Below are 57,671 nucleotides of genomic sequence, written 5' to 3'. Positions count from 1 at the left end.
AAACCGCGTTACTTAATGGGTGTGGGTAAGCCAGAAGATTTAGTGGAAGGTGTGCGTCGTGGTATCGACATGTTTGATTGTGTGATGCCAACCCGTAATGCACGTAATGGGCACTTATTCACCAGTGAAGGGGTGATTAAGATCCGTAATGCGCGTCATCGTGATGACACTTCACCGTTAGATGCAAAGTGTGATTGTTATACCTGTAAAAATTACTCACGCGCTTATTTGTATCACTTAGACCGTTGTAACGAAATTCTAGGTGCGCGTTTAAACACCATTCACAACCTACGTTACTATCAAATGTTGATGGAAGGTTTGCGTGGCGCGATTCAGACAGGTACATTAGACGCCTTTGTGACTGACTTCTACACCAGCTTAGGCCGAGAAGTGCCAGAAGTGCCTGAGTTAAAAGGTTAATTACTATTATTTTGACTAATTTTTATTCACTTTAGTTGTTTATTGATAAGAAGAGAGAACTATGTTTATTTCAAATGCATATGCAAACGCAGCGGGCGCTCCTCAAGGTGGCGGTACAATGGAATTAGTGTTCATGCTAGTCATGTTCGGTCTAATTTTCTACTTCATGATTTTCCGTCCACAATCGAAGCGCGTTAAAGAGCACAAAAACTTAATGGCTTCTATCTCTAAAGGTGATGAAGTATTAACCAGTGGTGGCATTTTAGGCAAAGTAACTAAAATCAGTGATGAAAATGATTATGTGTTGTTAGCGATTAATGACAACAACCAAATCACCATCAAAAAGGACTACATTGCGGCAGTATTACCTAAGGGTTCTATCCAGTCGCTATAAGCGTTAAGCCAAGAGGGCACCAGAGTGTTAAATAAATACCCTATGTGGAAAAACCTGATGGTGATATTGATTATCGCCATCGGTGGTTTTTATGCTATTCCGAACCTATTTGGTGAAGACCATGCAGTTCAAGTCGTGGCGACACGTGGTGCAGAAGTAACTGCATCAACGCAAGCGACAGTGACAGACCTACTTGAGAGCAAAGGCATAGCGGTTAAGCGCTCTGAGCTTGAAAATGGTCAGTTGTTGGTTCGCGTGAGTAACGCTGACCAGCAACTACTTGCCAAAGAAGCTATCGCTGATGGTTTAGGTGACAAGTTTACCGTGGCCTTAAACCTTGCTCCCGCAACACCGCAGTGGCTTGAAGCACTTGGTGGTTCGCCAATGAAGCTTGGTCTTGACCTTCGTGGTGGTGTGCACTTTTTAATGGAAGTGGACATGGGCGAAGCGATCCGCAAAATGGAAGAAGCGAAAATTGCAGATTTTCGTAGTCAACTTCGCGAAGAAGGCATTCGTTATGCCGGTGTTCGTAAAACACCCCGTGGTATCGAAGTTAAGTTTCGTGATGCTGAAACGGTTGCTAAAGCCGAGCGTTTTTTAAAGACGCGTAGCAATGATATGGTTTACACCGATGGCAGTTCGGGTGATGACCATGTTTTAGTTGCTCAAATGAGCGATGTCTACTTAAAGCAGATCAAAGAAGAAGCATTACAACAAAACATCACCACCATTCGTAACCGTGTTAACGAGTTAGGTGTTGCTGAGCCTGTTGTACAGCGTCAAGGTGCTGAGCGAATTATTGTAGAACTCCCCGGTGTGCAAGACACTGCTCGTGCTAAAGAGATCCTTGGTGCAACTGCATCGATTGAATTCCGTATGGTTGATGATAAAGCGGATCCTGCGGCAGCGGCTAATGGCCGAGTTTCAGCAGCATCTGAAGTTTATCAACGCCGTGGTGGTGGTATTGCTGTGCTACAAAAGCAGGTGATGTTAACTGGTGATCATATCACTGGTGCACAGCCGACATTTGACGAGTATAGCCGTCCACAAGTTGCCATCAATCTTGATGCTAAAGGTGGTAGCATTTTCTCTAACGTCACTAAAGACAACATTGGCAAGCCAATGGCGACGTTATTTATTGAGTATAAGGATAGCGGTGTTCGTAACCCTGATGGCTCAGTGAAAATGACCAAGATTGAAGAAGTGATTTCAGTTGCAACCATTCAAGCACGTCTTGGTCGTAACTTTGTGATTACTGGTCTTGAACATAAAGAAGCACAAAGCTTAGCGTTATTACTGCGTGCTGGTGCCTTGATTGCGCCGGTGACGATTGTTGAAGAGCGCACTATTGGCCCAAGTTTAGGTGCTGAAAACATTGAAAACGGCATGCAAGCGATGATCTTCGGTTTAGCCATAGTATTAGTTTTCATGCTGATTTATTACCGTGCGTTTGGTTTTATTGCCAACCTTGCACTGTTAGCTAACCTTGTGATGGTTGTCGGTGTGATGTCGATGATCCCAGGTGCGGTATTAACCTTACCGGGTATTGCGGGTATGGTACTAACTGTCGGTATGGCGGTTGATGGTAACGTACTGATTTATGAGCGTATTCGTGAAGAATTGTTAGCAGGACGTAGTGTTCAGCAGGCGATTCATGAAGGTTATGCAAATGCATTCTCCACCATTGCTGATGCGAACATTACCACCTTTATGACAGCGCTTATTTTATTTGCTGTAGGTACAGGAGCGGTAAAAGGCTTCGCCGTGACATTAATGATTGGTATCGCGACTTCTATGTTTACTGCAATTGTCGGAACTCGTTCTATCGTGAATGCGCTTTGGGGCGGTAAACGTCTTAAAACGCTGTCAATTTAAGGGATAAGTTGAATATGTTTCAGTTATTTTCAGTAAAAAACACGATCAACTTTCTGCGTCATGCGGCGCCTATCAGTATCTTGTCAATGGTGTTGGTTGTTGCTTCATTTGGTTCATTAGCCATCAAAGGGATTAATTGGGGGCTCGACTTCACCGGCGGTACTGTGGTTGAAGTGGAGTTTTCAAAGCCTGTTGATTTGAACGAGCTACGTGGCAAGTTAACCTCTGTTGAAACCAATGGTGCAGTTGTACAAAACTTTGGCTCTAGCCGTGATATCCTTGTTCGTCTACCGGTTGTTGCTGATGTGAAAAGCGATGTTCAAGCATCAGCGGTAATGGCTGCTGCACAATCTATTGATGAAAGTGTTATTCAAAAGCGCGTTGAGTTTGTTGGCCCACAGGTGGGTAAAGAGCTATCGGAGCAAGGTGGCTTAGCGGTGATTGTTGCGTTAATTTGTATTCTGATTTACGTATCGTTCCGTTTTGAATGGCGCTTAGCTGCGGGCTCTGTTGCGGCACTTGCTCATGACGTTATTGTTACTTTAGGTATATTTTCGTTTTTCCAGCTTGAGTTTGATTTAACGGTACTGGCTGGTTTGTTAACGGTTGTCGGTTACTCGCTCAACGATACGATTGTTGTATACGACCGTATACGTGAAAACTTCTTGAAAATCCGTAAGGGTACACCTGAAGAAGTGGTTAATCAGTCAATCACTCAAACCATGAGCCGTACTGTTATCACCACAGGGACTACCTTGATTGTGGTTGCTGCCTTGTTCTTAAAAGGCGGTACGATGATCCACGGTTTCGCAACTGCGTTGCTGTGTGGTATTTTTGTTGGTACTTATTCATCTATCTATGTAGCTAGTTATCTTGCCATCAAACTGGGCATTAATCGTGAACATATGATGCCAGTTGAGATTGAAAAAGAAGGTGCAGATCAGCCTTCAATGATGCCTTAACTGTTAACAAGTTGAGCAGAAAAAGCCACTTCATATCAATGAAGTGGCTTTTTTTTTGACCGGGGACAAGTCAGAGAAAAACAATTTGAACCCCTTTAATTGAATGTTGTTAATTTGTTAGCTTTTAAGCCGTTATCGACTCGACACTGATTAGCTTTGCCAGTAGGATGTTGAAAAAGTTCTAGCTAATGGGATGGTGTATCGTATCTTGCTTTATGGATACCGAATTAAATTATCAGTCAGTGCAGCGCAGTAGGATAATAATAATGGAACAACGCAAAGTATTATTAACAGGTGGAAATTTACTTCAAGCTCATACTTGGAAAGGCCTGTTAGAAAGCAGCGGGATTAGTGTCGATGTGCGCGGTGAGGCCCTAATGGGCGGCGTAGGGGAACTTCCTGTTGATATGCAAACCGTGGAACTCTGGGTTGATTGTGAGCAGTTAACTGCCTCCCAAGCCTTGTTAGCTTCGCTAGATGTCGAACAACCTTCTTGGCAATGTGTACAATGTCATGAAATGAACGATGGTAGCTTTGAGTTATGTTGGCAATGTACTTCACCTCGAAGTGAAACCCACAACTAAATTTAAATTACCTTATTATCGTCTTTTTGAAAGGTACACATGCAGTATTACCCTTTATTTGTTGATACCCAAGGCCTATCTGTTTTATTAGTTGGCGCAGGAGAAGTGGCTAGTCGTAAATTAGATTTACTTGCCAGAACCGATGCCAAAATCCATGTCATAGCCCCTGATGTTGCCAGTGATATTGAAGCCTATGTCAAGCAAGGCCGAGTGAGTATATCGCGTCGCTCAGTAAATGAAGACGATATAGCCGATTATGATTTAATCTACTTGGCAACGGCCAATGAAACCTTAAACACCCAGTTAGCGGTATTAGCCACCCAAAAAGGTATTTGGGTGAATGTGGTTGATAATCCGAAGTTTTGCCGTTTTATCACTCCGTCAATTGTTGATCGTGGCCGCTTAGTGGTGGCGATTAGCACTGCTGGTGCAGCCCCAGTATTTGCCCGCACTATCCGTTCAAGACTTGAAACCTTGTTACCAAATTCTTTAGCGCCATTATTTGATTACGTTGCCAGTAAGCGCAGCGAGGTGCAGCAAAAGCTGACAGACGGTAAAGATAGGCGCTTATTCTGGGAGCGCTTTTTCAATTTAAACCAAGATAGATTTGATGCTTTAACTGACAGTTATTATCAGCAAGCGTTTGATAGTTATACCACCCGTGGTGAAATATTATTATTAGATGAAGCGACATCGGCAAATTTATTACCAATTGCTGTCATGCCGCTACTTCAAAAGCTGGATGTTGTGTTCAGTGAAAATGATTTAGACGAGCAAACCAATGAATTATTGCGCCGAGATGCCTCTCGAGAAGCATTGCCGTTATTAAGTCAAATTAGCAAGCAATATGAGCAAGGCGATCGCATATTATTGGTTGCCAGCGCAGAAAAAATAAAACAATTTAAAGCACACTTTCCAATGGCTAAACATTTACGTCCGGGTGCTATCTAGTTTTTTGTCTTTTGAACAAGTTAATTAAAACCAAGCTTACCTGATCTGGTAAACTTGGTTTTTTATTTTTTGGGATAGGTTATGGCACTTAAAGCCACAGTATATAAAGTCAATTTACAGATTGCTGATATGGATAGGCATTACTATGCCGATCACCCTTTGACGATAGCGCAGCACCCTTCAGAAACCGACACTCGCATGATGGTTCGAATATTGGCTTTTGCCCTTAATGCCAGTGACACATTACAGTTTAGTAAAGGCTTGTGTGTTGATGATGAAGCCGAACTTTGGGACGTGAGTTTATCTGGCGAAGTGGATGTGTGGATTGAATTTGGTCAAGCGGATGAAAAGTGGCTACGTAAAGCAAGTGGCCGTGCCAAACAAGTGATTTTATATACTTATGGCGGACGCAGTGTGCCAATTTGGTGGCAGCAAAACCAAGAGACCTTAGCGAGGTTTAAAAACTTATCTGTGGTCAATATTCCAGAAGAAGCCGTTGAGCAACTTGGCGGATTTGTGAGTCGTAATATGGCTATCCAAGTGAGTATCAGTGAGGGACAGGTATGGTTGTCTGACGGTGATAAAAGCTTAATGATCGAGCCTGAAGTATTGAAATAATGGTTCTTTAGTCGTTTGTAGCAAGTGAAACCTCAGTGCTCAGCTCTGCTTATGTTGAGTCGTTCGCTATGCCTCGTAGGCTTTGGAGCTTAGTATGCATTATGTGAAATTAACTTTGGCTGCTTACTTGGTTTTAGCTGCAGCGAGTGCTTGTTCAAACCTAGATCATAATTTTCATTCGACAACAAACATAATTTACAAGCAGTCTGCTCCACAGCCATATATGGACTTTCAAGCTTATGGTAAGAATGATAGTGACATTATCTTATCTCGCTCGAATTATGCTAATAAATTATATGGTTTTTGGTTGGGGTGACTTCTCACCGCCTTATCAGGCGATGCTTCTTATTTCGTTAGAAACTGGTGAATGGTATATACCGACGCATTCACCAGTTATGTAATAACTTGGGGTTAATTAATCAATAAGGCTTACCGCTTCTAAAGTAAGCTTAATCATGTCATTCAGAGTCTGTTGACGCTCTTCAGCAGTTAAATGCAGTCCTTGTCTGATATGATCGGTTACAGTCATCATAGCTAATGCCTTAGCGCCATACTCAGCTGCTACACCATAAAGGCCAGCCGCTTCCATTTCGACGCCAAGCATGCCGTACTTTTCCATTAAATCATAACGGCTTTCATCGGCGCTATAAAACAAATCAGAAGAATATAAATTTCCTACATGATAATTGATATTTTGGTTTTCAGCTGACTGAACAGCTAAACGAAGCAGATTAAAATCAGCAATCATTGCAAAATCTGTGTCTTTGAAGCGAGTTCGATTAACCGCTGAATCTGTACTGGCACCCATCGCCATAACAACATCCATAAGTTTGATTTTATTGCTAATTGCGCCGCAAGAACCGATACGAATAATGTTTTCAACACCATATTCAGTGATCAGTTCTTTGGCATAAATTGAAATCGATGGGATCCCCATACCTGAGCCCATTACCGATATTGCTTTCCCTTGAAATTCACCGGTGTAGCCAAGCATATTTCTAACATCAGTAATCAATTGTGCATTGTCTAAAAAGTTTTCAGCGATATATTTAGCGCGCAAAGGATCGCCTGGCATCAAAACTATTTTTGCAAAGGCGCCCTTCGGTGCATTTATGTGTGGTGTCATGTTGTTTCTCCTAATAATTCTTTTAGCACTATTGATAATGAAAGGAAAAATTCATTAGCCTGCAATACTGAAAAGTAACCCAGCGATAGTACCGCTCATTAAATTAGCCAATGCTGCGGCAATTAAGGCTTTAAAACCAATTTCACTCAAATCATGACGACGTTCAGGACAAAGCGCTGCTAAACCGCCAATCACCATGGCAAGAGAACCCAAGTTGGCAAAGCCACATAAAGCAAAACTAATAATGATTTGTGTTTTTTCTGATAAATCCGGTGCTACTTTTAGAAAATCGGAATAAGCAATAAATTCATTAATCACCATTTTTTGGCCAATAAATGAAGCTGCTTGCGTGGCTTCACTCCAAGGGATACCCATTAACCAAGCTAATGGAGCAAAGACGTAGCCCAAAATACCTTGTAGGGTTAAGTCTGCAAAACCAAATAATCCTCCGATATTGCCTATAAAGCCATTTAGCATTGCAATTAAACCTACAAACGCTATAAGTAGGGCTGAAACCATGAGTACTTGTTGCAGACCCATTGCTGCACCATTAGCTGCCGCATCAATGACGTTGCTTGGCTTATCCTCTAATTCATCCATTACATTTTTGATGTCATTACGAGGTTTTTCTGTTTCTGGCCACATTAATTTAGCAAACAACAATCCAGCTGGAGCTGTCATAAATGCAGCTGTTAGAACATATTTTATGTCTACGCCCATTTGGATATAACCAATCATAGTCCCGCCAGCAACTGAGGCTAAGCCGCCTGTCATCACAGCAAAAAGCTCAGAACGGGTCATGTGCTTGATAAAAGGGCGAACCATTGAAGGTGCCTCGATAGGACCAACAAAGATATTAGCAGTTGCAGATAGTGATTCCGCATGGCTTGTGCCTAAAAGTTTTGACAACCCACCACCAATAATCCCTATGATCATCTGCATAATACCGAGGTAATATAATACAGCGATTAATGAACTAATGAAGACAACAACGAATAGCACATTAATTACAAAAATAAACCCGATGCTGAAAGTCGCTAAACCACCAAATATAAAACTCAAACCTTCATTAGCATAATTAATAACATGCATAACACCATTTGAAGCAGCATTTAAAATGCTTTCACCCAAAGGGATATAAAGTACAAATGCCCCAAAGGCGATTTGCAATGCTAAAGCACCTACTATAGTTCTAGGATTAATTGCACTTCGACGCTCTGACAATAAAATGGCGAGACCGACTAAGACCATCATGCCTATTAAACTGATGAAAACTTCCATACATTTTTGACTCATTAATTAAATATCTAGTCGCAGTTTACGAATTCAACTTTTTGCTTCAAGTGCTTCTTTGATTAAAAAGAAATAAAAAATCAGCAGTTAACAAATTACTGTGGAGGGTGTAACTTAATTGAAACTATTTTAGCTTACCAATATTACGCTTAGTGTTTTATCTGTTTACAATTCTGGCCATGCAGTACTAATTGTTGATTTTCTTTAACATCCAGTAGGGCTTTATTAAATAAGTTAAATTGATTTTTATTTACCATTTTTAAGTGGAAAGTTGATAAATTTAGATCGAAAAATAACAAAAATGAAATTTATAAACAGCTATTCATTCTAATTTTGTAACTATAAGGATCTTCAAATTAGCCTTGAGATTGCTTATTGATTGGATTTTTAATTTTGTTGGAACAAGTAAAAAAGGATACGTAACTCAGTGTCACAATTTTGTTTCTACGCTTCAACTCTAAATGCTATAGATAAGATGAGGGCGGTGATATAAGTCGAAATAGCGATAGTAATTTGAATTCTATATTATTAACTGTCTGCAACGAAAACCAAGTGCAGAAGATAAAACTAATTTTCAACTGACTGACCAAGAAGACTCCACATAGCCCAGTCGCAAAGAGTGGCCAGGGAACCGTTACGGAGCAGCATTTTAAAGTTACTAACACGGCAGGAGTGTCGTGTCTGCTTGTGGAGGCTTACGTAATACTCGATATTTCGAGCGATAGCCTGTGAAACAAAAGCATCGCCTGATAAGCTGTCTTTGGAAGATCTCGTCTTAGGGCAAGAGTCACTCAGTTCAAAAAGCCTAACAGTTGCTAGGATCTTTTTCGATGTAATATATTGGTGGGAAAAGTGCACTTGCTTCCCTATATATTAATGGACAAGTTAAAATACCATTACTATCAATGGGTGAACCACGTTGAGCTATAAATATGAATGCTCCAGAGACATCAGAGCCTTCAATGTAAACCCAATCGTTAGTTCCATTTATATCATTTAGAGCATCAAATTTTACATCCAATGCAAGCTCTAAAGCATCTTTAGTCGCCGTTAGATAACCATAGGCAATATTTACTTGCGAACCAGCGCCAATATCCACTGTTGCTTGGGGTTGAGGAGGTAATTTTTCTTTACCTAATATTGAAGCCTTTGAATAAACTAAGGTATTTGCACTTTTTAAAGCTGCTTGCATACCTGCTAACGTTGAAACTCGAGCATCGCCTTGTAAATTAATAAACTTAGGAGCAGCAGTTACTGCAAGGATGCCGAGAATAATAATAACAACCACCAGTTCTATTAAAGTAAAACCGCGACCTTTAATCATATCAACCTCTATTGTATTGAACTTATTGCTATTAATTCATTTGAGGCGCTTGATTTCTAATCAGCTTAGTTTGTGACAGTTCTGATTTCGCATAGGCTACCTACAACATAATTAAAGACTTAATATGAGGAAAATCAAGTTTGTCGAGAAGTAAAGCTACAAATCAAAGGCACTGCAGTCATTACAAAAAAGGCCTTATCGCAGATAAAGGCCTTTAAATACTGATGATAAAAACTGAAATACTAAGGTTTTGAATCTTTTAAGGCATTAAAGCCGCCAGCATTCATACTGTTTGTGAATCCAGCTTCAGATAATGATTGATCGGCAATGCCGCTACGACGTCCACTGCGGCAATATAAAACGATTTCACTATCAGGGCTAAGTGTTAACTTGCTTATGCCGTTAACAATATTATCAAAAGGAATGTTAATTGCGCCTTCAATATGACCTGCAGCAAATTCTTCTGCGGTGCGAACATCAATCAGGGTTGCGCCATTGCTTATGCTAGCCCAAGCTTGTTCTGATGAAATATCTTTCGCAAAACTAACTTGATTAAACAGCATAAAAATTGTTGCAAATACAGCGAGTAAGCTTAATTTTGTTCTGGCACGTTTTGAAGATTTCATAAACCGTCATATTCCTGTTGTTATTATGTTTGAAGCTGAACCTTTGCTTTATTTGGCTTTGGCAATCTCAGCTTCTGATTTTAGGCCGAGTTTTTTCATCACCATGGCAGCAGGACAAAAACCAGTAAAAGCACTTTGGAATAGATTAGCACCAACAAATACCGTCAGCCACATAAAATGATGGCTTACTGTGGCGGTTAACACCAAAGACAATAACACCATAAATCCGGCAAAGGCCATAATTGTACGTTCGATAGACATAGTGGAGCTCCTTTAATTACATAGTAGTGCTAATTATCAATAGATTAGCTGTTTATCATTTGACGACTTTTCATCACTGAGAAGTACAACACAGGGATGACAAGCAAGGTTAAAATGGTTGAAATAAATATGCCGAAGATCAGACTGATAGCTAATCCATTAAAGATTGGATCATCAATAATAAACAGTGCGCCAATCATTGCAGCTAATGCCGTTAGCATAATAGGTTTAGCGCGCACTGCGGCAGATTTGATCACCGCTTTTTCTAATGTCATGCCCGCAGCTAAAAGATGATTAATAAAGTCCACTAACAAAATGGAGTTACGCACAATAATCCCCGCAAGGGCAATCATGCCGATCATCGATGTTGCGGTAAATTGCGCTCCTAATATGGCATGGCCTGGCATCACACCAATCACGGTTAAGGGGATGGGCGCCATAATCACTAACGGTACTAAATATGACTTAAATTGACCTACCACCAGTAAGTAGATGGCTATCATGCCCACCGCATAAGCAATCCCCATATCGCGGAAGGTTTCATAGGTGATTTTCCATTCACCGTCCCATAATATGGCAACTTCAGAGATGCCATCTGGCTGCTCGACATAATGCTGCGCAATAGGGAAGTCACGTTCAGCGTTAGCTTGATTAATTTGGCCAGCAATATCAAACATGCCATATAACGGGCTGTCGGTAGGGCCTGCCATATCAGCGACGACCATGATCATCGGGATCATGTTTTTATGTACAATCGCCGCATTTATATGGCTTTGTTCGATAGTTGTGACCGCAGCTAAGCTGATTTGCTCACCATGCTGGTTGGTCAATTTAAGGTTTAATATTTGCGCTAAATTGACCTTTTCGCCTTCATTAACCTGTAAACGGATAGGTGTCGGCCGTTTTTGAGATGCTAAGTGTAAATAGCTGACATCTTTACCACCAACGGCTGCCGCAATGGTATTAACAATTTGTCCGTAAGATAAGCCCAATAAACTGGCTTTAGTGCGATCAATGCTGACTTGCCATTTTTGCTGAGCATAAGGTAAAAAGATATCAACATCGACAACATGCTCGGTGGCGTTAAAGCGTTGTTCAAGCTCAAGTGCCGTTTTCTCACGTAGCTCGGTTGTTGGCGCATACACTTCTGCCACAATAGGGGACCACACTGGCGGCCCTGGTGGCACTTCGACTACTTTAACTCTGGCATTATAAGCTTTAGCTATTTCGTTTAACGGCCCACGAACGGCTAAGGCGATTGAGTGGCTGTCACGACTGCGATGTGATTTATCGACAAGATTAACTTGTATGTCACCAAGCTCTTGACTGCTGCGCAAGAAATAGTGACGTACAAGGCCATTAAAATTCATTGGTGCGTGAGTGCCTGCATACCATTGTTGATGCTCAATTTCTTCTACCGTTGACAAGTACTGACTCATTTCTTGTAAAACACGTTGTGTTTGCTCTACTGGAGTGCCTTCAGGCAAATCAACCATCACCTGAAATTCAGATTTGTTATCAAATGGCAGCATTTTTAATATCACGGCCTGCATTGCGGGCAAGGCAACAGCAATAGCAATTAACGCAACAATCACAGCAGCTAAGCCTTTACGGGCCTTACCTGCATTGCTGCCGATTAAAAATGGCGTCATCAACCGGTTAAAAAACTGGCCTAGTTTGTCATTGGCTAGGTCATTTTGATTGTGATCGTCAGCGTGAATGACCGTACTGCCGTCTTTATGAGTATGACGCTTTAATAACTTGTTTGATAACCAAGGTGTCATCATAAAAGCAATCACTAATGATAACAGCATGCCCATGCTGGCATTAATGGGGATAGGGCTCATGTAAGGGCCCATTAAGCCTGATACGAATGCCATTGGCAGTAATGCGGCGATAACTGTAAAGGTGGCCAAAATAGTCGGACCGCCGACTTCATCAACCGCCACGGGAATAATGTCAAGCAAGGGCTTATTGCTTAATGCCATATGACGGTGGATGTTTTCCACCACTACAATGGCATCATCAACCAAGATCCCGATAGAGAAAATCAGCGCAAACAGCGAAATACGGTTTAAGGTAAATCCCCAAGCCCAAGAGGCGAATAACGTCAGCGCAAGGGTGATAATAATGGCGATGCCTACCACTGCAGATTCACGTAACCCCATGGTGAAAAACACCAATAATACGACCGCAGAAGTGGCAAATATCAACTTGAAAATAAGGGTGTTGGATTTGTCGCCAGCGGTTTGACCATAGTTACGTGACACGGCAACCTTAACCTGATCAGGTACCAGCACGTTTTGCACTTCAGCAATGCGGCTTAACACTTTATCGGCAATCACTACCGCATTTTGACCTGCTTGCTTGCCTATTGCGATAGTCACTGCAGGATAATCACCCTGTTGGTCAACATGACGGACATGTTGGGTTGGTATATCACTTTGCAAGGTGATTTCGGCCACATCTGACAAGTAAACGGCTTTGGCTAATGTTGGTTCAGCCTGTTGTGACTTTGATTGTGTTGGAATAACTTTTATCAACAACGATTTTACGTCATCAACCGAATTAATAAATTGCCCAGCACGGACTTTAATTTGTTGGTTATTCTGCACCCACGAGCTAAGCATAGAGACTTGATTGTTATCTTGTAAGCGCTGCTCAATCTGGTCAACTGTTACCCCAAAGGCATTCATTTTCACGCTGTCTAATCTGACATTTAGCACCATATCATGGCGTCCTTGGGTATAGATTTCTCTGGTGCCAGGGATGCGTTTGAGTTCAGTTTCCAAGTTAGCTGCTACGTGGGTAAGCTCTTCTGCGCCAATATCACTAGATTGCGAATAAAGGGTTAAGCTTACAATCGGTACATCATCAATGCCGCGAGGTTTAATCAGTGGCTCACCAATACCAGCGGCTTGATTGAATTTATCACGATTAGAAAATAGCTGATTGTAAATATTCACTACCGCTTCATCGCGTGGTACGCCAACTTCAAAGATGGTGATAATCAATGCACCATCTGGCTGGGAAAATGAATATAAGGTATCAACGCCTTTGATTTCAGAAATAATCTGTTCAGCAGGTAGCGTGACTAAGCTTTGTACTTCACTTGGCGTTGCCCCAGGGAAGGGGATAAACACATCGGCAAAGGTGACATCAATTTGAGGGTCTTCTTCTTTTGGGGTGATAATTACCGCAAAAATGCCTAATAACAAGCCAACAAGTGCAAGCAAAGGGGTAATAGCACTGGCTTGAAACATTTTCGCGATAGTGCCTGACAAGCCCAGTGAAGGAGAGTTTGGATTATTCATTTATCATCTCTCCTATTAGTTTGCTTGATTAGCGTGCGCTTGATTAAGGAACAGCACATAGCTGGCAGCATCATTGATAATATTGTCGCCATCCATAACGCCTGATAGCACTTCTACTTGGGTGACTTGGCCTGTTGTGAGCTGATTACCGGTTAATTGCTTGCCAAGACGCACTTGGGTTTGCAGATACTTATCACCTTGCTTGCGATATACCGCCGTTAATTCACCTACTTGAAAAATCGCTGACTTGGGCAAGTAAATTGCTTCAGTTGTGGCAATGGGTAATGCCGCTTTTAACCATTGACCTGCTTGCAAGGTGTCTTGGAGGTTGTCAAGTTGTACACGTACTTCAATACTTTGGTCAGCTTGAGTACTAAAATTGAACTTATTGATTTTGTCACTTTGATATTGCTGATAATCATCAGATAAATTAATACTATCTAAGGCGGCTAATTGTTGGCGATATTGCTGTGGTACATAAAATACCGCGCGTAATTTGTCGGTGGCATAGCCAGATAATAAAGGTTGGCCGTAACTGATGGTTTCACCTTGTTCAACCCACTTAGCCGTGACTCGACCTGAAAATGGTGCGCTAACAATGGTGTAATTGACGTTCTCTTTGGCACTAATTAAGCGAGCTTTAGCTGCGCTAACGGCCTGAGCACTGGACTTAGCATTAGAGGTAGCTTCATCCATGGCACCTTTAGAAATTGCTCCTTTTGGAAATAATGCTTTATACCGCTCAAATTGAGCCTGAGCTTCAAAGTTTTGCGCTTGTGCTTTGGCAAGTTCAGCTTCAGCCGCAGCTAAGCCTGCACCTTGTTCTTTACTGGTGATCTCTAATAATGGGGCACCTTCTGGTACCAAATCATTGACATCATAGTTGATTGCTAAAATGCGACCTGAGGTTTGTGCAGACACAGTGGCAGAGGTAATGGGCTCTACTTTGGCATCTAGTTGCAGGTATTGAGTTTGCGATGTGCTTTTGGCTGTGATGGTTTCAAGCGGCATTTCTGCAGCAAAGCTGAAGCTTGAAGCTAAATAAGCTGATAAAAGGATGAAATTTCGGCTAAGTAAATTTAGCGAAGATTGAGTCGATGAATGCATTATGTTGAACCTCACAAAAGTCTATAAGAAAATTCTAATGGATGTGCAAGAAAACTACAATCTATTTATTAGAAAAAATTCATATAGTAGGCTTGTTGGACAGTTCACTATAGCTGAGTAGAAGGGGAACTTATAGCTGCGCAGATAATAAAAAAGCCATACTCATCAATGAGTATGGCTTTAATTATTGACAGTAGAACACCGAATTAAAAGCGGTAGTTGTACTGTAATGAGAAGTAGTTAGCGCCTGATTCTGTGTAAGCGGTAATAGGCATACCAAGTGCGTTATCTTCTTCAACATGTACCTTTTCACCAACAACTAAGGTATAGCCAAAATCAATACTCGATTTGGGGTTAATGTTATAAGTGAAACCGGCTGAGTACCATGTACGATCTGAATCAGGTATTGATAACGAAGATTGTAGATCTACAACACCATGGTCAGTCGCAATACCTGCACGAACAGTCCATTTATCGTTAACAACATAAGTTCCGCCTAAGCTGACAAACCATGAGTCTTTCCAGTGGTATTCTTTTAAATCTACTTCTGGAGCACCGTCATTTTGAAGTGTAATTTTATCGAATGAACTCCACTGACTCCATTGTGCTGTGTAGTGAAGTGCAAACTTTTCAGTAATTTGGTGGAAACCAGCAAACTGAGCAATATCAGCAAGTGGAATATTGATATCATCAAATTCAGTGATTAAATAACGAATGTCACCGGATGCTTTCATTTCTGGACTAAGACGGTAGCTTAAGCCAAAGCGGTGATTTTCGTTTACTTCATAGGTTAAACCAACGATTCCGCCTACGCCCCAACCATCAGCTTCAACATCAACCAATGAGCCGCGGCTTAATTTACCTGAACCATGAATTAAATCGATACCGATACCAAGGCTTAACGCATCATTTAAGCGGTAAGACATACTTGCATTTAAATTAATTGTGGCAACTTCGGTATTACCAAGTAAATCAACAGGGGAAGGAGACACACCTTCAGTTAGTTCACTTAAATCGGCACCGGTGCCATAGTTACTAAATGCTGCGAATCCGAACGCAAATTTGTCATTAACTGGGTTAATGTAATAGGCGTTTGGGATCGGTTTACCTTCAGCGGCATTTTCAATCCCGCCTAGTTCATTCCCTAGAAAAACTGCTTCAGTGACTTCAACATTGACGTCAGCATAAGTCATACCTACTGATAAGCTTTTTTCATCAAATAACGCCATGGCTGCTGGGTTACGAGAAAGCACTGATGCATTATCCGCAATAATGGCATCACCGGCCATTGCACGACCTAATCCGGTGGCAGATTGGCTATTGAGTTGAAAACCTGCAGCAGTAGCTTGGGTGCTTGCTAACGCAACCGCTGTTGCAAGTAGAGTCTTGTTGAATAAAGTCATGTTGTTTTACCTATTATGTGCTGTCACAGTATTGCAGCTAATAATTGATTAGCATCTTGCAGCTTTAAATTTGCAGGCATCTTAGGTAAGCCCTAGTGTTGGTACAACTCCGACCAGATGTTAGTTATTGTTATCATTGAGTTAATTCTTGGTTGGTGTTGTAAGTCATATTTTCCATTAATACGGTTTGCTCATGAAAAACACTTATGTGGCATAGGGTTAGCTATAAAATGAAATAATTGGGATGTTGTTTTTTTGTTACGGTGTTAATTCTGTTCAACAAAGTGTAAAACAAAAAAAAGCGTACACGTGTACGCTTTATTGTTCTTGCTGTTATGGTTATGTAACCAAACCGTAGGCAAGGTGTTTAATTTTTGGGTGTGAGCTGCGCTTTATTTGGCCTTGAGTTCGGCATTAAATGCTAGAAACTCTGCTTTTACTGCGTCATTAGGCGGTGATATTTTACTGAACATAATGCCGGTAATCGAAGCCAACACAAAGCCGGGCACAATTTCATATAAGTCGAATATGCCACCACTGAGTTGTTTCCAAACCACAACCGTAACCGCGCCCACTATGATAGTGGCTACTGCGCCATTGCGGCTATAATTTTGCCAAAATAGCGATAACAACACCACTGGGCCAAATGCTGCGCCAAAACCTGCCCATGCATAACTGACTAACCCTAACACACTGCTGTTTGGATCAAGTGCAAAAACACCTGCAATAATGGCAATAGCAATGACACCTATTCTGCCCACTAACATTAATTCTTTACTGCTAGCTTGTGGACGCAACCATTTGCGATAAAAATCTTCAGTGATCACACTTGAACAAACTAACAACTGTGAATCAATGGTGCTCATAATTGCAGATAAGATAGCCGCAATTAATAAGCCGCCAATCCAAGGATTAAATGCAGCATGGGCTAAGTGAATAAAGACTGTTTCAGGGTTATCTAACGGAGTATTGGCAAAGTATAACGTGCCAGCTAAGCCTGTCGCGAGTGCGCCGATAAGAGCGATAATCATCCAGCTCATGGCGATTCTGCGAGAAAGGCGCAAGTCATTGGCACTTCCTATGGCCATAAAGCGCGACAAAATATGTGGCTGACCAAAGTAGCCTAACCCCCAAGCCAATAGTGACACTAAACCGATAACCGTGGTTTGCTCACTAACAAACGATAGCATTGCTGGATCAAGAGTTTGAAGATTTGTTTGAGTTTCTGCATGGCTAAATATGCTAACGGGCACAATTAATAGTGCGATTAACATTAAGCAACCTTGGAAAAAGTCTGTCCAGCTCACTGCAAAAAAACCACCAACAAAGGTGTAAGAAACAATGATGACAGAGCCAATCACTAAGGCTAAGGTGTAATCGAGGCCAAACACTTTTTCAAATAAGATGGCGCCACCAACCATGCCAGATGAAGCATAAAAGGTAAAAAAGACTAAAATGGTGACCGCAGAAACCAGTTTTAATAAGCCGTGATTGTCGTTAAAGCGGTTTTCAAAAAAGTCAGGTAGGGTTAGTGAGTTATCAGCAAGTTGGGTGTAAATGCGCAAACGTTTAGCGACAAATAGCCAGTTTAACCATGCACCGAATACTAAACCAAAGCCAATCCAAGCTTCGCCTAATCCGCCAAGGTAGACTGCGCCGGGTAAACCGAGTAACAACCAGCCTGACATATCTGATGCGCCCACACTGAGTGCTGTTACCGCGGGGCCCATTTTTCGGCCGCCAAGAATATAATCATCGACTGAATCCGTTTTTTTATAAGCCCACAGACCGATCCCCATCATCAGTGCCAAATAGCCAATAAAAGTAATTAAAATAGGTGCTTGAATTTCCATGTATCGTCCATTTACCTATGAATAGGCTTGTAAGTGTTATTATGGTTTCTTCTTAAACAGCGTTAATCAATGATGCGTTTAAGAAAGACTTGCTGATTATGCTAGCAGAAGTTTGATTTGGTTCACACTTTTGCGGGCCGATTGCTTAAAATGCATTCGGCCATATCATTTGATATGGCCGAATGTAGATTTAGCGCTAAAAACCGGTGGCGTTTTAGATAAAACTTTGTTTAATTTCTTGTTTTACATGTTCAAGATCTGAGTGCTGTTCACCGACGAGCAGCATATATGCGCCAGCGGTTTTGAAACCTTGGCCTTTATAGTGATTGTCGGCAAACATCTGTTCAAGTTTCATTCTGTTTTCAGCAGGCACGATAAATAATGTCACTTTTTGGCCATATTCATCCTGCATGACAAGGTGTAATGACTTCACGCCTTGGAAATCACAATAAGCGGTATAAAGCACCCGTCCAGGTTGTTCAATAAACTTAGACTGTTGTAAGCCAGCAATACTGGCTAGTTTAAAGTTAATGTCATTAAAACCAATATTTTGCTCTATCTGTAAGGCTTTAGTTTCATGGTAAACATGGGCTAAAGCATGTTCAGATAAATCCACTGGTGTAAAACGCAACATACTAAAACTCAACCCAACAACAAATGCAATTGAAGCTGCCATAGCCATTAAATAGCGGGTACGCTTTTTAGATTCTTGATGTTGATTCAGTTGCTGACGTAGTAGAAGTTTGTCGGCTAAATCATTGGGTACGGGTATATTAAGAGCTTGATTTAATTTGCTATCAAGCACTTTTAAGTTGTTAACTAATTTAGCATCATCTGGGTGATCTACCATATGCTGTAAAAAATCGTCAGATTGGGTATTGGGGTCGCCATAGGCTTGACGACGAAATTGTAGATCATCCATTTGATTGACCTCTCATTGGGGGTGTTTCTAACGCATCTTTTAACTGATTGCGGGCTCTGAATAACCGCGTCATAACGGTATTGCGATTAAGCGATAACAGCTCAGCTATTTCATCTCCACTAAAACCACCAATCAGTTGTAACAACAAAGGTTCACGATATTCGATATCCAATTTGCCTATTTGACGACGTAGCCAATAGTTTTCAGTTTCATCTTCAGTGGTTGTTGACAACACATCTTCTAATTGCTCTTGTTCGACATCGTTATAATCAAACTGTTTGCGTTCAAATCGGCGCGCATTTTCACGGCGTAAAATGGTGATCAACCAAGCTTTGGCGGCTTTGTCATCATTTAATGAATCCAATGCCTTCCATGCCCTTAAAAAGGTTTCTTGAGTGATGTCTTCAGCCACATGTTTATCGCCGCATAACCAAAAGGCATAGCGAAATATGTCGGTATGAAGTGCCCTGACAAGGCTATCGTATCGTCGTTGTTTATTTAGCATGTCAGATAAGACCGTGGCGGTGGACTTTTTCTTTCGCAAACGTTCAAACATTTTTTAATTTTCTTCAATTGCGTGAAAATCGATTAATAAGCTTACGCGCAAAATTGACGGGAAACAATTTGCAATGGTGGCCCTACAGCTAATTAGCTGTAGGGCCTTGGTGAGGAATTAAGGATTTAAATCAGCAATTAACGATGCTTTTGCTTGTTGTTGATTGGGCGAATATAAATTGATGGCATCAATTAATTGTTTTTTATTGACGGCATGCGTCTGTTGACTGTATTTACCGGCTTGCAAGCTTGATATCGCTTGGGATAACTCAGCAGATAGTTCGCTTATCTGCGCCAAGGTTGTTGGTTTAGCTAACACAGTTGAAAAATACGCTTGTACAGCAGTAATGACGTCGCTGACATTGTTTTTATCACAGGCATCAACAATGGCTGAGATATTGGCTTTGTGTGTCGTGTTAGCAGGGTTAGATGTTGCCGCGTCAACCACGTTCGGCTTGGATGCGGCTTTTCGCCATAGCACTAAGGTTATTAACCAAAGCGCGGCAAATAACCCCGTTAACCACGGCCAATAACCTTGATCAACCTGCGTTTGGGTTTGGGGAGTAACGGTTAGCGTATTATCCTCCATTTGGCTGGCGATCACGGTAATGGTTTTCGCTGGCAACACAGCATATTCTTGTTGTTTAAGCTGCGCATTCCACCATGGGACTTTTATTTCAGGTAACGTATAAGTGCCTGCTTTTGTTGGAACAATAGCCGCAGTTAAACTGTATTGTGAGATAACCTGATCATCACGTACACCGGTTTGGCGCAGGGGTTTTTCAGGGTAAATCTTCATGCCTTCGGTGGCTGGCATGGCAAGTTCAGGTAAGCTATTTTCATCAACATTGAGCGCAATTAAGCTGATGGTGCGAGTAATTGGGCTACCAGCTTCAAATGTGGTTTGTTCTTCTGGCCATGTCTCGCGCAGGGTAACTAAATCACTGACTAACCATTCACCTTGATAACTAGGTGGAAAGCTATTGATTTGAATAACTTTTCTATCAGCTTCTGTTTGCATTGGAATGCTTTCATTAAAGCCAAACATACCGCCACGACGCTGGGTTTCAATTAACACATCACCAGAGAAGGTTGCGCCATTAATGACGATTTCACCCGGTAAGTCGGCCACAATGCCGTAGGTGCGTTCGATAACTCGAAAACGACGACCATTGACAATTTCAGTGCCATCTTTGTCTTCACCAATTTGCTTAATGGTAGCGCCTTTGATGACCGGCGCACTTAATACCCCGCGTTGTAATTCGACCGCCAAATACAGTTTAACTTTATAGGTTATCAACTGACCAATATAGGCTTCATCAACATTGGTGCTGGCTTCAATGTATAAATTGGCCGACTCTTGCGGTTGGCTGCCTTTAGGGGCAACTTGTAAGATGATCGGGTCGGAACTGACTCCGTTAATATTAAATGCAGGAATGGTGACATTGCCCGTATATTTAGGGGATAACAAAACCTGCCAACGGGTTTCTTTGGTGGTTTTAAAGTTGATCATTTGTGTACTGCGGCCGACACTGGTGCGTCCGACAATAAAGTCATTTAGCAAAATGGAGGTGTCAAGTGCTCCGGCATTGAGGTCATCATCAGCTGTGACGTTTAAAACAAAATATTCCCCTTCAATCACAGGATTTTTTTCAATACTGGTTTCCACTTTGGTTAGCGCCATAACCGATGGGGCAATAACAAGTAGCACTAAGCTAAATAAGATTCGAGTTACCACTGTTCTGTTTCCTTGATCTGTTGACCACTTTGACGTCGTTTTTGATATTCCAACTGCATTTTATTGCGAATTAACACTTGTGGATCTTCGCTAATGGCGCGTAAAGCACGCTCCATATCATCGGGAAGGGGTTGCGGCTGCATATCTGTAGGGCTAATCGTTTGCCCAGAAGTTTGTGTTTCTGCATTAGGCTCTTTATCTGTTGCATCCGTTGCTTTGGCTGAAGCAGCCTGCTGTTGTTGCTCGGCGTCTTGTTCTGTTGGCTCATTCGGCGCAGTATTGGCTTGCATGCTGGCTTCATTTTGCGGTTCTTGTTGCTCATCCGCGCCTGATTGTGCTGATCTTGAAGATTGTTGAGCATCTTGCTGAGTTTCACTTGGTTGACTATTATCCGCGTTGTTTGCATCAGCTTCGTCTTGGTTGGATTCTGATTGTTTATCTTGTTCTGTTTGCTCAGGCTGTGATTGCGATGAGTCAGATTGTTCAGAATTGGCGTTATCTGCTGATTGTTGCTGTGATTGCTGTGGATCAGCTTGGTCTTGCTGTGACTGGTCATCATTTTGCTGCTGTTCGCTTTGTTGACCGTCTTGGTTTGCGTTAGACCCTTGCTGTTGTTTATCTTGATTTTGACTATTTTGTGATTGATCTTGCTGATCACCATTCTGATTGTCGTTTTGTTGATTGTTCTGATCTTGCTGTTGATTTTGTTGTTCAAGCAATGACTCAGCTAAGGCTAAATTAGCCTTGGCCTCAGGAAAGTCTTCTCGAAGTGAAAGGGCTTTTTTATAACGTTCAATCGCTTGCGGTAAATCAGTTAAGTGCATCAAACTGTTGCCTTGGTTATATAATCCTTCAGCGCTGGTATCTAGTTCAAAACCTTCTAATGCTTGTTGATAATTGCCTGCTTTAAAATGCGCTGCTGCCTGCCAGTTTGTGTCGTCAAATTTTTCAGCAGCTTGTTCATAATCACCTTGATCAAATGCAGCTTGAGCTTGTTGGGCTTTAGTTTGCCATAAATCATCCCACACATTGGCTGATGCAGGTTGACTATAAAGTGACGTGATGGTCAATACGGATGCTAGTAGCACGGGGGCTAAGCTGGTGGGAATAAGGATGTTGGGTAACATGCCATGCTTAAAACTGAATAATATAGGCAATATCAATAATAGGGCGATATAAGGGCCGAGATCTTTCCATGCTTCACCTTCTAACTCGGTGGCTTTGGCTTTCCCATCGGCTTCTAACCACTGTTGCAGCTGAGTAATATCGCTACCATCTGCTTGCGCGCCAATCAGGATCCCTGAACCTTTTTTAGCTAATTTTTGCAGTAAAGCGATATCGGTTTGTGCAACTATGACTTCATTACCACTATCACGTAATAGTTGGCCATCGGCTAATTGAATTGGCGCACCTGTTTGACTCCCAATGGCTAAAATAGACAAGCGATAACGGCTGTTATCTAAGGCTTTATATACCTGATTAAACTGCTGATCAGATACGCCATCTGTCATTAAAATAATATCGCCTGTAACATGGCCGCCTTGAGCTAATAGCTCTTGGGCCAAGGTGATAGCCGCACTGAGGTTAGAACCGCGTACCGGCATAATATCCGGTGACAATGTAGGCAATAAATTAAGTAAAGTGCCTGTATCACGGGTTAACGGGCTAATGGTAAAGGCATCACCTGCGTAAGCAATTAAGCCGGTTTCACCTTCTTTAAGTTCTTTTAGAAAATCTGTTGCCCGAAACCGTGCATGAGACAAGCGGTTGGGGCTTAGGTCGGTGGCGTACATGGATAATGACATATCCATGACTAACACGCGTCCTTGTTCGGTAGCAAAAACGGGTAATGCTTGTTTGGTGATAGCCGGTCCTGCTAGAGCTATGACGGTTATCAACCAACATAGTGCCAACAGCCATTGTGGTCGGTGACTTTGCTCTGCTGAATCACTTATTAGCATTTTGCTCAAGTGCGGAGCAATATATTGCTTCCAAGCGGATTGCTGTGAATGACGTCGCCAAAATAATAAGCTTAAAATGAGTAAAGGCACTATACCGAATAACCATTCAGGTCGGATAAAATGGATCATTTGGCCTGATCTCCACGTGAAAACGAAGCCAAGCTAACGCCTGCTTGAAAATGTTGTCTGCAACTAATTAATACACTGATAAGTAATGATAAAAGTAAGGGCCAATAAAAGAGTTCTTTTTTCGGACGATAGCTTAATTGATCACGTGCAACGGGCTCAAGCTGGTCAATGGTTTGATAAATTTGTTCTAATTCTTCAGTGTTTCTGGCTCTAAAGTATTTGCCATTAGTCATATCTGCTAGCTTTTGTAATTGGGTTTCGTCAAGATCCATTGAAGGATTAACCCGTTCTTTTCCAAATATTGTGCGTCTTTCAAGTACCTCTGCACCAACGCCTATGGTGTAAATGGTAATATTACGTTTAGCGGCAATTTCAGCGGCCACTTCTGGCTCGATATTACCCGCATTATTTGAACCATCGGTAAGTAAAATCAAGACTCGATTACTTTCATCGACTAACTCAAAGCGTTTTACCGCAAGGGCAATGGCTTCGCCAATGGCGGTTTGTTTTCCCACTAAGCCAATTTGTGCTTCTTGTAAAAATTGGGCAACAGAACGTCTGTCTTGAGTTAAAGGGGCTTGGAGGTAAGCATGGTCAGCAAATAAAATCAGCCCTAAGCGATCGCCGTTACGGCGTTCAATAAAGTCAGACAGGACATGTTGGATTAAGGTAAAACGATCAACCGTTCGATTATTCACTACCATATCTTCAATTTGCATACTGCCGGATAAATCAACCGCTACCATTAAGTCGCGGCCTTTTGAAGGTAGCTCGATGGGCTCGCCTAACCATTGTGGTCTGGCAATCGCGCATAAAAATACTAGCCACATTAACCAATATAATTTTCGTGATCGTTTGATCCCTTGCTGACTTTTTGCATTGATGTTGCTGCTAACACCAGGCAGTTGTAAATGACCACCTTGGTTTACCACTTTTGTTTGACGAAAAAACAGCGGTAAGGGCAATAACAGTAAAACGAGTGGCCAACTAAAACTTAGCATGATGCCTCCGTTTGACTTTGAATGCGTGCTTGCTCAAAAGGGGTTTTGTTTTGCAGCCATAAGGTTGCTAAGGCAAATAACTTGTGTTTGTCTTCTGCTGTAAGGCCCGCCGCTTGGTGGCGCTTAATTAATATTGGCCCAATTTTACCATGCTCATTGGCGGGTAAACGTAGCTCTAACCAAGCAAACCATTGCTGGCCGTTGAGTTTTGCCAGTTCAAAACGGGGCAGGTATGTCATTGCGGTTCGTTTGAGCAAGCTATTTACTTGTGAGGCAAAGTCATCAGCATTTCTGTCTAACGCATTAAGCATCGCAAGGGCTGATTTTCTGGGTGCGTGATACTTTGTCTGTTTCACAAAAACGTTAATTAGCCAAAGAAGGCTAAATATCACTAACGCCAGCATTAACCAATATCCTGGTGCAATAGGCAGCGATGATACTGGCTCGGGCAAAACTATATCGTGTAATTGTGCTAATGGTGACATTGCTTGGCTATTAGCAGGATTCGCCATCGCTTGGTTGGTAGCATCTGCCATTGGCGTGTTAGCACTTGCTATCGGTGTATTTCCACTGGCATGAGCTATCGGAGTTAGGACGCTCATTACCGAAGCGAATACTGCGCGGTTTAATAAAGAGGCTGAGAATACGGGTAACATTTAGCGTATTATTTCCAATTGTGCACTTAAGGGATTGGCTGCATCAATAAATTTGGGTTGTACTTTGAGTTGCTTCATTAAGTCAATGAATTGCTGCTGCGTAGCTTGCTGCCCAGTAAGCCAAGCTTGATAACTTTCACGGGTAAGGGTGAGTTGTTGCTTACCATCGCGAACTGGAAAGGCAAATTGTTTCGGTAATGCTAAGGTGCCTTGGCGCAGTGGATCAGTAATAACAAATGCGCCAATATCACAGTGGCGTTTAAGCTCGGTAAGTGGAGCTAGGCATTGTTGATTAAAATGCTGCCCATCTGTGATGATCCACACCAGCGAGCCGGGTTTAGCAATACGCTGCAAGCGTTGGCAAGCTTTGTAAATGTGGTCAGGGTCTTGGGGCAAGTTATCAAATTGATTGAGCTGTTTTTGATGCACATCAATTAAGCCGGAACACAACTGCAGCATGCCTTGGCGACGACTACGCGGTTTTAACTCAAGATGAGTGGTTTCGCTGGCAATGAGTGCCCCCAGTTTGTCGCCATGTTTTACTGCACTCCATGCAAGAGTTGAGGCTAAATGCGCTGCTTGGACCGCCTGTAATAATAAGGTCGAGCCAAAGTATAAGCTGTGGCTTAAATCAACGAGTAAGATGATCGGCCTTTCACGCTCTTCGACAAACAATTTAGTATGTGCCACCCCTGTACGGGCGGTGACTCGCCAATCAATCGAACGGACGTCATCACCATTTTGATAATGGCGTACTTCGGCAAACTCCATGCCGCGACCTTTAATTAAGCTGGCACGATGACCAGATAGGGCGGCTTTGCTACGGGTTTTGCGATCAACAATGACATGAGAATGGGTTTGGCAGGCAATTAATTCCTGTTCAGTTAAGTTCACTCCATCGCTAAATAACGGCAATTGAGACAGCAATTCTTGAGTCATAAATTAAGGCACTGCAACTTGCGATAAAATATGGTTAATAACATGCTCAGCACTGATGCCTTCTGCTTGTGCTTGATAGCTTAATAATAAGCGATGACGTAATACATTAGGCGCGACTGCTTGAATATCTTCTGGAGAGACAAAATCACGGTCATGCAACCAAGCGCGTGCTCGGGCACAGCGCTCAAGTGAAATTGTCGCTCGTGGACTCACACCATATTCTAACCATTTGGCTAATTCAGGGCTGTATCGCTCTGGTTGGCGGGTGGCCATAATGATTTCCACTATGTATTGTTCAAGTGGCTCTGCAAGATAAATCTTTAATGCCTGCTCACGAGCGGCGAATACATCGGCTTGTGCCACTGGCTCAATACTTGGCAACTTGTGGCTAATGGCTTCATTTCGGGATTGACGTAAAATTTCAAACTCGGTTTTCGCGCTTGGGTAGTCCAAATTTAAGTGCATTAAAAAACGGTCTAACTGCGCTTCTGGTAGCGGGTAAGTTCCTTCGTTTTCTAATGGATTTTGAGTCGCCATGACTAAAAATAACTCAGGTAACGCATAACTGGTTTTGCCTACAGTGACTTGACCTTCCGCCATTGCCTCTAATAAAGCAGACTGCACTTTTGCTGGCGCTCGGTTAATTTCGTCAGCCAAAATCAGATTATGGAAGATAGGGCCGGCTTCAAATTCAAAGTTGCCTGTTTGCTGGCGGTAAATATCAGTACCAGTTAAATCGGCTGGCAGTAAATCAGGAGTGAACTGAATACGGTGAAAATCACCCTCTACGCCATCACATAACGCTTTGACCGCGCGGGTTTTTGCTAAGCCTGGTGGGCCTTCTACTAATAAGTGACCATTGGCGACCAAAGCAATCAATAAATTTTCAGTTAAAGACGGTTGGCCTAAGACTACGTTATCTAAATAGGTTCTTAATGAATGGAATCGGCTCAAAGGCATGGTTAGCACTCAATATCGTTATTTTGAATTACACAATGAGGCCTATGTTATGAATTCTATTGGGTTTTGGCTAGTAGGATTAACAGATTTTAACTAAATGCATTGAGATAGTTGTAAACGGGTGTTTTAAACTCACTCATAAAAAGTTAGAATCAGGTCACACTTTGATGGTCTGACCAGATGGTTGGGTGAAATGGATATTTAACAACTAACGCTTGCATCGTTAGGTTAATTAAAAGAGGGTCGAATATGAGTGATAGACAACAAGTTACCAATGCCCGCGGTGAGCGTATTGCCATCGTAGCGGGTTTAAGAACACCTTTTGCTAAACAAGCGACAGCTTTTCACGGTGTTTCGGCATTGGATATGGGCAAAATGGTAGTTAATGAGTTGTTGTCTCGCTCAGAATTGGAACCAAAACTAATTGAGCAATTAGTGTATGGTCAGGTGGTGCAAATGCCTGCCGCACCTAATATTGCTCGTGAAATTGTTCTTGGCACCGGAATGGATGTGTCTACGGATGCTTATAGCGTGACTCGTGCCTGTGCGACCTCTTTTCAGTCTGCGGTAAATGTGGCCGAGTCTATCATGACGGGCAATGTTGAAATTGGTATTGCGGGCGGGGCGGATTCGTCATCAGTATTACCAATTGGGGTATCTAAAAAATTAGCCCATGCATTAGTAGATTTAAATAAGGCACGCACTTTTCAACAAAAGTTTGCCATCATTCGCCGCTTAGGCTTGAAAGATTTAATGCCAGTACCACCTGCGGTGGCTGAGTATTCAACCGGTTTATCAATGGGTCAAACTGCTGAGCAGATGGCGAAAACATACGGTATTAGCCGCGCCGATCAAGATGCCTTAGCCCATCGCTCACACACGCTTGCGACAGAAACTTGGAACTCAGGTGTATTGCAGCAAGAAGTGATGACAGCCCATGTTCCGCCTTACAAGCAATTCATTGATCGTGATAATAATATCCGCGAAAACTCAGTGCTAGAGTCATATGCTAAATTACGCCCAGCCTTTGACCGTAAACACGGCAGTGTCACTGCTGCAAATAGCACCCCTTTAACTGATGGTGCATCAGCAATTATTTTAATGAGCGAAGGCCGTGCTAAGGCACTTGGCTATCAACCTATTGGCTACATTAAGAGTTACGCTTTTACTGCCATTGACGTATGGCAAGATATGTTGATGGGACCATCTTATGCCACACCATTAGCATTAAAACGTGCAGGTATGGAATTAGAAGATTTAACCTTGATTGAAATGCATGAAGCATTTGCTGCACAAACCCTAGCGAACATGCAAATGTTTGGCTCTAAAAAGTTTGCTGAAGAAAAACTAGGTCGAAGCCGCGCTATTGGTGATATCGACATGAGTAAATTTAACGTGCTGGGTGGCTCATTAGCTTACGGTCATCCGTTTGCGGCCACAGGGACTCGTTTAATCACCCAAGTATGTCATGAACTTAAACGTCGTGGTGGTGGAACTGGTTTGGCAACGGCTTGTGCGGCTGGTGGTTTAGGCGCTGCAATGATTGTGGAAGTGGAGTAAGAATAATGGAAAAGACATTTAATTTAGCGCGTCGCGAAGACGGCATTGCAGTATTAACTATGGATGTTCCTGGTGAAACCATGAACACCTTGAAAGCTGAATTTGGGCCTGAAATAACTGAAATTTTAACTGAAATCAAAGCTGACTCAAGCATAAAAGGCTTAGTGGTTGTTTCAGGCAAGGCAGATTCTTTTGTGGCTGGTGCTGACATCAGCATGTTAGCTGCCTGTAAAACGGAACAAGATGCTAAAGATTTATCGCAACAAGGCCATGTGGTATTTAATGATCTTGAAGGGTTAACCATTCCTGTGGTTGCGGCTATTAATGGTGCGTGTTTAGGTGGTGGATTAGAGTTAGCGCTGGCTTGTCACTTACGTGTATGTAGCGATGACAAGAAAACCGTGTTAGGTGTTCCTGAAGTACAACTGGGTTTATTACCCGGTGGTGGCGGCACTCAGCGTTTGCCACGTTTAGTTGGTGTAACGACAGCATTGGATATGATGCTAACGGGTAAGCAAATTCGTCCTAAGCAAGCATTAAAAATGGGCTTAGTGAACGATGTTGTGCCAAATACAATTTTACTTGAAACCGCGATCGAACTTGCTAAAAAAGGTAAAAGTGCCGCAAAACCAGTTAAAAAGTCGGCCTTAAATAAACTGTTAGAATCGACTTCATTTACCCGTGATATCGTATTCGATCAAGCGAGTAAGCAAGTTGCAAAGAAAACCGCCGGTAATTATCCAGCACCAGCAAAAATTATCGATTGTGTTCGCCAAGGTTTAAATAAGGGCATGACCAAAGGCTTAGAAGTCGAAGCCACTCATTTTGCTAATTTGGTGATGTCGAAAGAATCAGCCGCGCTTCGCAGTATATTTTTTGCCACGACTGAGATGAAAAAAGAAACTGGCGCAGCAGGTGCAGAGCCTCGCAAGATTAACAAAGCCATGGTATTAGGTGGCGGATTAATGGGCGGCGGTATTGCGTCTGTTACTACCACCAAAGCCAAAGTGCCTGTGCGAGTAAAAGACATTTCAGAACAAGGGTTAAGTAATGCACTAGCTTACGCTTATAAGTTATTAGATAAAGGCGTTAAACGTCGTCATATGACACCGGCTGTACGTGACAATATCATGTCATTAATGACCACCACGACTGAATATAAAGGCGTAAAAGATGCCGATATCGTGGTTGAAGCGGTATTTGAAGATTTGGCCCTTAAGCATCAAATGGTAAAAGATGTTGAACGTGAATGCGGTGAAAATACTATCTTTGCCTCAAACACTTCATCGTTACCGATTGGCCAAATTGCCCAAGCTGCAACACGCCCAGAAAATGTTATTGGATTGCACTATTTTTCTCCTGTCGAGAAAATGCCGTTAGTTGAAGTGATAGCGCATAAAACCACGTCTCCTGAAACGATTGCCACTACGGTTGCTTTTGCACGTAAACAAGGTAAAACGCCAATTGTTGTACAAGACGGCGCCGGATTTTATGTGAATCGTATTTTAGCGCTTTACATGAATGAGGCGGCGCAATTGCTACTTGAAGGTCAGCGTATTGAGCACCTTGATCGTTCATTAGTTAAATTTGGTTTTCCTGTTGGCCCGATGACGTTACTCGATGAAGTGGGGATTGATGTCGGCGCAAAGATTTCACCGATCCTGGAAAAAGAATTAGGTGCACGGTTTTCGGCTCCTGCAGCATTTGACAAATTATTAGCCGATGACCGCAAAGGCCGTAAGAATGGCAAAGGTTTCTACCAATATGGACCAAAGGCTAAGAAAGCTAAGTTAGTTGATGAATCTGTTTATGGTGTGTTAGGCATTGCGGCTTCATCAGATAAAGAAGCTAAAGAGGTCGCTGAACGCTGTACAATTCAAATGCTTAATGAGGCGGTACGTTGTTTAGAAGAAGGCATTATTGCTTCTGCTCGTGATGGTGATATCGGTGCCATATTTGGCATTGGCTTCCCTCCATTCTTGGGTGGCCCATTCCGTTACATTGATTCATTGGGCGCGAAAAACTTAGTGGATACATTAACACGTTATCAAAAGCTGTATGGCGATCGTTTTACGCCCTGTGAGATGTTAAAAACTATGGCAGCAGACGGTTCAAGTTTTCACGCTAAATAAATGAACTTAAGCTTGGGTCGTAATGCTTTTGTGGCAATGACTTGAGCTAATCATTAATATTTTTGTACATAAAAGCGGCATGTTTTTGCCGCTTTTATTTTGCTCGGCGGCATATTTTTGCCTAAGTTTTAATCGATAAATAGTGCGTATTAGTGTATATTGTCGCCAAATGTGAATTTAAAGACATCATCGCTTAATCGTAAAAAGGTGGAAAGGGTGCGCACAATAGCGTTATCTGCCTTAGATAGAATGGAATGTAGTTAGCTGATAGTTTAGAGGTTTCAGTGATATTTCAATTTGATTGGTTATTAGTTTGCTCAGTTCTTATGTTAAGCAGCCTGTATCTAGGCTTTTCTGCTTATCACAATGGTTTAGGGGTTAAGCGCTGGGCAGCCATCGGCGGTATTTTAGGGCCTTTAGCATATCCATTATTTAACACTCATAAGCATTTGGCCTATAGAAAAGTGCAAGGTTTGCATAGTCAAATCGTTAAATTTTAACTTATTGCAACAGCGATAAGTCTGCAAATAACAAAAAGGAGCCTAAGGCTCCTTTTTTGCGCTTATAACCAAGACTATTTCCACCAAGCCTTGGCCTGAATTACCTGTAAGTTATTGATGCCATCTGGTAATTTTACTTTTTTACGTGCTGGTTTGGCTAAGCCTAGAGCAATTTTTAGAGAAGTTAACATCGTATTCTCCTTATGCTGTTTGAGTGTCTAATACTTTGATATGAGGAATCTCTGCTATTTGAGTATCTAATACTTTGATATGAGGAATCCCTGCTATTCTGAGTATCTAAAACTTTGATATGAGGAATGCCTGCTGTCTGAGTATCTAAAACTTTGATATGAGGAATGCCTGCTGTCTGAGTATCTAAAACTTTGATATGAGGAATGCCTGCTGTTTGAGTATCTAAAACTTTGATATGAGGAATGCCTGCTGTTTGAGTGTTTAGTGCTTTGATAACAGTTAAACCAGCAGTAATTGAAATAGCAGAAACAACAGATAGCGCGATAATAGATTTAATCATTTTTTTCTCTCTTAGCTCAGCTTTTAAATGAAAGTCAGATTTTTTGACAACTGATATTTCATTAGCAGTTAGTGTGCCAATGTTGCTAAAAGGTTTAATTTTGGTTGCTTTTTTGTTTGTTTTTGGCGGTCTTTTTGTCTGAGTCTGCAGATAACAATGCTTTGAAATCGGCTTCTGGTAACGGCTTGCTAAATATATAACCTTGAATTTCTTCACAATTAAGGGCTTTAAGAATATTCAGTTGGGCTGTTTGCTCTACGCCTTCTCCCACAACCGATAAGCCCATGTTGTGGGCTATTGTGATGATTGAATCCACCATTTTAAGATCGCGATCCGATTTATCAATATCATCAACAAATGATTTATCAATTTTTAAGCAGTTAATAGGAAAGCGTTTTAAGTAAGATAAAGAGGAATAACCTGTACCAAAGTCATCTAATGCTAAGCTAACCCCCATTTTTGATAGTTGTTGCATCACTTTTATGGCATTTTCAGGGTTTTTAATCACAGTTCCTTCGGTTATCTCAAGTTCTAAATGTTTCGCCGGTAACTTGGTTAAACGTAAAATTGACGCTATTCGTTGCTGTAGATCCGGTAGCGCGAACTGACGTGACGATAAATTGACAGCCACACGACCTGAGAAGATCCCTTGTTCAAGCCAATGTTGTGCGGCAAAACAAGCCTTACGAAGAACGACATCACCAATTTCGACAATTAAGCCATTGTCTTCAGCTAATGGAATAAACTCATTCGGTGGAATTAAGCCATGCTTAGGATGGTTAAGGCGAACCAGTGCTTCCATTCCGGCTAAGCAATCTTGTTTAACATCCACCTTAGGTTGATAGTACACTTCAAATAAATCATCTTTCAGTGCCTCTCGGATCAAATTTTCAACTTCTAACTGACGTAATGCATTTTGGTTGAGCGATTCTGAATAGAACTGATATCGTCCTCCTCCAGCAGATTTGGCATGGTACATCGCAATATCCGCTTTTCGCAGCAAGGCTTGTTCGTTTTTCTCATCTTCAGGATAAAGCACAATCCCGATACTAATCGCAAGAACAATGGATTCATCCTTAATGCTGAAAGCGGGGTCTAAAGATTGAATGATATTTGAGGCAATCATTGCGCTAGTGCCAATATCTGGGTTTTGATCGATCAATAAAGCAAATTCATCACCACCCAAGCGATATAAACTTGCGTGATTAGGAATCGACATTCTTATCCGCTCAGCGACTGAAATAAGCAGTTCATCACCGACTTGATGGCCTAATGAATCATTTATCCGTTTAAAATTATCAATGTCCAAGACCATTAATGTATGGTGAATATCTTTTTTCACTAAGTTACTTAATGTGACTTGCAAGCTTGAGCGATTTGGTAATCCGGTGAGTAAATCATTGTTGGTTAACTTGCGTAATTCTTCTTCTTGTTGCTTACGGCGAGTAATATCAGAAAATACGCCCACATAGTGGCTGGTTTCGCCTTGCTCGTTGTATATGGCATCAACAGTGAGCTCCATTAGAAAATAACTGCCATCACCTTTACTTGCTTCAATTTCGCCACTCCATTGACCATTATGAATTAATAATTGGCGAATTTGTTGTGAATATGACTCAGGATAACGGGTAAATTCCAGTTTTTGGCCTTTAAAGTTCTCATCTGAACAAGCAGCGATTTCACAACAGGCTTGATTCACTTCAACAAAGGTGAAGTGTTGGTCAAGAATAAATACCCCTTCTGAAATATTTTCAATGGCGCGGGCAAATAGCCGTAACTGTTCTTCAGCGAGCTTGATATTATTAATGTCTTTAATGGTTCCAGTCATACGCAATGGTTGTTCTTTCTGATCGCGTTCTACCACTTTGGCTCTGTCAAGAATCCATATCCAATTGTTATTTCTACCTTTCACTCGGTAAGCCACTTCAAAGTGGTCAGTTATCCCACTAAAGTGATCATTTAAAGCTTTTTGAACTCGGGCTTGATCTAAAGGATGGATATTACTGGCTTCGCCTGGTTTACCAGAGCGTTGCCCATCTTGTGGGAAGTCAAGACTGCCCCAAATATTTGAGCGGTATATTGCGCCACTTTCGATATCCCAGTCCCACATCTCATCGCCGCTACCCCATAATGATAGTTTCAAGCGCTCTTCACTTTGGGCAATTTGTTTTTGAACTTCTCTGCGACGCATAAATGATTTAATGAATAAAGAGATAATGATAAATATAATTAAACCATAAATAATTTTAGCTTGAATTGATAGCCACCACGGCGGAGTGATGATTATATTTATTGATTTTTCATTAACTTTTTCTTTTGTTATCTTGTTTACAGCGTAAACCTTAAACTTATAAGTGCCATCTGGAATATTCGTATATGTTGCCGAATGACTGTTTTCGTTTGGTAACCAATCTGAGTCTATTCCTTCCATTGTGTAATAAAAATCAAATAATCTAGAGTTGTGCCCAACGATATTGTAATTAAGTGTAAATGGATATTCTGAATAATTTAGTAATATAGAATCTTTGTACTTTATAGGCTTATCAAGTATGTGACTTCCAATATTCACTTTCTTGTTAAATATCGATATACCGTTAATGGAGATTTCTTTTTCGTTGGTGACTGTTGTTTTTTTAATTATTTTCCTAGGATTCAAATAACTGATTCCGTTGGGGCCTCCGATAATTAAGCCATTTTTGTATCTGAGCGAAGATTGTGTGCTGTAATCTGGTAAAACACCATTGTTATTTGTTAATTTAATAAAATAACCAGTTTCTAAATCAATTAAGTTTATTTCCATATTTGAGGGCGCAGTTAAAATATTGTCAATTATATTTATCGAGTACGATATCTTGTCTGTAACTGCAAGCGTCTTTATTTCGTTGTTGTTTTTATCATAAGATAAAATTTTCGTTCTAGAACTGAATATTATTTTTTGATCAAGTGTCGCTAAACTTACTACTAGTTCTTTGTTATATATGTTATTTATTTCGTGCGTTTTAATATCTAATGCTAGCAACCCTTTTTGTGAAGCTATGTATATTGTATTGGATATTTTTTTTAAATCGTATATAGGGTAATTTGAATTTGTTTCAAATGTTGAAATTTCATCTTTACTTTTGTCGTAGGTATAAATCTTGCCGTTAAACGTTGCTGCTAGAATTATATCTTCACTTTCGGTTACTTTTGTGAAATGGTCCTCTTTTAATATTTCTTGTTGATATTTGTTTTTTAAATTAATTTTTAAAAGCTGTGTTGATGAACCAATAAAAATAAAATCGTTATTTGAATAAACACTTTTGTGCCCACTAGGAAGGTTTGATTCTATGTTATTTATTTTTTTTAATTCATTGTCAAATACATTGATATTTTTAGTGTTGTTGACAATGTATGTTTGATATGAGTTGTTGGACATTGACCATATTTTATCAATATCCAGATTGATAGTGTTAATAAGATTGTTATCGATAGATATTTCTTTTAAACCATCTAGGTAATTTGATATTAGTATTTTAGAATTGTCTGTGTAAGAAAAAATTTGTTTGTTGTCATTGGTGGTGAAGTTATGCTTTCCAATAGTTTGCAGTACGTTACTAACATGATTAATACGGTATATTGTGTTATCATCAAATGCTAATATTAGATTATCTTTTCTATTTGATGAAATATTTACAATTGTTTTATTCGATATTTTAATTTTTTCATAAAAAATACCTTGTGGTGTTGCGATGATAAGGTCTGAATTGAATACTTCAAAATCATAACTTTTTACACTAGTTTTAATAATTTTATTTCGCTTTACAATGTAAATCTCTCCATCATAGTTTCTTACAACAACGCTATCATCTTTAACCCTGATCTTCTTTATCTCTTTTAGCTTATCACTTTTAATTTCTTCAACTAATTTATTAAATTTCACATCAAAAACATAAATCTCATTGTTTAAACCAACATAATTTAGACCATTTTCACTGTGTAATGCCCAAATCGTCGATTCTGATATTTTGTGAGTTGGAAAAGGGGATTTGAAGGTTTCGCTATATTTGTCAAAGACTACTAATCCTTTGTCGGTGCCGACAAGCAATTTACCTTCTTCATCGATAATGAGGTTTCTAATAAATGAGCTAGGTAGCCCATTGTTATCGTTTTCTGCAAAAAAGTGGGTAAATTCAGTTCCATCAAAGCGGTTTAAACCATTTACTGTACCAACCCAGACGTAACCTTCATCATCTTCTACAATACTAGTAACCGTGTTTTGAGAAAGTCCATTGGCGACAGTATAGGATTCATAGTTGAGAATGATGTCGAGCTGTTCTTCATTGAAGTCAGAAAAGGTCATTGCTTGGCTAAAACTTGAGACGCAACTGGCAAGGATTAAGATGAAAAAGGCGATTATTTTAGGCATAGGAAAAGTGTTCTTATTGTTGTTGATGCCACGGAAAACTTATGAATTATCTACTTTTTCAGAAACAAGTTAGTTTGTCAAAATTCTGTTAATGTAAAACAGCTGTTCGCTGAAATTTTAACCATGCATCCAGCCTTCTATTGTATAGAGGGTAAGATTTTTGTGCTGTTACTCTAACTCTATTTAGCTGTTTGTTTTGTATTAGTGGTGATTGTTTGGCGATAAAAGCTAAAAGTGTTGAATTGGAAATTTACATTTCATCACCATTAAAAATTGAGTAATGAAATGTAAATGTAACTAAAAATTGAATTTTTCAGCATTTTGCTTAAATGACTTTAAATCTTGGATCATGTTTTCAGAGCTAAGCTGTTCTTGATTATGCTGATCACCACAGCTAAACAAAACCAATCTGTCGCAATGTCGACTGCGCATACGTTGCATCATGAATTTGATTAAATCAGCTCGAGTGAGCTGGTTGACCATTTCAGTCACACTCTCACGCTGGTCAAATTGATAGTCTCGATTTCCTAAACTGACCCAATAGCGTTGACCTCGAGTTTTTAGGTTAGCGTCATGCTCCATAATTTGGCTAATTAGCCCTTGTTTTGTCGCTTCCCATTGCTCATTAGTGATTTGCATAACCGCGTAGCTGAAGTCGGCAATAAACTCATCTATTGCCTCAAGTAATACTCTTGGGCCGTGTGAGGGTGACTGAATATAAAAAATCATCCCGGGATGTCTATTTAATGGTAAATAACCGGTGCCAACCATATAGCCTAGTTGTTGCTTAGTACGTAACTCATGAAAAAAAGTTGATGACATTGTGTGGTTTAATAAACTAAACAGTGCCATTTTATCAACCGATGCAGATGATGATTGATAGTAAACTATAATCGCGCTGTCTTGATGATGAATCGTTTTCTCGCGTAATAATGTGCCATGTCCCTTTAGGTTAATGAGTTCTCGTGATGATTCATTACTGGGTTCGGTCACCAATGACAATAGATGCTGTAAACGCTTGCCCAGAGCTTGTGCTTCTGAGACTAACCAGTCGCCATAAACTAGGCCTTCTAGATATATCTTTTCATAAAAATCACTTACGTGATCATGCAATTCATCTAAGGTAATGGTTTCTAACTCTTCAGCCATTCTTGCAGGTTCAAAGCTGCGTTTTTGCAAAGTGACGGTTAGGCTAGTGAATAATTGTGAAATAGGTTTAGCCTGCGCGACATTATTCCAACTTCTGAGAATTTGTTTACGGATCATATTGAAGCGATCTTGGGTAAAATTTCGCTCACGGGCTTTATGAATGATTAACGACAGTAAGGTTTCTTGATTCCCTGTAAATCCAGTGAGATGAAGAGTGATCCCACCTTGGTGAGGGTAAATATTATAATTCAGTCCCGCCACTTCCGCTTGGTAAGTCGATTCAGTTAAATAATCGAGTAGCATCTCAACGTATAAGCGGGTGAGGGTGGCATGACGTGGTGTCATGCAAGCTTTATCTGAGTCTAATGAAAGATATAAATGCCCTTTAGGCACATTAAATTCATCGTCTTTTCGATGCCAAATTCGATAACCTTCACCTTCAGACACAATAACAGGAACTGAATGTTGGCTTTGCTCGGTGCGAGCTTGTGGGTTGGCGACAATAAATGGGTTGGCCTTGGGCAGTTTAAGGGCTTGTCTTATTTCAGTTTGTTGCCAAAATTGAATACGAGAAGATTCAATATCGCTGACTTGGTAGGGGGTGTGATACCAAGCCGTTTGCTTATTGGTTGCTAGTTCTTGTTCTACAAGTTGCAAGCGCATGTTAACCGGAGACATCAAATTCAATAAAGTTAATGTTTCTTCTTTATTCAATTCATCCATGCGGTAATCGCCGTATATCACATCTTCAAGATCATAATGATGCATATTGATACTCAGATGACTGGCTAAATCGAGTACTTTAATTTGTTCTTGAAACTTAAATGCGGTGTTAAGTAAATTGGCTCGTTCTTGATAGCGCCATGCTTCTAGCCCTTCCTGCTTTATTAAATTGATGTACTCAAATACACATTTAACCACTTCATCTATAGCGTTAAAGCCTTTATCTGTGAGTTGAATGCTGACTGCATAATCTTTGAAATTAAAGCCATTAACGCCACCGCCAGCAGATAAATTATTGGCTAATCCTTGTTCCTTTAAATAGGAAAGTAAGCTGCCGGGACTTTCGTTGCCCAGTAAATGACTGATGAATGTGAGTGGTTTGCGTTTATAGAATTGGTCAATTCCGGGAAGGGCAAAGTTAATACTGACGCGTTTTTGTTGCTTTAACGGCACAATATTAATTTGCTTTTGCAATTGGTCTTTGGTGATCAGCGCTTGCGGTGGATATTGCTTGCTAACGTTGCGATTTACAATGGCTGAAAAATACTCATTTGCCCATTTGTTTAACTGAGCCAGTGGCTGAGGGCCAACAAGACATAAGGTCATAATGTTGGCGCTGTAATGTTGCTGGTAAAAAGCCAGAAGTTCTGCTCGGATTTCTGCTTGTGGCCCAGCTAAAGTCACCAAGTTACCTACTGAGAATTTAGAAAACGGGTGCAAAGGGTTAACGGTTTCTTTTTGCACTTGATAAACGCGACGAATATCATCTTTCAGTTTTAGGCTAAATTCAGATTCTATGGCTTGTCTTTCTCTATCAACCAAATCAAGGTCAAATTTAGGGGCAATAAAAAATTGACTAAATCTGTCTAATGATTCTTCAAAGACTTCGGCGTTCACCGTATAAAAAAAGTTAGTCTGTTCTGTGCCCGTCCACGCATTGTTATTGCCGCCGTGTTGATTGATAAAAGCATGGTATTCACCCGAATCAGGGAATTTTTCGGTACCAAGAAATAACATATGCTCAAGAAAATGCGCCATTCCAGGTCTGTCTAAAGGATCGTCAAAATGCCCCACCTGCACAGCCATTGAGGCCGCAGCTTGATTTGATTGGTTGTCTTGAACCAGCAAAACTCTTAATTCATTCGATAAACGAATAAATTGATATTGACGATGATCGTTTGGACTTGTGTGTATTGCTGGAAAATCAGGCAAGAGAAGGCTCCAGAACTTTATTGTCTTTATATATTGATATTGTTATCAGTTTTTAGCAAATAACAAAGGCAACTTTGTTATAAATATCGACTAAAGTTGAGTTAATTTTTGTTAGTAATCAGTTTCGTTCGTTAGCTATTGGGTCTACAATTGCGCCAATGAGTCAATATTGGTGTTAGCGAGTAGGGTATGCAGTTATTTTTGATGCGACATGGTGAGTCGGGGTTCGACGCTCCATCTGATCGCGAAAGGACATTAACCCATCATGGACGTTACCAAACAGGACAAATGGCTAATTTACTCAGTAGTAAAATTAGCCAGCTAGATTTAGTGCTTATTAGCCCTTACTTGCGAGCTCAGCAAACTTGGCAAGTCTTGAGTAAACATTTACCCAAACCTCGTAAATGTGTGGTGCTTGATGACATTACGCCATCGGGAGATCCTAAAACCGCGGCAGATGTTATATTAGCTTATGCTGATCAGTACAAAGCTGATACTGTACTTGTGGTGACACATATGCCGATTGTGGGCTTTTTAGTGAGTGAGCTTGTGGCTGGCAAAGAGCCACCTATTTTTGCTACCTCTGCTTTTGTACAAATTGATAAACACCTTGAACAAGCAAGTTATGTGGGTATGAGCTACCCACAAGCGAGCTAATAGTAAGGCGTACTTGATAGCTAAACAAAAAGGCTTTGTGATTATCACAAAGCCTTTTTGTTAATTGTTATATCGTTTATCGACGATATGGTTGATCGCCAATATCAATTAAAACTAACAAGGCGGCATCACCACCCCATTCTTTGGGGGCTTGATGAAAGGCTTTGACTTTTGGGTGCTGCACTAACCACATGGGAATTTGTTGTTTTAAAATGCCCGTACCGTAACCATGCATTACGCAGCAACAAAGGCTATTTTGTTTGATACAGGCTTGAATTAACGCAGCCAATTCAAGCTTGGCTTCTGATTGCCTAAGGCCATGCAAGTCTAAAAGTAGATCGGGAACATAATCGCCGCGTCTTAAACGCTTTAATTCAAGCTTGTCAACATCATCATTTGCCCAGCGCATCGGGCCTTCGGTTGGCAACAAAGGTTGATAGGTGTCCGAAAAATAGCTGCTAGCATGGAGCTGCTGCTCTTTTATTTCGACTTGTTGTTTTGTTTTTATCGGGTGCTTAAAGTGATGAGTTTGTTGCTTTAACGGTTTAATCCCTGCAACTAATTCACTGAAGGACTCGAAATCGGTGATATTTTTCTCTTTCATGGGGATATTGTATTGAATTCTATGTCATCTTAATAGACATCAGTTACAATGCCTGTGAACTATTTTGTTGGAGTGTGTTTTGGATAAAATCTTTGTAGACGAAGCCGTCACTGAATTACGTACAATTGGCGACATGTTACGTTGGGCTGTTAGCCGTTTTAACGATGCAGGTATTTATTATGGTCATGGGACTGATAATGCTTGGGACGAAGCCATCGCATTGGTTTTTCATGCCTTACACCTTCCAGATGAAATTGGCCAGCAAGTTATTTTAAGCAACTTAACCAGCAGTGAAAAACATAAAATTGTTGAGTTAATTATTCGCCGCGTTCGTGAGCGCTTGCCTGTGCCTTATCTCACCAATAAAGCTCGTTTTGCAGGTCTAGAGTTTTTCGTTGACAAACGTGTGTTAGTCCCGCGTTCACCGATTGCTGAATTAATTAATAACAACTTTAGCCCTTGGTTATACAACAAGCATATCAACCGCGTGATGGATTTATGTACAGGTAGTGCATGTATTGCCATTGCATGTGCTTATGCATTTGAAAATGCTGAAGTCGATGCACTTGATATTAGCGAAGATGCCCTTGAAGTTGCGCAAATCAATATTGAAAATCATGGTTTGTTAGACCGTGTGTTCCCAATCCAGTCAGATGTGTTTTCATCAATTCCGAAAGGCCCGCAGTATGATTTGATTGTGTCTAACCCACCTTATGTTGATGCTCAAGATATTGGCGATATGCCAGATGAATATCATCATGAGCCTGCTATCGGTTTAGCGTCAGGTCGTGATGGACTAGATTTAACCAAACGTATTTTGGCCAATGCCGCAGATTATTTAACCAAAGATGGCTTGCTAGTGGTTGAAGTGGGCAATTCTATGGTGCATTTAATGGAGCAATTCCCAGACGTACCATTCACTTGGGTTGACTTTGAATTTGGCGGTGACGGGGTATTTGTTTTGACTCGTGATCAGCTAGTTGAAAATCAATCACTTTTCGCAATCTACAAAGATAGTGAATAATAGCATCAGATAAATTCAGATTGAGTAGAGGTATAACGGCAGATGTCAGGAAATAGCATTGGGCAAAACTTTGTAGTGACCACCTTTGGTGAAAGCCATGGCGTGGCATTGGGTTGTATTATTGATGGTTGCCCACCGGGGCTGGAATTAACTGTTGAAGATATGCAGCATGATTTAGACCGTCGTCGTCCGGGGACTTCTCGTTATACCACTGCGCGCCGTGAAGCCGATGAAGTGAAAATTTTATCAGGGGTATTTGAAGGTAAAACCACAGGTACTTCGATTGGTTTGTTAATTGAAAATACCGATCAACGCAGTCAAGACTACTCAAATATCAAAGATTTATTTCGCCCAGGACACGCTGATTATACCTATCAGCAAAAATACGGTTTGCGGGATTACCGCGGTGGCGGACGCTCATCTGCGCGAGAAACTGCCATGCGGGTCGCGGCTGGTGCTGTGGCGAAAAAGTATTTGAAAGCGGTACACGGTATCGACATTCATGGTTATTTGTCACAACTTGGACCAATTAGTGCTGAGTCGGTTGACTTAGACCAAGTTGAACAAAATGCTTTCTTTTTCCCTGATGCGTCCAAACTGGATGCGTTAGATGATTACATGCGCGACCTTAAAAAATCAGGTGATTCTGTGGGCGCTAAAATTACCGTAGCAGCAATGGGAGTACCTGTCGGATTAGGCGAGCCAGTTTTTGATCGCCTTGATGCAGATATTGCCCATGCACTCATGGGATTAATGCGGTAAAAGGCGTTGAAATTGGTGATGGTTTTGCTGTTGTCACCCAAAAAGGCTCTGAAGGACGTGACTTAATGTCGCCACAAGGTTTTGCTACCAATCACGCGGGTGGTGTACTTGGTGGCATTTCATCTGGTCAGCCTGTTGTTGCTCATATTGCACTTAAACCGACTTCAAGTATCAGTATTCCTGGTCAAAGTATGACGGTACAGGGCGATGTGGCTGATGTTGTTACCAAAGGACGCCATGATCCTTGCGTTGGTATTCGTGCCGTACCGATTGCAGAAGCCATGTTAGCAATCGTATTGATGGATCATTTATTACGACACCGTGCTCAAAATCAGGATGTGAATAGCCAAACCCCAGTTATCGGAATGCGCTAAATGTCTCAACCATCTAGCCCTGAGTCACAACTTCGTTGGCTCAGGGCTTGTTATTTCTTCTTTTTTTCAATTCTTGGTGTCCTTGTTCCTTACTTAGGTGTCTTTTTTGACTCCCGAGGTTTTGACGCGCAAGAAATTGGTATTTTGCTCGCTATTTTAATGGCCACGCGAATCGTTGCGCCTAACTTATGGGCCATAGTGGCTGATAGAACTGGCATGCGATCTGAGCTGATAAAAGTCGGTGCTTTTTGTGCTGCATTAACCTTTATCAGCTTTTTCTTTGAAGGGGGATTTTTATATCTAGCCATCAGCTTAATGGTATATACCTTTTTCTGGAATGCGATTCTTGCTCAGCTTGAAGTCATCACTCTTGAAACCTTAGGCGACAATGCAAATCAATATGGTGCAATCAGAAGCTGGGGCAGTATTGGTTATATTGTGCTGGTGATTGCTGCTGGTTTTGCGATTGATATGCTTGGGGCTCAAATTTTGCCGTATATCGGCATGGCGCTGTTTATTGGGTTGTTGCTGAGTTCAATGCCATTACCTGCAAACCGAGCATATATTGATAAAACGGCTGTGCGCCCTAAGCTAGTTTTAGATAAATCGATTATTTTATTTTTACTGTCGGCGATGCTTTTACAAATGAGTGTAGGGCCATTTTATGGCTTTTTTGTATTGTATTTAAAGCAGGTTGGCTACTCTGAAACCATCGCCGGGATACTCGTTGCCTTTGGTGTATTGGCTGAAATATTTATCTTTTTATATGCCTCTAAACTGATTGGCAAATATGGTTTACGCAGCTTATTAATATTGAGTTTGCTACTGACCTCGGTGAGATGGCTGATTTTAGGGTATTATCCGCAGTCGTTGATTTTACTTAGTATTAGCCAAGTATTACATGCGTTTACCTTTGGGTTAACTCATGCTGTGTCGATTCAATTTATTCATCGTCACTTTGGCATTCATCATCGAAGTGCAGGTCAAGCCATGTATGCCAGTGTTAGTTTTGGTGTTGGTGGGGCGCTCGGTACTTGGATAAGCGGCATAATATGGGGTGATGGTAGTAGCGCTGTTTATACTTGGGTATTTGCTGCCGCTTGTGCATTTACATCTGCAGTAGTGGTGATATTTATTCCTAATATGAATGGTAAAAATCAACAATTAGCCAATGAAATTGAAGGCGAAAATCATTCAAAAATGGCGTCAGATAATGACAAGGAGCTTGCGTGAAACCGTTTCGATTAGGTTTATTAATTAACCCTTTAGCTGGCTTAGGCGGCAGTGTGGGTTTAAAAGGCTCCGATGGCGTAGCGCAACAAGCGCTGGATAAAGGCGCTGTGCCTAAAGCACATCTGCGTATGCAGCAAGCATTAGAGGTCATTTTACCTTATCAACAGCAAGTTATTATCGTGACCGCTTCAGAGCAAATGGGGCAAACCTTAGCGGAGCAAATGGGTTTTCAAACTGAAGTGGTTTATCAAAGCGCAGTACAAACTAGTCAAAAAGATACTCAACAGGCTGCAACAGCATTATTGTCGCAATCGCTTGATTTATTAGTTTTTGCTGGTGGTGATGGTACTGCTCGTGATGTCTTCTCTGTTGTGGGCGATCAACTACCTGTGCTTGGCGTACCAGCCGGAGTTAAAATTCATTCTGGTGTATATGGTATAACCCCTAAAGCGTCAGGGCTAGTGGTCAAAATGCTACTTGATGGCGAGCTTGTGAGTTTAATGACCGCCGATGTGATGGACATTGATGAAACCGCATTTAGGCAGGGCACTGTCAAAGCCAAACGCTTTGGTGAAATGCTGGTTCCCGCTGAGCCGAGATATGTACAAGCAGTGAAAATGGGTGGTAAAGAAGTTGACGAGCTAGTGTTAGCTGATATTGCAGCAGATGTGATTGAGTCGATGGAGGATGAGCTATTCATTATGGGGTCGGGCAGTACCGTTGCAGCAATTATGGAAGACTTATATCTTGATAACACCTTATTGGGTGTTGATGTTATTCATGATAAACAGCTTGTTGCCAGCGATGTAACCTTCCAGCAACTATTAGAGCTCAGCCAAGATCAGCCAACCAAATTGGTTATCACCCTTATTGGTGGGCAAGGGCATATTTTAGGGCGCGGAAATCAGCAATTATCCCCTGAACTGATAAAACGCCTCGGCAAAGACAATATCATGATCGTTGCCACAAAAACTAAGTTAAAAGCACTTGAAGGTCGCCCGTTAATTGTGGATAGTGGCGACCCTGAATTAGATAAAGCCCTCAGCGGCTATTATAAAGTCATTACTGGTTACCATGATTACGTGATGTATCAAGTAGCCAACCCAGATCTGGTGGAGTAAAACCATGTTAGAACAGTATGATGCAGCAATGGAATCTTGGATTGAAGAAACAGTTAGCACTGGAGACGATGATGCGCTGTTCGCTAGTGGGTATCTTCAAGGTCATGTTGCCGTTGTTTTATCAGAACTTGAAGTTGAGCCAGAACAAGATTTGAATGCATTAGATGCAAAAATGGTCAATTGTTTAGCACTTGCCAACGATGAATTAAACGACATTGATTATGCGTTAGTTGAAAATGCATGGCAGCAATTAAGAAGTCGAATCGTTACTCAATTAAGCTAATGCTCGTTAGGCTAATTCACATTAGACAAAATAAGATAATTCCAATGTCAGATCCTCAAAATCAACCTATGCCAGTGAATGAAACTGACCCTAATAAGTCATTTGTTTCAATTGGTTTGGTTAATCCTAAAACGCCAGTGAATGTTGCTGGCATTATGCGTGCATCTGGCTGTTATCAAGTGGATCAGGTTTTTTATACTGGCAATCGATATAACTATGCGGTAAATGCTGAGCCACAATATGAAGTCGATAAAAAACAAGCTACCAAAACGATCCCATTAGTGGGTGTTGATAGCTTGCTTGAGCAAGTACCCGATGGCAGTACAATTGTATGTGTCGATCTTGTTGTTGGTGCAGTACCATTGCCGCAGTTTGTGCATCCGCAAAATGCGTTTTATGTGTTTGGCCCAGAAGATGGCTCAATCCCACAACAGTTGATTGATGCAGCAAAACATGTGGTGTATGTACCAACCGTTGGTTGTATGAATCTAGCTGCATCGGTCAATGTCCTGTTATATGACCGATTAGCGAAATCGGCTGAACATCAAACTGATGATGAACTTATCCGCAAAAGTCGTGACAACAATAATCGAACTCGTGTGAAGCATTGGCTAAACAAATAAGCCAATGTGGACTCTCGGTATCGACATTAGGCATCTTTCCTTAAACGCTCGCCCGATAGGCGCTTCGTTGTCAGTGTCACGTTTCATTAAATAGCCTGAACTCATGATAATAATTTAATGTTATCAAGAAACTAATTGCTAACCCCATGATCTGATCATTTGAATAATAATGTACAGATACCAACAAGGAACGAGCATGGATAAATTAATTGAAACCTGCTGAGAAGTCGATGATTTGGTAAACTATTGATTGAAAATGGCAATAGCAACTGATTGAGATTATAAAACCCAAGAACCGAACCTCCTGTAAGTTTTTCCTTCTTAATCTTAGATTATGACTTTTCTCATTCATTTCCAGCAATTTCATTGTCGGAATTTCAAAAAGCTACTATATACTCTATGAGTTTCGAAATTTAACCCACTATTGTTAAATACTTTTAACTTACCCAATAGCGCGTAAAGTCTCGCCCGATCCGAGGGCGGGGATACAAGCGCATACCGCGAAGCGGTACTTTTTCGGAACTTAGCTTTTTCTGTAAGATATGTGGAATGAAAAGAGCATACAAAGAAAGATTCTATCCAAATGAGCAGCAAAGCGAACTACTAGCAAAGTTGTTTGGCTGTTGTCGTTTCGTTTGGAATAACTCTCTCAAGTATCGCACTGATGCTTATTATGAGAACGGTGGATCTATCGCTCACTCAGTTCTTGAAAAACGCTTAGTACCTCTAAAGCAAGAGTTTGAATGGCTCAAAGAAGTATCGAGTGTTATCTTTCAGCAAGCTTTGCGCGACCAACAAGAGGCGTTCAAAAACTTTTGGGAAAAGCGAGCCAAGTACCCAAAGTTCAAGTCAAAGCATGGCAAGCAATCTATTCGACTCACCAAGGCGGCTTTCAAGTACCGCGATGGTCAGCTATTCATTGCCAAATCAAATCAACCTTTAGATATTCGTTGGTCGCTTGAGCTGCCAAGCGAACCTAGCTCTATCACCATTTCAAAAGACAAAGCAGGACGATACTTTGTGTCGATGCTATGTGAGTTTGAATCTAAACCAATGCTTGTAACCGCAAAGACGGTTGGTATTGATTTAGGTTTAAATAACCTGTTCATCACAGATAGCGGTGAGAAAGTCGATAATCCTCGCCACACCAAACGCTACGAAAAGAAACTGGCATACCTTCAGCGTCAACTGTCCAAGAAACAGAAAGGCAGTAAGAACCGCGAAAAGATGCGTCAGAAAGTAGCTCGCCTACATGCAAAAATTGCTGATAGTCGATCAAACAACCTCCACAAGTTGTCTCGCAAACTCATTAACGATAACCAAGTTGTTTGTGTCGAATCTCTAGCTGTGAAGAACATGATCCGTAATCTAAAGCTAGCTAAACATATCGCAGATGCGAGTTGGGGAGAGTTTATTCGCCAGCTCAAATACAAAGCGGAATGGGCGGGACGCACTATCGCAGAGGTAGATCGCTTTTTCCCTAGCTCAAAGCGTTGCAATGTTTGTGGTTTCGTACATGAATCAATGGCGTTAAATATCAGAGCCTGGACTTGTCCAGAGTGCCAAACGCACCTTGACCGCGATATTAATGCAGCAATGAATATAAAAACCGTCGGACTGGCGGGGTTAGTCTAGGGAGCGACTGGAACGGGGATTGGAGCAATCCAGTCTAGTAAAAGCGTGTTGAGCTAGAAATTGTTCTTGTAGCTATATAAGAACCCTCGCCTGTGGCAGCGAAGCTGCTTAGGGCGGGGAGAAGTCAGAAGTGATTACTTGCTACGGCGGCTAATGTAGTGGTACCAATGTACAGTTATCTGAGATTAAAGTTAGTTATACCCAAGAGCATAATTTGTAGACTCAACAGAGAATGATGTTGAATTATCGAATTTTTTACTCATGAAGAGCTGTGACGTGGTTTTAAGGCAAGATAGCAAGTTTGGTGTTGCGTAAATGTTAAATCCAATCTTGAGCAGTGGATAGGGTTCATTACTGGACATAAATAGTTTTCATCTAAATCTAAATAGAGAAATAAACTCATTTTAATCTTATTTATATCTTTTTTTTATTTGTTGCATTTTTGTTGGTAAGACGCGTGTTAATTTTCTGCGAAATCTACCTCTTTTTGTATAGTTAGTTTATATTAGGGAGTTGTTGATAATGGTTTGCTAAAGTTTTGATGGCTTTAATGGTTCTGGAGTGAATTATTTAGGCCAATGCAGGATAAAAGACCTGCAGGGGCTACTACCTGTAGGAGCTACTAATTGAATAACATGCGAGTTTTAACTTGATAATTAAACTACCTGAATTACTTTTGGGAAATTAACAATTGAAGATTGACCAAAGAAATAATGGCAAAAGAGCTCTATAACTGTCTGAAGACGTGGTCGAGTCACTTAGACAGAAGTGATTGAGCTAACAAATGAATACTATTTATGGACGAGTATGAAAGTTAATAATCCAGTAACTAAAAATGAGAAAAAATTTCCCTCTAATACAAAGTTGATTTCAGTAACTGATACAAAAGGAAATATCGTTGATTGTAATCAAGCTTTCGTTAGTGTCAGTGGTTTTGACAAAAGCGAATTGATTGGTCAGCCTCATAATATTGTTAGACATCCTGATATGCCTCCAGCTGCATTTGAAATTATGTGGTCACATCTCAAAGCTGGTAAACCATGGATGGGCCTAGTGAAAAATAGGTGTAAAAATGGTGATTTTTATTGGGTAGATGCATACGTAACACCGATGACTGAAAATGGGAAGGTTATTGGCTATGAATCTGTTCGTTCTTGCCCTAAACGGGAAGATATAGCTAGAGCAGAAGTTATATATTCAAAAATCAATAATGGCAAAAGCACATCAAAGTCACTGCGTATAGCATCCGAACATCTTTTTTTGCTGATAATTCTTATTTCTTCAGCATCTCTTTTTATTTATGACCACCAAAGGCTTTCCGAAACTATTCTTTTTGTTGGAACTATCATTTTTGCTGCTATGGTATTTTTTAAGACTAAGTCTACAATAAATTCATTGAAGAAGATGCTGGATACAAGTTTTTCTCATGAGCTTGCTGCTAGAACTTATACCAATTCTCATGGTGATCTTGGTCTACTTGAGGTATCAATTTTAAGTTTAAATGCACATTTAGGAACAATTCTCACTCGTATCGAAAATGCAGCCAGAGAAGTTAATATAAGCGCAGAACGCGGAAATGAATTGACCTTAAAAAATTGTACTGAAATACAAAGACAGCAGGAAGAGACCTTTCAAGTAGCAACAGCTATGAATGAGATGACAACGGCTATTGCTGAAGTATCACATCATGTATCCGATACGGCCAACAATGCGGAAACGGCTCTCAGTCTGGTTATTAATGGAAATAAGGTTGCAGAGGTTACGCGCCAATCCATTCAAAAACTAAGAGATACGGTTTCAAGTATCAGAGTATCAGTCAGTGATGTCTCTTCACAAACAACTTGTATTGCACAAGCGGCTCAAACGATAGAACAAATAGCGGATCAAACAAACTTACTTGCGCTAAATGCAGCCATTGAGGCTGCAAGAGCAGGTGAACAAGGAAGGGGCTTTGCGGTTGTAGCAGATGAAGTTCGTGCTTTGGCAAAACGAACGCAAGAGTCAACACAAGAGATTTATCAGATTGTGCATGAGTTGATATTCAAAGCTCAAAATGCAGTTGAAGCTGCCAGTCAAGGCACAACAGCAGCAGATGATGGACTTGGTAAGGTTGTTGAAAGTGGCGAAATGCTTAAGGGAATCTCTGAAGCAGTTGAGAAAATAGCTCAAATGTCCACCCAAATGGCTACAGCTGTAGAAGAACAAGCTCATGTTGCAGAAGATATTAATCGACAAATAGTCAATATCTCTGATTTAGCAAATGACAGTGCTACTAGTACAAAGTTGACATCAGATTCGATAACTCAACTTAAAAATACTGCTGATGAATTACAGGAACTAGTAGTCCGATTTAAACAGTAAGAATTCAAGGACTTATTAATTGAGTATAAAAAATGTTTAAATACAAAAAATTATTTAATGAAACTTCATTTCGCTATATCGTAAAATCTCAAGAGAAAATGTTAATAACTGAACTTCAAAATCTAAATAAAGAATTGAATGCAGATATTTTATTTTTAGGTGTTAGAGATGGAAGCAAAGCATCTACAATAATCGCTCTAAATGAACAAGATATAATAGATAATTTTACATATAATCTAAGTGGTTCACCATGTGAAAAGGTTTTAAATGAAGGCGTCTGCTGCTTTCCAGAGGGGACAGCTAAATTATTTCCTAATGATAAAGCTTTGCTCGATCTAAAAGTTGAAGGTTATATTGGTTCATCAATAAAGAATGAAAATGATGAATCTATTGGGATTTTAGTTGCTTTGTATTTTGAATCTGACACTTTTCTTGCGAAAAAAATTAATTTATTTGAGACTTTTTCAAAATTCTTATGCTCCCATATTCAGAAATGCCATCTTGAATATCAAACAAATTCTCATTTATCCTTATTTAACGAGGTTGAAGTTATCTCAAAAACAGGAGCTTGGGAGTATCATATCGAAACGATGAGTTATTTTTTTTCAAGTCAAATCTATGAGATATATGGAATTCAAGTTAATAGTGAGTTGTCAGTAAAAAGTGCAATTTCATATTTCGCAGAACATGAACACTCAAAAATTGAGCAAATTTTTAAAAATGTTTTAAATTATGGTACATCATTTGAAGAAGTGTTTGAGTTCGTCGATAGTAAAAGTGTTAAAAAATGGGTAAAAATTACCGGAAAACCTTCAGTAAATAATAATGGCCAAATTGATAGTATATATGGTGCTTTTGAAGATATTACCACAGAAAAGGAAATGTTAATCAAAGAGAGTGAACGATCTGAAAGATTGGAGAATATTTTAAATAACATCAACGAAGCCGTTATCACAATCTGTAGTAAAGGAGTCATAAAGCACGTTAATAAATCTGTATTGAGTATGTTCAAGTATTCGGCTAATGAACTTCTAGGACAGAATATCGCAATGCTAATGCCTGAACCTCATGCATCCAATCATCAACATTATTTAGAATCATATCAAACAACCGGTGTTGCGAAGATAATCAATATTGGTCGTCAATTATCTGCTAAGCGAAAAGATGGTGATATTTTTCAGATGGAACTCGCTATTACTCAAACCACTTCTTTAGGTGAGGTTCAATACATAGGTGTTATACGAGATATATCTGAAAGAATAAAATCCCAAGATACTATTTACAATATTGCCTTTACGGATAATTTAACCCAGTTAAAAAACAATAAATGGTTTGAAAAAGAGTGTAAGGATTTATTAAATCAAGCGTCAATTGAAAAAAAACATATTCATGTGATTATGTTGAATATTGATAAGATGTCACAGTTGAATTTACAATTTGGATTTGAGTTTGGTGATTTAGTCTTAAAAGAAGTTGCTGCTAACCTTAAATTAGCTATTGGTAATGATTGCAGTATTTATAGATATAATGGGGCAGCATTTTTAATACTTTTAAAAAAATCATTTATTAAGAATGAATCGACAAAAATGAGGATTAATTTACTCCATACTACTTTGTTGGATCCTAAGCACTATAAATTAAAAGTGAATGGTAAAAGTGTTGTTGTATCTGCTTCTTTAGGTGCTGCAAATATTAATGTCACTAATCAGTCTTATGAAGCTATAATACAAATTCTTGAACATACTGTTTCAAAAGCTAAAAAACTAGCTCCAATGGGTTTGTGTCATATTTTAGAAGACGATATTGAAGAGTTTGATCGTTTTGTCCAACTACATAAAATTCTAAAAAATATAACTGAAAGTGATGAGTTGTCGTTAGTGTTTCAACCACAGTTTACTAATAAAGGTGAATTAAACTCTTTTGAGGCTCTAATTAGATGGCAGTCTGAAATTTATGGACAGGTTAGCCCTGCTGAATTTATTCCATTAGCAGAGGAGACAGATGCTATCATTAAAATTGGTGATTGGGTTTTATTAAATGTCTGTAAGGCTATTCAAGAGTTATTACATTTAGGTCTACGCAAGAGTATCTCTGTTAATATTAGCGCCAAACAAATCGTAGAGTATAATTTTTCAGAAAAATTAATTGATTTGATAACTCTAATGAAAATACCTGCTGAGATGTTAGTTCTTGAACTTACTGAGACGGCCTTAATTGTTGACATTTCTTTGGTTAAGCAGGCTATGGATGTGTTAAGTAAACATGGTTTCCGTTTTTCGATTGATGATTTTGGTACTGGTTATTCGAGTCTTGCTTACTTAAAAGAGTTGCCAATATCGGAGTTAAAAATAGATAAGTATTTTATAGATGACATTGATAGTGATGATACTGATAAGCAATATGTAATTGTAGATGCTATCATATACATGGCCAATGCTTTAGGTGTTCGTAGCATTGCAGAAGGTGTTGAAACTCAAAAACAGCTAAAATACTTGGAACGAAAAAACTGTAACATTTATCAAGGTTATTATTTCTCAAAACCTCTTAATATGTCATCTTGGCGTGAGATGATAAGAGTAGAAAGCAAGAGGTGAGAAAAACCATTTAACTGATAAATTGATAATAAATAAATCATGATTAACATCGTGTTATATGCATCATATTATTTAAATTAATTATAAATAGACGATTAACCTACGCATTTTTAATTTTTAGCTAGAACCTTTTTATTATTTTCCTCTTATTATTTTATAATGGATAAATTTATTGATGATTTAGTTGGCGATAAAAACTCTATTACGCCCCGATTTTTTTGCTTCATAAAGAGCTTTGTCCGCACGCTGTAATAATTTATCGAAATCTTTTAAATTTTCATCTTCACATACAGCCAGGCCAATGCTGACTGTAACTGAGATACCATTTATTGGGGAATCGGAAACTTTTTCTCTTAATCTCTCAGCGAGTTTATATGAACTTATGGGATCTATGTTAGTCAGTATTAAAACAAACTCTTCACCACCTATCCTTGCTAATATATCATTTTCCCTAAGCATGTCTTTTAGTCTTTGAGCAAGTGTAATAATTACTTTGTCGCCCATTTGATGACCAAAGCTATCATTAATCTTCTTAAATAAATCAATATCTATAAATAACAATGCAAAACTTGATTGGTTTATAGATGCTTGATAAATTGCTTTTTCTGCTTGTCTTTTTAGTTCGCGTCGATTTAATAAACCTGTTAAGGAGTCGGTGGTTGCTAATACTGTCAAGTCATTTGATAGTTTTTCTAAGTATTCGTTTGTATTTAACAACTCATTTTGTAGCTTATCTCTATTAATGCAGACATATATTGACCAGTAAGTCATGCTATCTGGGCCCAATTTGATATTAGCAACTATGGGTATTTTTTTTCCATGCTTATCTATCCAGGTCATTTGAATTTCTTCAACTGTGAATTCTGTAATCAAAATAGGATAAACATAACTGTCCAGAAAAATATTTGATGCTTTGCTAATATGTTGTGAAATTGAAGTATTTACAATAGCATTTTTTGCTATGCAACTTAAATCTGCAATGTAGTCATTGCAATAATATATCTTTCTTTTGCAATCTGTAACGATGTGTCCTGAATAAAAATTGTTTGAATCAGCAAATTTATCTGTATGCATTTCATTAAGACTCAATAAAATCAATAATCTTAGGGATAATTTGTTTATGATGTGTCATATGTAAGCAATGTCCTTCAGCATCTATAACAATAAAATCATTGTTGGGGATTTTCTCTGACATATAGTGACCAACTTTGATACTGGCTAATGAATCTAATGAACTTTGGATAATTAATACTCGGCAAATTATCTCAGGTAAAATATGTCGGTAATCTGAAAAAAATGTTGCTTTAGCAAATGTTTTTGCAACTAAAGGGTCAGTGCTACAGAAACTACCAGATAATTCGCTGATTAACTCTTGTGGTTGTGAGGTACCCATCACTAGTGGTGCAAGGTAATTAGCCCAACCAATGTAATTTTTATCCATCAATTGAATCAATTCTTCTAAGTCACTTTTTTCAAAGCCTCCTTGGTAGTCTGGAGGAAAATTGAGAAAACAAGGTGATGGGCAGACCATTATGATTTTGCTGATAATTTGGGGGTATTTTATATACGCTATTGACGCAATAATAGCACTTACGGAATGACCAATAATCGTTACATCAGTTAAGTTTAACTCACATATTACATCTATAATATCCTGAGCATAACCATCTAATTTTTCGTACTTTTCTTTCGTGTAGTCGCCTAATGATGAATTGCCAGAGCCAACATAATCAAAGATTACTACCTGATACTTAAGCGCAAGCTCTGGTGCGATAAATCGCCACATGTTTTGGTCACAACCAAAACCATGTGCCAAAATAACTGCTGGTGCAGTTTTATTTCCGAAAACTTTAACGTTATTTCTTTCTGATACATTATTCAATAACTAGTCCTTAATCGAGTGATTCAAGCTCTGATAAATTTACTTGTAGCTATCTAGATTAACACCCAATTCAACAATATTTAATTATATTATAGTATTTAAAATGTACTCAGCTTGATTTAATTTTATCTTAGCCACGTAAGTGATCAATCGCCACATTTTTTGGTCATAACCAAAACTATGTCCAAAATAACTGCTGGTTCAGTTATATTTTATCTTTATCTTACATATGTTAGCGCAGCACTGCGATTTTTTTGCGCTCCACCAGTGCTAAATCAACTTCATATCCTAAGCCTGGTTTTGTTGGTGCATGAACAAAACCTTCATTATCAATTTTAATTTCTTCTACCAAACCATGCCACCAGGCTTCATGTGGTAATAAAACCTCCATAAAACTGGTATTGGGTATCGCCATTTGGATATGTAAATTAGCGACATCATTTAATGAATTTCCACCATGATGAATTTCAAGCTTCATGGCAAATGCTTCTGCTAAGTGTGCAATTTTAAGCATGGAAGTAATGCCACCTTTAATCATTACATCACCACGTAACATGTCAGTGGCTTTGTTCATAATCCAAGGTGCATAGTCATCTAACCAACCACAAGGAAATTCGGTTGCCATCACCGGAATATCCATTTTTTCTCTCAGTTTTGAATAATTGTAGATGTCTGTTGTTGGTAGCGGATCTTCGTACCATAAAAAACCTAAGTCATGTATCGCATGACCCACTTTAACCGCTTCGCCTAAGTCGTATGCTGAACGTGAATCCAGCATCAAATTAAAGTCATCACCAACCGCTTTGCGAACTGCTTCACAAGCGGCTATGTCTTCTCGCCAACGCTGACTCGGGTGAAGCTTGTATCCATGTAACCCACGCTCTTTGACTGCAAGGGCTTGCTCTACATATCCTTCGATACTGTCATGTTGTTCTGAGCTTGCATAAACAGGGATTTTATTTCGATAGGTTCCCATGAGAGCATGAATGGGTAATCCGCTAATTTTTCCTGCTAGATCCCATAATGCCACATCCATGGCGCAAACTGCCAAAGTACTCACCTGTGCCCGCATATTGGACATTTTTTCAAATAGACGAGCCCGATCTAACGGATTTTGCCCAATCAGAATTGGTTTTAAAAACTTGATAATATAGGGCGCTTCAAGACTGGCTGGGTGAACACACAATCCCAGTAAAGCATGACCTTCCACACCTTCATCTGTGTGTATTCTGACCAAGCCTAAATCACTACTACTTGAAACAGCCTTAACTGAGTGGTCGTAGCTTTTCATTGGGATATTATCCCATTTAAATAAGGTCACTGTTACATCGGTAATTTTCATAAGATAAATCTCTTTCTAATTTTTATTTCGTCGTTTTAACCAGATCAATGGTGCGGCAATAAACATCTCTGCAAAGCCAAATAAAAGCAGTGATAATAGAACGATATTGCCTAACTGTGCTGTTTCAGCTACGGCAGCAGGAAAAATAGAAGCATTAAGAAGTATGCCAAGGTTGATATTTCGAAAAACTACTTCAAACTCAATTGCAGTCGCATCAGCATAAGATAAGCCTAATAACTTTGGTAACTTTTGATTAATGAAGACTAATGCTATTAAAAACAGCAGGATATATGCCATATTTTGATAACCAAAAGCTGACATGTTCAAACGCCCATTGATATAAGATCCAATTACGATCAGCACAATGCCTATTAATGAACCGCGGATGCACCATTTAGAAATACTTGAAGCTATTGTGGGAAAAAAACGTAAAAAAACCATACCTAATATTAGCGGTACCAGTAAGGTCAGTGCGATATCTTTAATCATTTTCGCGTGAGGCATCGTAAAATCAGCGGGTAAAAACTTACTGATTAAAAGAGAAAGTATCAAGGGGGTTAATAGAAGACATAGCACGGTAGTGATAGAGGTAAGGCTAATTGATAACGCAGAGTTTCCGCGAGCAAAGTATGTGAAAACATTAGAAACCGTACCACCTGGCACCGCAGCAATGAGTGCGATACCCACCGCTAAACCGCTGTGTAAATTTAATGCTTTAATGAAAATAAAGGCAATTAAAGGTACTACTAATAGTTGTATTATTGTGCCAATTGAAAATGCCCGCGGCTCGGTTAGTACATCACGAAAATCTTTAGGTGTTAATGTCGCTCCCATTCCAAACATTGCCAAGGTTAGCTGAAATGCAGCAATCCAAAATTCATACTTTAAATAAAGTTCTGCCATGATTTTCCCTGGTTCTATTTATTGTTTTTATTTATTGTTTTTATTATTTATTCAAGCCCATTAACATCGCATTTTGTAGGCCTATATTCCCACAGATGATGACAAAGCATCGGTGAAACCTCCGATACCTTGTCATTTAAACATTACAATGGTGTGGTAGCCATGGGCGGAAATGGTACATCGAGTTCTTTTGATACTGGGTTAGCATCAAGCATCTCTTCATTGAGCTCATAACCTAATCCTGGTTCGGTTGGCACAATCACATGACCCTCTTCAAATTGAATAGGTTTGTTGAGCAGTGAACCAAAAAATCCATCACACTTTTCAATACATTCCAAGATTAAGAAGTTAGGCAACGAGGCTGATAACTGAATATTTGCTGCTAACTCTATTGGCCCTGCAAAAAGATGTGGAGAAAAGTGAGCATAATGGGCTTCAGCCATGCCTGCTATTTTTTTTGCCTCTAATATGCCGCCTACTCGTCCTAATGCCGGCTGAAGTATTTGCGCTCCTTGGGCCTCTAACAATGGCGCTATTTCATATTTACTCACCAGTCTTTCACCTGCAGCAATAGGGATGCTGGTTGCTTTTGCTACCCGAGCCATTTCTTTCACATTACCTGGTGGCACAGGCTCCTCAAACCAAAATGGGTCATATTTCTCTAACCGTCGTGCTAGTCTAATTGCGCTAGAACTGGTCATTTGTCCATGTGTTTTAATTAATAAATCGCATTTATTGCCCACTACATCTCGGATATCTTTCATCATTTTTTCTGCGCCATCTAATACTTCCATTGAAATATGGCGAGGATCGAAAGAGCCCATTGGCATGACGGGATCAAAACCTACAGCTGTAAATCCCATATTCATATATTGTTTGACCCTATCGGCTGCTGCATTTTTGTCACCATGAAAGTCTTTCGCACTTAATTCTTGGGGATCTTTAGCTGGATATAAGTAGGTATATGCCCGAAGTCTTTCGTGTACTTTGCCACCCAGTAAATTATGAATGGGTTGATTAGTCGCTTTACCAATAATATCCCAACAGGCGATTTCGATACCTGATAGCACTCCACCAATACTGACATC

45 protein-coding genes and 1 pseudogene (2 of these 46 cut by a window edge) are annotated in these 57,671 nt (G+C 40.1%); 20 read left to right on the top strand and 26 right to left on the bottom strand.

Annotated elements, in window-relative coordinates:
• The 7 genes from tgt to HBH39_RS11500 form a co-directional block, all read left to right on the top strand.
• On the top strand, window positions 1-420 hold the end of the coding sequence (gene tgt / locus HBH39_RS11530; protein ID WP_167678404.1) for a tRNA guanosine(34) transglycosylase Tgt. Its footprint begins 714 nt before the window's first position; the window shows 420 of its 1,134 coding nt (coding positions 715-1,134); the start codon falls outside the window, past its left edge; the stop codon is at window positions 418-420.
• Window positions 421-481: 61 nt separating this feature from the next.
• Window positions 482-814, top strand: coding sequence for a preprotein translocase subunit YajC (yajC, locus tag HBH39_RS11525; RefSeq protein WP_167678402.1), 333 nt, complete (start codon window positions 482-484; stop codon window positions 812-814).
• Window positions 815-838: 24 nt separating this feature from the next.
• Window positions 839-2,689, top strand: a complete 1,851-nt coding sequence (secD, locus tag HBH39_RS11520; protein ID WP_167678400.1) for a protein translocase subunit SecD — start codon at window positions 839-841, stop codon at window positions 2,687-2,689.
• Between the two features lie 14 nt (window positions 2,690-2,703).
• Window positions 2,704-3,651 (top strand): protein translocase subunit SecF, encoded by a 948-nt coding sequence (gene secF / locus HBH39_RS11515; protein WP_167678398.1) that lies wholly within the window; start codon window positions 2,704-2,706, stop codon window positions 3,649-3,651.
• A 266-nt stretch (window positions 3,652-3,917) separates the two neighbouring features.
• Window positions 3,918-4,235, top strand: coding sequence for a DUF2007 domain-containing protein (locus HBH39_RS11510; protein WP_167678396.1), 318 nt, complete (start codon window positions 3,918-3,920; stop codon window positions 4,233-4,235).
• A 39-nt stretch (window positions 4,236-4,274) separates the two neighbouring features.
• A complete protein-coding gene (locus tag HBH39_RS11505; protein WP_167678394.1) occupies window positions 4,275-5,186 on the top strand; it encodes a precorrin-2 dehydrogenase/sirohydrochlorin ferrochelatase family protein in 912 nt (303 codons plus the stop codon).
• Window positions 5,187-5,267: 81 nt separating this feature from the next.
• Window positions 5,268-5,804 (top strand): YaeQ family protein, encoded by a 537-nt coding sequence (locus HBH39_RS11500; RefSeq protein WP_167678392.1) that lies wholly within the window; start codon window positions 5,268-5,270, stop codon window positions 5,802-5,804.
• Window positions 5,805-6,219: 415 nt separating this feature from the next.
• Here HBH39_RS11500 and deoD read toward each other — a convergent pair whose 3' ends face one another.
• From deoD to HBH39_RS11415, 17 genes are all read right to left on the bottom strand, one after another.
• A complete protein-coding gene (gene deoD, locus HBH39_RS11495) occupies window positions 6,220-6,930 on the bottom strand; it encodes a purine-nucleoside phosphorylase (RefSeq protein WP_167678390.1) in 711 nt (236 codons plus the stop codon).
• 54 nt (window positions 6,931-6,984) lie between these two features.
• Window positions 6,985-8,211 carry a NupC/NupG family nucleoside CNT transporter gene (locus tag HBH39_RS11490; RefSeq protein WP_167678388.1) on the bottom strand — a complete coding sequence of 409 codons (1,227 nt, stop codon included), beginning with the start codon at window positions 8,209-8,211 and terminating at the stop codon, window positions 6,985-6,987.
• A gap of 817 nt (window positions 8,212-9,028) precedes the next feature.
• The gene (locus HBH39_RS19980; RefSeq protein WP_167678386.1) at window positions 9,029-9,547 is read right to left on the bottom strand and encodes a type II secretion system protein; all 519 of its coding nucleotides are present in this window, start codon (window positions 9,545-9,547) and stop codon (window positions 9,029-9,031) included.
• Window positions 9,548-9,789: 242 nt separating this feature from the next.
• Window positions 9,790-10,173 carry a rhodanese-like domain-containing protein gene (locus HBH39_RS11480; protein WP_167678384.1) on the bottom strand — a complete coding sequence of 128 codons (384 nt, stop codon included), beginning with the start codon at window positions 10,171-10,173 and terminating at the stop codon, window positions 9,790-9,792.
• 48 nt (window positions 10,174-10,221) lie between these two features.
• Window positions 10,222-10,434, bottom strand: coding sequence for a YgaP family membrane protein (locus HBH39_RS11475; RefSeq protein ID WP_167678382.1), 213 nt, complete (start codon window positions 10,432-10,434; stop codon window positions 10,222-10,224).
• Between the two features lie 44 nt (window positions 10,435-10,478).
• The gene (locus HBH39_RS11470; RefSeq protein ID WP_167678380.1) at window positions 10,479-13,748 is read right to left on the bottom strand and encodes an efflux RND transporter permease subunit; all 3,270 of its coding nucleotides are present in this window, start codon (window positions 13,746-13,748) and stop codon (window positions 10,479-10,481) included.
• A gap of 15 nt (window positions 13,749-13,763) precedes the next feature.
• Window positions 13,764-14,855 (bottom strand): efflux RND transporter periplasmic adaptor subunit, encoded by a 1,092-nt coding sequence (locus HBH39_RS11465; RefSeq protein ID WP_167678378.1) that lies wholly within the window; start codon window positions 14,853-14,855, stop codon window positions 13,764-13,766.
• A gap of 206 nt (window positions 14,856-15,061) precedes the next feature.
• Complete coding sequence (locus HBH39_RS11460; protein WP_167678376.1) at window positions 15,062-16,258, bottom strand: OmpP1/FadL family transporter; 1,197 nt, start codon at window positions 16,256-16,258, stop codon at window positions 15,062-15,064.
• Window positions 16,259-16,650: 392 nt separating this feature from the next.
• The gene (putP, locus tag HBH39_RS11455; RefSeq protein ID WP_167678374.1) at window positions 16,651-18,111 is read right to left on the bottom strand and encodes a sodium/proline symporter PutP; all 1,461 of its coding nucleotides are present in this window, start codon (window positions 18,109-18,111) and stop codon (window positions 16,651-16,653) included.
• Window positions 18,112-18,325: 214 nt separating this feature from the next.
• Window positions 18,326-19,033 (bottom strand): DUF3379 domain-containing protein, encoded by a 708-nt coding sequence (locus tag HBH39_RS11450; RefSeq protein ID WP_167678372.1) that lies wholly within the window; start codon window positions 19,031-19,033, stop codon window positions 18,326-18,328.
• A complete protein-coding gene (locus tag HBH39_RS11445) occupies window positions 19,026-19,589 on the bottom strand; it encodes a sigma-70 family RNA polymerase sigma factor (RefSeq protein ID WP_167678370.1) in 564 nt (187 codons plus the stop codon). The genes HBH39_RS11450 and HBH39_RS11445 overlap by 8 nt, the downstream gene beginning before the upstream one ends.
• A gap of 117 nt (window positions 19,590-19,706) precedes the next feature.
• Window positions 19,707-21,326: a BatD family protein gene (locus HBH39_RS11440; protein WP_167678368.1), complete on the bottom strand. Its 1,620-nt coding sequence runs from the start codon at window positions 21,324-21,326 to the stop codon at window positions 19,707-19,709.
• A complete protein-coding gene (locus HBH39_RS11435; RefSeq protein ID WP_167678365.1) occupies window positions 21,320-23,416 on the bottom strand; it encodes a vWA domain-containing protein in 2,097 nt (698 codons plus the stop codon). The genes HBH39_RS11440 and HBH39_RS11435 overlap by 7 nt, the downstream gene beginning before the upstream one ends.
• Window positions 23,413-24,417 carry a vWA domain-containing protein gene (locus HBH39_RS11430; protein WP_167678363.1) on the bottom strand — a complete coding sequence of 335 codons (1,005 nt, stop codon included), beginning with the start codon at window positions 24,415-24,417 and terminating at the stop codon, window positions 23,413-23,415. The genes HBH39_RS11435 and HBH39_RS11430 overlap by 4 nt, the downstream gene beginning before the upstream one ends.
• The gene (locus HBH39_RS11425) at window positions 24,411-25,073 is read right to left on the bottom strand and encodes a DUF4381 domain-containing protein (RefSeq protein ID WP_244325643.1); all 663 of its coding nucleotides are present in this window, start codon (window positions 25,071-25,073) and stop codon (window positions 24,411-24,413) included. The genes HBH39_RS11430 and HBH39_RS11425 overlap by 7 nt, the downstream gene beginning before the upstream one ends.
• Window positions 25,074-26,012 (bottom strand): DUF58 domain-containing protein, encoded by a 939-nt coding sequence (locus tag HBH39_RS11420; protein WP_167678361.1) that lies wholly within the window; start codon window positions 26,010-26,012, stop codon window positions 25,074-25,076.
• A 3-nt stretch (window positions 26,013-26,015) separates the two neighbouring features.
• Complete coding sequence (locus HBH39_RS11415; protein WP_167678359.1) at window positions 26,016-26,972, bottom strand: AAA family ATPase; 957 nt, start codon at window positions 26,970-26,972, stop codon at window positions 26,016-26,018.
• Between the two features lie 249 nt (window positions 26,973-27,221).
• Here HBH39_RS11415 and fadI point away from each other — a divergent pair, with 249 nt between their 5' ends.
• The 3 genes from fadI to HBH39_RS11400 all read left to right on the top strand — a co-directional run bounded on the left by fadI (window position 27,222) and on the right by HBH39_RS11400 (window position 31,164).
• Window positions 27,222-28,532, top strand: a complete 1,311-nt coding sequence (gene fadI / locus HBH39_RS11410; protein WP_167678357.1) for an acetyl-CoA C-acyltransferase FadI — start codon at window positions 27,222-27,224, stop codon at window positions 28,530-28,532.
• A gap of 5 nt (window positions 28,533-28,537) precedes the next feature.
• Window positions 28,538-30,664 carry a fatty acid oxidation complex subunit alpha FadJ gene (fadJ, locus tag HBH39_RS11405; RefSeq protein WP_167678355.1) on the top strand — a complete coding sequence of 709 codons (2,127 nt, stop codon included), beginning with the start codon at window positions 28,538-28,540 and terminating at the stop codon, window positions 30,662-30,664.
• Window positions 30,665-30,990: 326 nt separating this feature from the next.
• Window positions 30,991-31,164 carry a hypothetical protein gene (locus tag HBH39_RS11400; RefSeq protein ID WP_167678353.1) on the top strand — a complete coding sequence of 58 codons (174 nt, stop codon included), beginning with the start codon at window positions 30,991-30,993 and terminating at the stop codon, window positions 31,162-31,164.
• A 184-nt stretch (window positions 31,165-31,348) separates the two neighbouring features.
• Here the strand turns inward: HBH39_RS11400 and HBH39_RS11395 are convergent, their stop codons facing one another.
• The 3 genes from HBH39_RS11395 to HBH39_RS11385 all read right to left on the bottom strand — a co-directional run bounded on the left by HBH39_RS11395 (window position 31,349) and on the right by HBH39_RS11385 (window position 39,185).
• On the bottom strand, window positions 31,349-31,696 hold the full coding sequence (locus tag HBH39_RS11395) for a hypothetical protein (protein WP_167678351.1): 348 nt from the start codon (window positions 31,694-31,696) through the stop codon (window positions 31,349-31,351).
• Between the two features lie 94 nt (window positions 31,697-31,790).
• Entirely contained in the window at window positions 31,791-36,101 is a 4,311-nt protein-coding gene (locus HBH39_RS11390; protein WP_167678349.1) for an EAL domain-containing protein, read from the bottom strand.
• 297 nt (window positions 36,102-36,398) lie between these two features.
• Complete coding sequence (locus HBH39_RS11385) at window positions 36,399-39,185, bottom strand: insulinase family protein (RefSeq protein ID WP_167678347.1); 2,787 nt, start codon at window positions 39,183-39,185, stop codon at window positions 36,399-36,401.
• Between the two features lie 189 nt (window positions 39,186-39,374).
• Between HBH39_RS11385 and sixA the strand changes: the two genes are divergently transcribed.
• Window positions 39,375-39,842, top strand: coding sequence for a phosphohistidine phosphatase SixA (gene sixA, locus HBH39_RS11380; RefSeq protein WP_167678345.1), 468 nt, complete (start codon window positions 39,375-39,377; stop codon window positions 39,840-39,842).
• Between the two features lie 76 nt (window positions 39,843-39,918).
• Here the strand turns inward: sixA and smrB are convergent, their stop codons facing one another.
• Window positions 39,919-40,446 (bottom strand): endonuclease SmrB, encoded by a 528-nt coding sequence (gene smrB / locus HBH39_RS11375; RefSeq protein WP_167678343.1) that lies wholly within the window; start codon window positions 40,444-40,446, stop codon window positions 39,919-39,921.
• A gap of 79 nt (window positions 40,447-40,525) precedes the next feature.
• Between smrB and prmB the strand changes: the two genes are divergently transcribed.
• The 9 genes and pseudogenes from prmB (at window position 40,526) to HBH39_RS11330 (ending at window position 52,456) form a co-directional block, all read left to right on the top strand.
• Window positions 40,526-41,470 carry a 50S ribosomal protein L3 N(5)-glutamine methyltransferase gene (prmB, locus tag HBH39_RS11370; RefSeq protein ID WP_167678341.1) on the top strand — a complete coding sequence of 315 codons (945 nt, stop codon included), beginning with the start codon at window positions 40,526-40,528 and terminating at the stop codon, window positions 41,468-41,470.
• Between the two features lie 42 nt (window positions 41,471-41,512).
• Window positions 41,513-42,606, top strand: a pseudogene (aroC, locus tag HBH39_RS11365) (chorismate synthase).
• Window positions 42,607-43,839 (top strand): MFS transporter, encoded by a 1,233-nt coding sequence (locus HBH39_RS11360; protein ID WP_167678339.1) that lies wholly within the window; start codon window positions 42,607-42,609, stop codon window positions 43,837-43,839. It abuts the pseudogene before it with no gap.
• Window positions 43,836-44,960 (top strand): ATP-NAD kinase family protein, encoded by a 1,125-nt coding sequence (locus HBH39_RS11355; RefSeq protein ID WP_167678337.1) that lies wholly within the window; start codon window positions 43,836-43,838, stop codon window positions 44,958-44,960. Before HBH39_RS11360 ends, HBH39_RS11355 begins: the two co-directional genes overlap by 4 nt.
• 4 nt (window positions 44,961-44,964) lie before the next feature.
• Window positions 44,965-45,243: a YfcL family protein gene (locus tag HBH39_RS11350; protein WP_167678335.1), complete on the top strand. Its 279-nt coding sequence runs from the start codon at window positions 44,965-44,967 to the stop codon at window positions 45,241-45,243.
• Window positions 45,244-45,287: 44 nt separating this feature from the next.
• Complete coding sequence (locus HBH39_RS11345) at window positions 45,288-45,866, top strand: RNA methyltransferase (protein ID WP_208764153.1); 579 nt, start codon at window positions 45,288-45,290, stop codon at window positions 45,864-45,866.
• A gap of 549 nt (window positions 45,867-46,415) precedes the next feature.
• Window positions 46,416-47,501 carry an RNA-guided endonuclease InsQ/TnpB family protein gene (locus HBH39_RS11340; RefSeq protein ID WP_167678333.1) on the top strand — a complete coding sequence of 362 codons (1,086 nt, stop codon included), beginning with the start codon at window positions 46,416-46,418 and terminating at the stop codon, window positions 47,499-47,501.
• An 807-nt stretch (window positions 47,502-48,308) separates the two neighbouring features.
• A complete protein-coding gene (locus HBH39_RS11335) occupies window positions 48,309-49,862 on the top strand; it encodes a methyl-accepting chemotaxis protein (protein ID WP_167678331.1) in 1,554 nt (517 codons plus the stop codon).
• A 32-nt stretch (window positions 49,863-49,894) separates the two neighbouring features.
• A complete protein-coding gene (locus HBH39_RS11330; RefSeq protein ID WP_167678329.1) occupies window positions 49,895-52,456 on the top strand; it encodes a sensor domain-containing protein in 2,562 nt (853 codons plus the stop codon).
• Window positions 52,457-52,636: 180 nt separating this feature from the next.
• Here HBH39_RS11330 and HBH39_RS11325 read toward each other — a convergent pair whose 3' ends face one another.
• From HBH39_RS11325 to HBH39_RS11305, 5 genes are all read right to left on the bottom strand, one after another.
• Window positions 52,637-53,530: a sensor domain-containing diguanylate cyclase gene (locus HBH39_RS11325; RefSeq protein WP_167678327.1), complete on the bottom strand. Its 894-nt coding sequence runs from the start codon at window positions 53,528-53,530 to the stop codon at window positions 52,637-52,639.
• Between the two features lie 4 nt (window positions 53,531-53,534).
• Entirely contained in the window at window positions 53,535-54,338 is an 804-nt protein-coding gene (locus HBH39_RS11320; protein ID WP_167678325.1) for an alpha/beta fold hydrolase, read from the bottom strand.
• A gap of 232 nt (window positions 54,339-54,570) precedes the next feature.
• The gene (locus tag HBH39_RS11315; protein ID WP_167678323.1) at window positions 54,571-55,680 is read right to left on the bottom strand and encodes an enolase C-terminal domain-like protein; all 1,110 of its coding nucleotides are present in this window, start codon (window positions 55,678-55,680) and stop codon (window positions 54,571-54,573) included.
• A gap of 15 nt (window positions 55,681-55,695) precedes the next feature.
• The gene (locus HBH39_RS11310; RefSeq protein ID WP_167678321.1) at window positions 55,696-56,583 is read right to left on the bottom strand and encodes a bile acid:sodium symporter family protein; all 888 of its coding nucleotides are present in this window, start codon (window positions 56,581-56,583) and stop codon (window positions 55,696-55,698) included.
• 143 nt (window positions 56,584-56,726) lie between these two features.
• Window positions 56,727-57,671, bottom strand: partial view of a mandelate racemase/muconate lactonizing enzyme family protein gene (locus HBH39_RS11305; protein WP_280117326.1) — the 3' portion only. Its footprint extends 234 nt past the window's final position; only the last 945 of its 1,179 coding nucleotides appear in the window; its start codon lies beyond the right edge, outside the window; its stop codon occupies window positions 56,727-56,729.

Source organism: Shewanella aestuarii (assembly GCF_011765625.1).
Lineage (GTDB): Bacteria > Pseudomonadota > Gammaproteobacteria > Enterobacterales > Shewanellaceae > Shewanella > Shewanella aestuarii_A.
Note: the sequence above shows the minus strand (reverse complement) of the source record. Positions and strands in the feature narration are given on the sequence as shown.

Excerpts from the sequence above, each read along its gene's own strand:
- fadI (WP_167678357.1), top strand. The coding sequence starts at position 27,222 with ATGAGTGATAGACAACAAGTTACCAATGCCCGCGGTGAGCGTATTGCC.
- HBH39_RS11340 (WP_167678333.1), top strand. The coding sequence starts at position 46,416 with ATGAAAAGAGCATACAAAGAAAGATTCTATCCAAATGAGCAGCAAAGC.
- putP (WP_167678374.1), bottom strand. The coding sequence starts at position 18,111 with ATGGAAATTCAAGCACCTATTTTAATTACTTTTATTGGCTATTTGGCA.
- HBH39_RS11450 (WP_167678372.1), bottom strand. The coding sequence starts at position 19,033 with ATGGATGATCTACAATTTCGTCGTCAAGCCTATGGCGACCCCAATACC.
- HBH39_RS11350 (WP_167678335.1), top strand. The coding sequence starts at position 44,965 with ATGTTAGAACAGTATGATGCAGCAATGGAATCTTGGATTGAAGAAACA.
- HBH39_RS11470 (WP_167678380.1), bottom strand. The coding sequence starts at position 13,748 with ATGAATAATCCAAACTCTCCTTCACTGGGCTTGTCAGGCACTATCGCG.
- HBH39_RS11395 (WP_167678351.1), bottom strand. The coding sequence starts at position 31,696 with ATGATTAAATCTATTATCGCGCTATCTGTTGTTTCTGCTATTTCAATT.
- sixA (WP_167678345.1), top strand. The coding sequence starts at position 39,375 with ATGCAGTTATTTTTGATGCGACATGGTGAGTCGGGGTTCGACGCTCCA.
- HBH39_RS11425 (WP_244325643.1), bottom strand. The coding sequence starts at position 25,073 with ATGTTACCCGTATTCTCAGCCTCTTTATTAAACCGCGCAGTATTCGCT.
- yajC (WP_167678402.1), top strand. The coding sequence starts at position 482 with ATGTTTATTTCAAATGCATATGCAAACGCAGCGGGCGCTCCTCAAGGT.
- HBH39_RS11415 (WP_167678359.1), bottom strand. The coding sequence starts at position 26,972 with ATGCCTTTGAGCCGATTCCATTCATTAAGAACCTATTTAGATAACGTA.
- HBH39_RS11390 (WP_167678349.1), bottom strand. The coding sequence starts at position 36,101 with ATGCCTAAAATAATCGCCTTTTTCATCTTAATCCTTGCCAGTTGCGTC.
- fadJ (WP_167678355.1), top strand. The coding sequence starts at position 28,538 with ATGGAAAAGACATTTAATTTAGCGCGTCGCGAAGACGGCATTGCAGTA.
- smrB (WP_167678343.1), bottom strand. The coding sequence starts at position 40,446 with ATGAAAGAGAAAAATATCACCGATTTCGAGTCCTTCAGTGAATTAGTT.
- HBH39_RS11360 (WP_167678339.1), top strand. The coding sequence starts at position 42,607 with ATGTCTCAACCATCTAGCCCTGAGTCACAACTTCGTTGGCTCAGGGCT.
- HBH39_RS11315 (WP_167678323.1), bottom strand. The coding sequence starts at position 55,680 with ATGAAAATTACCGATGTAACAGTGACCTTATTTAAATGGGATAATATC.
- HBH39_RS11465 (WP_167678378.1), bottom strand. The coding sequence starts at position 14,855 with ATGCATTCATCGACTCAATCTTCGCTAAATTTACTTAGCCGAAATTTC.
- HBH39_RS11510 (WP_167678396.1), top strand. The coding sequence starts at position 3,918 with ATGGAACAACGCAAAGTATTATTAACAGGTGGAAATTTACTTCAAGCT.
- deoD (WP_167678390.1), bottom strand. The coding sequence starts at position 6,930 with ATGACACCACACATAAATGCACCGAAGGGCGCCTTTGCAAAAATAGTT.
- HBH39_RS11330 (WP_167678329.1), top strand. The coding sequence starts at position 49,895 with ATGTTTAAATACAAAAAATTATTTAATGAAACTTCATTTCGCTATATC.
- HBH39_RS11460 (WP_167678376.1), bottom strand. The coding sequence starts at position 16,258 with ATGACTTTATTCAACAAGACTCTACTTGCAACAGCGGTTGCGTTAGCA.
- HBH39_RS11475 (WP_167678382.1), bottom strand. The coding sequence starts at position 10,434 with ATGTCTATCGAACGTACAATTATGGCCTTTGCCGGATTTATGGTGTTA.
- HBH39_RS11400 (WP_167678353.1), top strand. The coding sequence starts at position 30,991 with ATGTTAAGCAGCCTGTATCTAGGCTTTTCTGCTTATCACAATGGTTTA.
- HBH39_RS11490 (WP_167678388.1), bottom strand. The coding sequence starts at position 8,211 with ATGGAAGTTTTCATCAGTTTAATAGGCATGATGGTCTTAGTCGGTCTC.
- secF (WP_167678398.1), top strand. The coding sequence starts at position 2,704 with ATGTTTCAGTTATTTTCAGTAAAAAACACGATCAACTTTCTGCGTCAT.
- HBH39_RS11500 (WP_167678392.1), top strand. The coding sequence starts at position 5,268 with ATGGCACTTAAAGCCACAGTATATAAAGTCAATTTACAGATTGCTGAT.
- HBH39_RS11480 (WP_167678384.1), bottom strand. The coding sequence starts at position 10,173 with ATGAAATCTTCAAAACGTGCCAGAACAAAATTAAGCTTACTCGCTGTA.
- HBH39_RS11445 (WP_167678370.1), bottom strand. The coding sequence starts at position 19,589 with ATGTTTGAACGTTTGCGAAAGAAAAAGTCCACCGCCACGGTCTTATCT.
- HBH39_RS11310 (WP_167678321.1), bottom strand. The coding sequence starts at position 56,583 with ATGGCAGAACTTTATTTAAAGTATGAATTTTGGATTGCTGCATTTCAG.
- HBH39_RS11345 (WP_208764153.1), top strand. The coding sequence starts at position 45,288 with ATGTCAGATCCTCAAAATCAACCTATGCCAGTGAATGAAACTGACCCT.
- HBH39_RS11435 (WP_167678365.1), bottom strand. The coding sequence starts at position 23,416 with ATGATCCATTTTATCCGACCTGAATGGTTATTCGGTATAGTGCCTTTA.
- HBH39_RS11420 (WP_167678361.1), bottom strand. The coding sequence starts at position 26,012 with ATGACTCAAGAATTGCTGTCTCAATTGCCGTTATTTAGCGATGGAGTG.
- HBH39_RS19980 (WP_167678386.1), bottom strand. The coding sequence starts at position 9,547 with ATGATTAAAGGTCGCGGTTTTACTTTAATAGAACTGGTGGTTGTTATT.
- HBH39_RS11325 (WP_167678327.1), bottom strand. The coding sequence starts at position 53,530 with ATGCATACAGATAAATTTGCTGATTCAAACAATTTTTATTCAGGACAC.
- HBH39_RS11505 (WP_167678394.1), top strand. The coding sequence starts at position 4,275 with ATGCAGTATTACCCTTTATTTGTTGATACCCAAGGCCTATCTGTTTTA.
- HBH39_RS11335 (WP_167678331.1), top strand. The coding sequence starts at position 48,309 with ATGAAAGTTAATAATCCAGTAACTAAAAATGAGAAAAAATTTCCCTCT.
- HBH39_RS11430 (WP_167678363.1), bottom strand. The coding sequence starts at position 24,417 with ATGCTAAGTTTTAGTTGGCCACTCGTTTTACTGTTATTGCCCTTACCG.